This is a genomic window from Homoserinibacter sp. GY 40078, assembly GCF_008017545.1.
GTDB lineage: Bacteria > Actinomycetota > Actinomycetes > Actinomycetales > Microbacteriaceae > Homoserinibacter.
Genome location: NZ_VRTZ01000001.1, coordinates 1 through 56,125, shown reverse-complemented (window position 1 = coordinate 56,125; position 56,125 = coordinate 1). Strand labels below are relative to the sequence as shown.

Sequence of the window (56,125 nt, the reverse complement as noted above, 5' to 3'; positions counted from 1 at the left end):
AACGACCGGGGCGAGCTGAAGGCCGACGTCGCGCCGCTCGACGAGCGTGCCGCCGACATCCTCGCCGACGCGCTCCGGTCGCCCGAGGCCACGTTCGCCGTCCGCTCGCTCGAGACGAAGCCGTACTCGCGGCGACCCGCCGCTCCGTTCACCACGTCGACCCTCCAGCAGGAGGCGTCGCGCAAACTGCGCTTCTCGGCGCGCACGACGATGAGCCTCGCCCAGTCGCTGTACGAGAACGGGTACATCACCTATATGCGTACCGACTCGACGACGCTCTCGCAGCAGGCGATCGAGGCGGCCCGGCGCCAGGCGACCACGCTCTACGGCGCCGACTCGATCCCCGAGAAGCCGCGCGTCTACGCCTCCAAGTCGAAGAACGCGCAGGAGGCCCACGAGGCGATCCGCCCCTCCGGCGACGTCTTCCGTACCCCCTCCGAGCTCAGCTCCTCGCTGCGCGGCGACGAGTTCAAGCTCTACGACCTCATCTGGAAGCGCACCGTCGCCTCTCAGATGGCGGACGCCAAGGGGCAGACCGCGACCGTGACGATCGCTGCGGATGGCGGCGAGGGCGCCCACGCCGAGTTCACCGCGTCGGGCACCGTCATCACCTTCCGCGGGTACCAGGCGGCCTATGAAGAAGGTCGCGACGAGGTGCGCAACTCCGCCGACGAGGCGTCCGCGAAACTGCCTCCCCTCGAGGAGGGGCAGGCGCTCGCTCTCGCCGAGCTCGAGGCAAAGGGCCACGAGACGACGCCCCCGCCGCGCTACACCGAGGCGAGCCTCGTGAAGGCGCTCGAAGAGCTCGGCATCGGTCGGCCCTCCACCTACGCCTCGATCATCTCCACGATCATCGACCGCGGCTACGTCACACCGCGCGGCCAAGCTCTCGTGCCGAACTGGATCGCGTTCAGCGTCGTCCGTCTGCTCGAAGACCACTTCAGCGACCTCGTCGAATACGACTTCACCGCCGAGATGGAGGACGACCTCGACCGCATCGCCAACGGCGACGCCGACCGCGTGGACTGGCTCAACCAGTTCTACTTCGGTGGCGGCGACCACCCCGGGCTCCGCGAGGTCGTCGACACTCTCGGCGACATCGACGCTCGCGCGATCAACTCGATCCCGATCTCGGAGGGCATCACCCTTCGCGTCGGAAAGTACGGCCCCTACCTCGACGTCGTGCAGGAAGGCTCGGAGACGACTCGCAAGGTCAACATCCCCAACGGCCTCGCGCCCGACGAACTCACCCCCGAGAAGGCCCGCGAACTCGTCGACGCTCCCGTCGCCACCGACCGCGTGCTCGGCGAGAACCCCGCGACCGGCAAGCAGATCGTCGTGAAGGACGGCCGTTTCGGCCCGTACGTCACCGAGCTGGAACCCGAGCCGCCCGCCGCCGAACCGACGGTCGACCCCGCGACCGGCGAGGTCATCGAGCCGCCCAAGCCGAAGAAGGGCACCAAGAAGGCTGCAGCGGCGAAGCCCCGCACCGCGTCGCTCTTCGCCTCGATGGACCCCGCGACGGTCGACCTCGAGACCGCGCTCAAGCTCCTCGACCTGCCCCGCACGGTCGGCGCCGACCCCGAATCCGGCGACCCCATCACGGCACAGAACGGCCGCTACGGTCCCTACCTCAAGAAGGGCACCGACTCCCGATCGCTCGAGAACGAGGAGCAGATCTTCACGATCGAGCTTCCCGCCGCGCTCGAGATCTTCGCCCAGCCGAAGTACGGCGCGCGCCGCGCGTCGAGCGCGCTCAAAGAGTTCGACGCCGACCCCGTGAGCGGTAAGCCGATCCGCGTGCGCGACGGCCGCTTCGGTCCGTACGTCACCGACGGCGTCACGAACGCGACGATCCCGCGCGGCGAGGAGGTCGAGTCCGTCGACTTCGACCGCGCCGTCCAGCTGCTCGCCGACAAGCGCGCGAAGGGACCGGCGAAGCCGAAGTCGCGCACCGCCGCGAAGCGTCCGGCGGCCAAGAAGCGGGCCTGAGGTGCCCGACGCTCGGGGGCTCTTCCTCACCTTCGAAGGGGGAGACGGCTCCGGCAAGTCCACGCAGTCGGCGTTGCTGACCGAATGGCTCGCCAGCCTCGGACGCCAGGTCGTGCACTCCCGCGAACCCGGCGGCACCGAACTCGGGCTGGAACTGCGCGAGATCATCCTCCACCGTCGTGGGTACATGGCCCCGCGCGCCGAGGCGCTGCTCTACGCTGCCGATCGCGCCCACAACATCGCCACTGTCGTGCGCCCGGCGCTCGCCCGCGGCGACATCGTCATCCAGGACCGCTACCTCGACTCGTCCGTCGCCTACCAGGGCGCAGGCCGTGTGCTCGATCCCGCGGAGGTGCGCGACGTCTCCCTCTGGGCGACCGAGGGGCTGCTGCCCGACCTCACGATCCTGCTCGACCTCGACGTCGCCACCGGCCGCGATCGTCTCGACGACTCCCGCACGCGGTACGACCGACTCGAAGCCGAGGCGGCCGAGTTCCACCACCGCGTCCGCGACGCCTACCTTGCGCTCGCGGCGGCCGAACCGCAGCGATTCCTCGTGCTCGACGCGACCCTGCCCATCGACGAGCTCTCGACCCGCATCCGGGAGCGGGTGTCGGACCTGCTCGCGTAGCCTTCGCATGATGGAAGCGATCTGGGACGAACTCACCGGCCAGGCTGAGGCGATCGGCACCGTGCGCGCCGCCGCGGCCGGCGACGGTCTCGCCCACTCCTGGCTCATCACCGGCCCACCCGGATCCGGGCGATCCACACTCGCCTACGCGTTCGCCACAGAACTGCTCGCCCGCCCCGACGACCTCGCCGCCACAACCGCCCAGGTCGCCGCGCGCACCCACCCCGATCTCGCGGTCCTCACCACCGAAGCGGTCATCATCAAGATCGAGGACGTTCGCCGGCTCGTCGCCGCAAGCCAGTACTCGCCCGCGGTCGGCCGCTACCGCGTCATGATCATCGAAGACGCCGACCGCATGACCGAGCGCACCTCCAACGTGCTGCTCAAGGCGCTCGAAGAACCCCCGGAGCGCACCATCTGGATCCTCTGCGCGCCGAGCGAAGCCGACCTCCTCCCCACCATCCGCTCTCGGGTTCGCACCGTGCGGCTGCGCGTCCCGAGCGTCGATGACGTCGCCGAGCTGATCTCCCGGCGCGACGGGATCAGCCTCCCCGAAGCCACCCGGGCCGCCCGCGAAGCCCAGGCCCACATCGGCATGGCTCACCGCCTCGCCACCGACGAGCTCGCCCGCACCAGGCGCCGCCGCACGATGGAGCTCGCCCTCGGCATCCGCAGCGTCTCCGGCGCCGTGCTGGGAGCTGCCGAGCTGCTGGAGATCGCGGGCCAGGACGCCAAGCACATCACGGAAGAGCGCGACGCCCAGGAGCGCGAGCAGGCGCTCCGATCCCTCGGCGTCGAACCGGGGGGTACCGTTCCGCCCGCATTGCGCGCCCAGATCAAGGCCCTCGAGGAGGAGCAGAAGCGCCGCGCGACCCGGAGCCTCCGCGACGGGATCGACCGCATCCTCGTCGACCTGCTCTCGCTCTACCGCGACATCTTGCTGCAACAGCTGGGGGTCGGTCTCGAGCCCGTGAACCTCGCCATCTACGGCGAGCTGGCCGCCGCCGCCGAACGGGCCACCCCCGCACAGACCCTCGCGACCCTCGACGCGATCTCCGAAGCCCGCACACGCATCGAAGGGAACGTCGCGCCCGCCCTCGCGCTCGAAGCGATGCTCGTCACCGCGATCCGACGCGAGGCATCCGGGGCGCGATGAGGCACACGCACCGAACCCGGCGCACGGGAGCACGCGCCGTCGCGCTCGCCACGATGCTCGCCCTCGCCCTCACCGGCTGCGTCTCGTGGTTCCAGCCGAACCGGGCCCCCACCACCTCGGTGCCGACAGGGGAGGACGTGCCCGCTGCGCTCGCGCCGTACTACCACCAGGTGCTCAGCTGGCGCGGATGCGGCGACGGCATGCAATGCACGAGCGTCACCGCACCGCTCGACTGGAGCAACCCCGAGGGCGACACCCTCGAGCTCGCCCTCATCCGCCAGTACGCGACCGGCGGCTCGCCGCGCGGCTCGCTGCTCGTGAACCCCGGCGGGCCGGGTGGCTCGGGCGTCGACTTCATCCGCGACTCCGTCGACTTCGCGACGAGCGAGCGACTGCAACGCGAGTACACGATCGTGGGCTTCGACCCGCGCGGAGTCGGCGCGTCGACGGCGGTGACGTGCGGTGACGACGCCGTTCTCGACGACTACATCTACGGCGTCGTCCCCGAAGAACGGGGTTCTGACGCCTGGTTCGACGAGACCGAACGCCGCAACGCCGAGTTCGGCGCCGAATGCCTCGCCGACACGGGCGAGCTCCTCGGGCTCGTCGACACCCGATCCGCGGCACGCGACCTCGACCTCATCCGCGCCGCGCTCGGCGACGAGACTCTCACCTACCTCGGCTACTCCTACGGCACCTACCTCGGGGCCGTCTACGCAGAGCTCTTCCCGGACCGCGCCGGTCGGCTCGTGCTCGATGGCGCGATCGACCCATCCGCAGACGAGAGCGAGTTCACGCTCGCGCAGGCCCAGGGCTTCGAGGGTGCGCTCCGCGCCTACCTCGCGGACTGCGTCGACCGCAGCGACTGCCCCTTCACCGGCACCGTCGACGAGGCCGAGACCCGGGTCGCCGCGATCATGCGCGCGCTCGACGCCAACCCGCTCCCCGCTCCTGACGGCCGCGTGCTCGGTTCGAGCACCATGTTCACCGCGATCATCCTGCCGCTCTACAACCGCGACAACTGGGACTACCTCGATCAGCTCTTCACCGACGTCGAAGCGAACGGGACCGAGGTCGCCTTCTTCCTCGCCGACGCCTACAACGACCGCGAAAGCGACGGCAGCTACACCACCAACACGACCCAGGCGTTCCTCGCGATCAACTGCCTCGACATGCCCTCCGACCCGGATCGCGACCACATGCGCGCCGAGGCGGAAGAGCTCGCCGCTGCCGCCCCCGTGTTCGGGCCGTGGATGAGCTACGGCGGCGCCTTCTGCCCGCAGTGGCCCTTCTCGGCGGAGCGACCCCGTGAGGCGATCACGGCACCCGGCTCGCCCGACATCCTCGTCGTGGGAACCACGGGCGATCCCGCGACTCCGTACCGGTGGGCCGAGGCCCTCGCCTCCCAGCTCGAGAACGGTCACCTCGTGACGTATGACGGCGAAGGGCACACCGCCTACGGATCGAGCACCTGCGTGACCGACACGGTGGACGACTTCTTCGTGGACGGCGACGTGCCCGCAAGCGATCCGCTCTGCTGAGCCGCGTCCGCCGGTCCCGCCGTCTGGTCGGAGTCGCCGATGTTATCGACTATGCTCGGAGGCTGTGCATCGGCTCGTCCGGTCACGCCGCCTTAGCTCAGTCGGCAGAGCGATTCACTCGTAATGAATAGGTCGAGGGTTCGATTCCCTCAGGCGGCTCCACTCCATTCACATCCTGCCTTCAACCGGTTGTCGACGTGCCTGAGCTCGACTTGTCATCGCTCGTCCCGCGCGGTGTGCGGCCCTTTCGCCCGGCGAAACGTCCATGAGCTTCCCGGGACCGTAGCAAGAGACGGTGGTGCGCTGACAGGTATACCTGTCATAATCTGCCACATGTGGCATGAATACCTGTCGAGACGCTAGGAAAGGTAGGCGCGCGTGGTTCAGCGACGCAGCCCTCGGCGCGAACGTCAGCAGCGCGAACTGGGGGAGAACATCCGACGTTGGCGGATCGTGAACGGAATGTCGGCGGCCGAACTCGCGGACAGGGCGGCAGTGACGCGGGATACGCTGCGCGCCATCGAATCGGCCACGGGCGCTCCCCGCCTCGACTCCTTTCTGGCGATCCTGACGGCTCTTGGCATCGCCGATACGGTGATCGCCGCAACCGACCCGTACAGGAGCGACGCAGCACGCGCGCGAATCGACGAGATCCTTCGTCGGGGCGGAACACTGTGAATGCCACGACCCAGGTCGCCGTCTGGCTTGACGGACTCGAACCGGACCCGGTTCGTGTTGGCATGCTCCGTCCCTCGTTCCAAGGTGGCCGAACACTCGCGTCTACCGCGTTCCAGTACGACACCGACTTTCTGGCGCGAGCCGACCGGTACGAGCTCTCGCCCGATCTGCCGCTGGTGTCATCCATCCAATACGCACCGGAGGGGCAGGCGCTCTTCGGAGCTTTCGCGGATGCCGCTCCGGACGACTGGGGCGAGAGGATCATCGAAGCCCACCACGCCAGTCGCGCGAGACGTGACTCGTCGCTTCCCCGGGCGATCGGCAAGTTCGACTTCCTCATCGGGGTGGCCGATCAGACCCGCATGGGTGCTCTGCGGTTGCAGGCCGCGGAAGGTGGCGACTGGCTATCGAGCGATGCCGGGGTCGCGAACCTCCACGACCTCGCACGAATCCTCGAGGCGGCCGGTCGCTACGAAACCGGCGAAGCGACCGACGAGGATGTCGCGTATCTCAATGACGTCGCCACCTCGCCCGGTGGCGCTCGGCCGAAGGCGAACGTCGTGGCGCCCAACGGCCGACTCGCCATCGCCAAGCTTCCCCACTCCAAGGACGGCAACTCCGACGTCGAAGGCTGGGAAGCGCTGGCGCTCACCCTCGCCGGGAACGCTGGACTACGCACCCCCGCGTGGTCGCTGGAGCGAGTGGGACGCGAAAAAAGCGTTCTCATCTCCGAGCGGTTCGACCGAGCTGAGAAGAACGTTCGTGTCGGGTACATCTCCGCACGCACCGCACTCGGGCTCGGGATCTATGACGGCGATCGAACGACCTACGAAGAGTTCACCGACACGCTCGCAGAGCTCAGCGTGAACCCTCGAGTCGATCTGCATGAGATGTTCGGCCGAGTCGCACTCAACGTGCTCATCCGCAACGTCGACGACCATTGGCGCAATCACGGGTTCCTACGCGCCGGAAACGGGTGGCGCCTGGCGCCCGTGTTCGACCTCAACCCGGTTCCTCGCAGACGTGGTGGTGCCATCTTTGCGCGTCCGATCAGCCGCGAGGACGACCCCCGCGATCGGGACCTGCGCGTGCTCCTGAAGATCGCGGACAGCTTCCAGCTCTCACAAGACGCTGCCTACGCGGTCCTGCATCGAGTAGCCGATGCCGTTGCAGGGTGGCCGCGTGTCGCCGACGATCTCGGAATTGCTCAGGCGCAACGCGACGCCATGGCCGACGCCTTCGACGTCGCCCAGCTCGACTACGTCCGGGCGCTGCCGGGCGGCAGCATGCCCGGGGCCTGAACGTCACGGGCGTCGGCGACCGCCGCTCGCATGCCGGGCGTCGCGCGCAGCTCGCCGCTGCATCCGACGGTCAGCACGTCCACGTCGAACCACTCGGTCACGGAGTCGAGGGTCGCCTCGCCGCCCGCGATGATCGCCGTCGCGAGCACATCCGCCGTGACGATGTCGTCGGCCGCCACCGTCGCCTGCGTGAACACGGGAGCGGGCACATCGTGGCGTCGCCAGATGTGATCGCCGCGCTCGGCGCTGCCGCTCGTCGCGAGAGCGCGTCGCCCGGCGGAGGGGCGGATGGTGGCGAGCAGCCGATCGCGGTCGGTCGGGTCGACGACGCCCAGGCGCGGCCTCATGCCCGCGGCCCACAGCAGATCTCCACCCACGCCGAGCAGCCACTCGCCGGTGGCGTCGTCGAGCACGTCGGCGGCGTCTTCCATGGCGGTCGCCTTCACGATGCCCGAGAGGTCGAGCACGCCATCCGGGCGGTGCGGCGTGAACGCGTGCCCGGTGAGGGAGCGCCACGTGATCGCTCGCTCGTACGCTTCGCGCATCGGCACCGACGCATCGACCAGGTCGAGCTCGCCGTGCGCGATGCGCGACAGCTCCGAGTCGTCCCGGTAGAGCGAGAAGCGCGCATCCGCACGGGCGAGCACGGCCGCGACGCGCGCCGCGAGCTCGTCATCCGCGGCATCCATCGACAGCGATGCCTCGGTGCCCATCGTGCTCCAGTGGAGGTTCACGCTCAGCTCGCCTGATCGAGCGCCGACTGCAGCGAGCTGAGGTACGCCTGGCTCGTGTACGTGGCGCCGCCCACCATCTGCACGGATGCGGACTGGGCCGACAGCACCTCCTCGCGCAGGATGGGCGCGGCGCGGTTGCTGATCTGCACCGAGCGGCCGTCGTGGTCGGTCAGCTGCAACGCGGCGACGTCGGTGATCTGCCCGCCCGAGATCGTCACCTGCACCTGCACGTTGCCGAAGCGGGTCGAGACGGACGAGCCCGTGTACGTGCCGTCGGCGTATCCGGACGAGGAGCTGGTCGTGCCCGTCGAGCTGGATGAGCCGGTCGAGCCGGATGAGCCGGACGAGCCGGATGAGCCGGACGAGGACGACGAGGTCTGGTCGGAGTTCGTCGTCGAACCGCTGGACGAGCCGCTCGAACCCGTCGCACTCGTCGCGTCCGTCGCACCGGTCGCACTCGTCGCGTCCACGGCGGTCGCCGCCTGGCCCACCTCGTATCCGACCCCGAGCACGGTGAACGCGGCCAGGGCGCTCCCGAGGATCGCGCGCGTCCTCACCAGTCGAACCTCTCCGTGTGGATGCGGTCCTCATGCACGCCGGCCGCTCGGGCCGCCGCCACAACCTCGTCGGTCCACGCCTGCGGACCGCACACGTAGAGGTCGGAGCGGTCGAGCTCGGGGAAGACGCTCTCGAGCGTCACGCCGCGTGCCGCATCCTCCGCCGACATCCAGCCGCCGCCGGCGGGGCGGGGCCCCGTCGAGCGATACAGCTGCACCCCACGGCGGGCCGCGAGTTCGCGCAGCTCCGGCACGAGGAAGCCCTCCTCGCCCTGCGAGTTGCGCACGAGCACCGTCGCCTCACCCGGGGCGAGATCGCCGGATTCGAGCAGCGCCCGCACCGGCGTGACGCCGATCCCGGCCGCGACGATCGCGAGACGGGGCGAGGTGCGCGCGGCATCCGTGAACAGCCCGAACGGTCCCGAGAAGATCACCCGCGTGCCGGGACGCACGGAGGTGATCCGCTGGGTGCCGGAGCCGAGCACGCGCACCGTGATTCGGGCGTGCGTGCCGGTCGGCTCGGCCGAGAGCGAGATCGGGTGCGCGTGCCACCAGGTGCGGCGCGACCACAGGCGCCAGTAGAAGTACTGCCCGCCGCTCGCCCCGAGCAGGTCGAGCCGCCGGCCGCGCAGGTAGAGCGAGGCCACATCCGGCGCGATCCACTCGACGCGCTCCACCCGTAGGTCGTGCCGGAGTGACCGAATCAGCGGCTGTGCGATGCGGAACACCACGATTGCGCCGATCGCGACCACGTAGAGCGCGATCCAGTAGGCGCGCTGTGGCGTTCCGTCAGCCAGGACGCCGCCGACGCTCAGCTGATGCGGGATCGCCGTGAGAACGGCCGCGTAGCTCAGCAGGTGGATGCCGTACCAGAACTCGTACGGCAGCTTGCGGCGCACCGCGACCAGGGAGGTCACGACCACGGCGACGAACAGGCCGATCGAGAGGAACGCGAGAGGCATGTCCGGCAGCTCCCAGAGCTGCACCAGCTGGGCGCCGAGATCGATGCCTGCGGTCATTGCGTACCCGACGAGCAGCAGCGCTCCGTGCGCGAGGAGCAGGTAGAGCGCGGGCTTCCCGAGCCGCCGGTGCACCGCCATCGCCCGGTCGTGCCCGATCGTGCGGTCGAGTGCGGGGATACGCGCCGCCAGTACGAGCATCGCGAGCACGAAGTCCGAGCCGACGAGACCCGCAAGGATGCCGAGACCCGTGACGGCGCCCCCGGCGGTCGCCCAGTCGGCGAGTCCGCCGGTGGCGAGGTAGAGAGCCGCCGCGACTGCGCCCGATGCCCAGAAGGCGATGACGAGGAGGTCGGCGAGGAACCGGCGCCTGCGGAGGCGTCGGAGCCGGTCCTCGCCGACGGTCGGTACCGACCGCCGAGTACCCGCGGCCTCTGCGGGGGCCGTGCGGGGGAGTGTCGCGGTCATGTCTGCTCCTGGGTCCGAGTCGGTTCGACCGTTCCAGGATTCGCGCGATCCCTATGCCCCGGATGTGAGCGGGCCACCCGCCGGATGAGAGTTCTCACAGACCGGCATCCGCAGCTCGACCCGCAGTCCGGGGCCGGTGTTGCGGGCGGTCGCCGAGCCGCCCGCCGCTTCGGCCACCGCCCGCACGAGGGCGAGACCGAGTCCCGCGCCTCCCGCGAGCCTGCTGCGGGCGTCGTCCGGGCGGCTGAAGCGCTCGAAGGCCCGGGCCAGGAAGTCCTCGGGCATCCCGGGGCCGTCGTCCTGCACGGAGATGACGATCACCTCGCCCTCGCGGCGCGCATCGACGACGACGCTTCCTCGGCGATCCGTGGCGGTCAGCGCATTGGCGAGGAGGTTGTCGAGCGCGCGTCCGAGCGAGGCGCGATCCGAGCGCACCGCGTCCTCCGCTCGGAGATCGACCGTGAACCAGATGTCGGCGTCCGGGGCGAGAGTACGAGCCCGGTCCGCCGCCTCGGCGATCTCCGCGGCGATCTCATCCGACGATGCGGTGCGCTCCTCGTCGTGCTGCTCCAGGCGGGTGAGTGCCAGCAGGTTCGTGGCCAGGTCGCCGAGTCGCACTGCGGCCCGTTGTGCCTCGGCGATCTCGGCACGCAGGGTCTCCGCGTCGCCACCGCCGTCGTGTGCGAGTTCGAGGCGAGTGCGGATCGCGGCGACGGGCGTGCGGAGCTCGTGCGCCGCATCCGAGACCATCCGCCGCTCCCGAGCCGTCGCCTCCCGGGTGCGGGCGATGAACCCGTTGAGCGTGACGGCGAGTTCGGCGAGTTCATCGCGCGCGGGACCCACCGGCAGCTCGCCGTCCCCTTCGACCGAGAGCTGCGCCGCGGCGCGACGCATCCGCTCGACCGGGACCAGCGCGGCGCGCGTCAGGAGCCACGAGACCAGCCCGAGCACGCCCAGCAGCACCGCCCCGCCGATGTACAGCGCGTGTTCGAGCCCCTCGAGGGCGAGCCGCGTCGCTTCTTCGCTGCGCGCCGCCCATAGCGTCCACGTCCCGCCGGAGGTCTCGACGGCCTGACCGACGACCGTGTACGGCACGCCGTCGTCGTCCTCGTGCCGCACCTCGTCGTCGGCCTCGCGGTGCTCCACCGCCTCGTGGACCTCGTGCGGCAGGGTATCGACCACAGCGCGCCCGGACGGATCGACCACCCGCACGAGCACGCCCTCGCTCGGCTCGTCGACTTCGCCCCCGTCGTTGGCTTCGAGTTCGCTCACGATCGGCGCGAGATCCGCCCGCGCGAGCGACGCGTCGACGTCGGTGAGCATCGCGGCCACCTGCGCCCGCACCAGGAACACACCGCCGGCGATGAGCACGAGCGCCGCCAGCACGGTGCCGAGGACGAGCCGCACCCGGATCGGCAGGCGCCTCACGGCGTGCGCTCCTCGAGGCGGTACCCGGCCCCGCGGACGGTCACGATCTCGACGCCCGCGCGCTCGGCGTCGATCTTGCGTCGGAGGTAGCGCACGTACTGATCGACGACGTTCGGATCGATGTGGCGGCTCGTGCCCCACACCTCCTCGAGGATCTCCTCACGCCCCACGACCTCGCCGAGGCGACTCGCGAAGAACCGTGCCAGGGCGAACTCGCGGGCGCTGAGCGGCACGGGCTCGTCGGCGACCCGCGCGCGGAGCGTCGCGCCGTCGAGCGCCAGCCGTGCGACCTCGAGCACGACCTTGGGCCCCGTCGCCTCCCGGCGCACGAGGGCGCGGATGCGAGCGCTCAGCTCGGCGAACGCGAACGGCTTCACGAGGTAGTCGTCGGCGCCCGAGTCGAGCCCCTCCACGCGATCCTCCACCGCGTCCCGCGCCGTCAGCAGCAGCACCGGGAGCCGCGACCCACGCACTCGCAGCTGGCGGCAGAACTCGAATCCGTCGAGGCCCGGCAGCATCACATCGACTGCGGCCGCGGAGAATCCGCCGGTCACCGCCTCCATGAGACCCGTCGTGCCATCGCGCGCGACGACCACGTCGTATCCTTCCGCGCGCAGCCCCTCCTCGAGGAGGCCCGACATCTCGGGGTCGTCCTCGACGACGAGCACACGCGGCATCACACCACTCCGGCCGAGCCCAGCAGCCAGCCGACCGCGAAGGTCGCGGTCAGCGCCAACGTGCCGCCCACCACGTTGCGGATCACCGGGCGCACGGGGTTCGCGCCTCCCAGCCGACCGCTCACGGCACCCGTCGCCGCGAGCGCCACGAGCACGGCGGCGAACGTGAGCGGGATCCGTACCGACTCGGGCAGAAGCATGATCGTGAGGAACGGCAGGAGCGCCCCGACGGTGAACGAGGCGGCCGAGGCCCACGCGGCGGTCCACGGGTTGGCGACGTCGTCGGGGTCGAGGTGCAGCTCCGCGTCGAGGTGCGCCGCGAGCGCGTCGTGCGCCGTCAGCTCCCGGGCGACCGCGGCCGCGGTTTCGTCGCTCAGTCCCTTCGCGGCATACAGCGCGGCCAGCTCGGCGAGCTCCGCGTCGGGGTCGTCGCGCAACTCTGCCGACTCCTTCGCGATGAGCGCCTCGGTGGTGTCGGTCGAGCTGCGCACCGACACGTACTCCCCCAGGGCCATCGAGATCGCCCCGCCGAGGAGGCCCGCGGCACCGGCCGAGAGGATCGCGGCGGGGGAGGGGGTCGCGGATGCCACCCCGACGACGATCGCGGCGACCGAGACGATCCCGTCGTTCGCGCCGAGCACCCCCGCGCGCAGCCAGTTGAGCCGGCTGGCGAGGCCGCCGGCGTGCGGCTCATCGGGGTGCATCTCGACCGTCATGTCGACATCGAATCACCCGCGGCCCGCGCGCACCAGAGAGGTTCGGCTGGCCTGACCCCGCTAGCTGGGTGTCCCCTGTGCGGGGGGTTCAGCCGTGCGGCCCTGACGCGTAGCCTTATCGACACGGTGTCGCCTGTAGGGGGGAGGCGCCGCCCGGAGCCGCAGGGGGTCTCCGGTGTTGATCTTGAATCGGGGGGTTCAAGAGTGTTGAAGCGTTCTCTCGCCGTCGGCGCGGTCTTCGGGTCCGTGCTGGCGCTCACCTTGCCGTTCGTCGGCGGTGCGGGCCCCTCGCTCGCGCAGTCGGCGGTCGCTCAGGGGACGGATGCCTTGCCTGTGGCGGCGTCGTCGACGTATGCCTCGAGCGGCAGGGTCGGCGATACGTCTGCCGCGGCGGCGATCGTGACGATCGGAGCGTCGACGACCTCCGCTGCGTCGACGGTGCCGGCGTCGAGTTCGAGTTCGTCCGCGAAGGATGTCGAGCACCTGGCTCAGAAGCCCGTTCCGAAGCCCCAGCCGAAGTCGGTGAGCGTCCCCGGCACGTCGACGAGTTCGTCGACCTCGGCGCGGCAGGCAGCTCACACGGCGGCGGGGACCTCGTGCCCCGCGAACGTCGGGGGCTCCACAGCCGGTGCACCCGGCCGGACCTCCTCGGGTGGCGTCGGTGGCACGACGTCCGCCGACCTCGCGGCGTTCGCGAAGACTTTCAACGCCATCCGCGTCGCCAACTGCCTGGACCCCATCCCGCTGCGCAACATCCGCTACGACTCGTGCCTCGAGGCCCGGCTGTTCTGGATCGCGGAGGACCCGAGCCCGGACGTGACCTCAGCATGGGGTCACAACGGCACCAAGCGCTCGGACGGCGTCCCCGCGGTCGGATGCGACGGCAACCTCGCGGGTGGCAGCGGCAACACCGGATCGACGGTGGCGACCAAGTGGTGGAACTCGGCCGCGCACCAGAAGTCGCTCTACCGCCCGAGCTACAGCGGCAGCACCTCGGGCGTCGTGATCTGCTTCGCCATGGTCCACGGGGGCCTGCCGAACGACGGCTACAGTTTCACGCGCGCGGCGGCGCGATGGGGCGGCTGCTGAGCGCATCCGAGGCCTCCCGCGGGGCGGCTCTCGCTACGCTGTCGGGATGACCGAACGACTGCGCTGGGGCATCCTCGGCACCGGCGGGATCGCCCGCATGTTCACGTCCGACCTGCTCCTCACCGGCCACGACGTCGTCGCCGTGGGGTCGCGCACCCGCGAGTCCGCCGAGGAGTTCGCGGCGGCTCACGGCATCGCCCGTGCCCACGGCAGCTATGAGGAGCTCGTGGCCGATCCGGAGGTCGACGCGATCTACGTCGCGACCCCGCATCCGTATCACGCGGCGAATGCGACGCTCGCGCTGCAGCACGGGAAGCACGTCCTCGTCGAGAAGCCCTTCACGATCAACGAGGCCGAGGCGCGCTCGGTCGTCGAGCTCGCCGCGGCGTCCGGTCTCGTGGTGCTCGAGGCGATGTGGACCAGGTGGCTGCCGCACATGCTCCGCGTGCGCGAGATCCTCGCGAGCGGTGCGCTCGGCGAGGTGCGGGCGCTCATCGCCGACCACGACCAGAAGATCTCGACCGATCCCGAGGGCCGGCTCCAGAACCCGGCACTCGGTGGGGGAGCGCTTCTCGACCTCGGGATCTACCCCGTCTCCTTCGCGTGGGACGTCTTCGGCGCGCCCGCGGTCGTGCACGCAATCGCGTCCTCGACGCCCACTGGGGTTGACCGTCAGACCGCGATCCTCTTCGGGTACCCCGGAGGTGAGCAGGCGGTCATCCACACCCAGCTCGATGCGCGAGGACCGTCCACAGCGGTGATCGTGGGCACCGAGGCGCGGATCGAGATCGACGAGGTCTGGTACGCCCCCACTTCGTTCTCGCTCGTCTCATCCGACGGCACGGTGCTCGAACGCTACGAGTCGTCGGTCGAGGGGCGCGGTATGCAGTTCCAGGCGGACGAGCTGGAGCGCCTCGTCGCCGCCGGTGCCTCCGGGGGCGAGATCCTGCCCCCTGAGGAGACCGTCGCGATCATGGCGACGCTCGACGAGATCCGTCGGCAGATCGGCCTCGTGTACCCCTCCGAGCGCGGCTGAGCGGCGTCCTCGTTCCGGGGTGCGCCGATATCATGATCCGATGAGCGACGAGCAACCGACATCGCGTCGCGCTGCCCGCGAGCGGGCCGGAGCGGCGGCGGCCCCCGCGGAGCCCGGCGGTTCGGGCGGGTTCCTCGCGATGGTGCGACGTCACCCGCTCGCCTGGATTGTGTCGGCCGGCGCTGTCGTGTTCGTGCTGCTCGGAACCGGATCGGTTTTCGCCGGCGTCGCGTGGGCGTCGCGTCCCGCCACGGCGGCCACGCCCACCCCGAGCGACACTCCCACCGAGGAGGCGCCGCGGCCGGTCGCCGACTCGGTCGCCGACCCGGCGCGGGTTCGTACTTGCTCTGTCGCGAGCGTCGCCAGCGCCAGCAGCATCGCCACGCTCTACGGATCGGTGATTCGCCAGGACACGGGCAAGGCCCTGTTCGCGCGCCACGCGGCCGACCCCGCGCCCCCGGCATCGGTGCTCAAGCTCTTCACCGCGTCGGCGGCGATCGCCGCGCTCGGCGGCGACTACCGCATCACCACGAGCGTCTACGAGGGATCCGCTCCCGGCACCATCGTGCTCGTCGGGCGCGGCGACGCCACGCTCTCGCAGCTGCCCGAGGGAAGCGAGAGCGTCTACGCGGGCGCGCCGAAGCTGCAGACGCTCGCCGAGGAGACCGTCGCGGCGTACCAGGCGAGGTATCCGGGCGTACCGATCACGCAAGTGGTTCTCGACGCGACCTATTGGGACGAGTCGGACTCGTGGCTGCCGAGCTGGCGTGAGGACCAGCGCACGCAGGGCTATCAGTCGGCCGCGACCGCGCTGCAGGTCGACGGCGACCGGGCCGACCCCCGAGCGGCGGTGAGTCCCCGGTCGACGGATCCGATCGGGCGCGCCGGGCAGAAGTTCCTCGACGCGCTCCGCGCCGCTGATCCGGGCGGAGTGGTCGACGCCGCTGTCGCGACCTCGCGCGGCAAGGCCGTCGGCAGCACCGTGCTGTCGGAGGTGCAGTCGCAGCCGGTCAGCACCCTCGTGCGGCAGATGCTGATCCCGAGTGATAACGCGCTCGGCGAGATGCTCGCCCGGATCGTCTCCGTGAAGACCGGTCAGGGCGGAAGCGCCGCGTCGCTGCAGACGGCCGTCCTCAGCCAGCTCTCGCAGTGGGGTGTCCCGCTCGCGGACACCACGATCGTCGACGGCTCCGGACTCTCGCCCCAGAACGCCGTTCCCGCGAAGTCGTTCTCAACGCTGATGCGCGCGATCGCCGACGGCACCGACGGGCTCTCCGCGGTGCGCGACGGCCTCTCGAAGGCAGGGGAGTCGGGCACGCTCGCCGGACGGTTCACGGGAGACAACGCGGCGTCACGCGGGCACGTGGTCGCCAAGTCGGGCATGATCCGGGGCTCGTACACGCTCTCGGGGATCATCGATGCGGCCGACGGCACCACCCTCGTCTTCACCTTCTACGCGGCACGCGACGGAGTCGACAGCAGTGCCCGGGAGGGACTCGACGCACTCACGACCGCCGTGTACCGATGCGGCGACAACCTGTCGAACAAGTGACCACGTGACGGAGGAACCATGGCTCGCGCGCTTCTCGTGATCGACGTCCAGAACGACTTCACCGAAGGTGGCGCCCTCGGGGTCGACGGCGGAGCTGCCGTCGCCGAGGGGATCACCCGATTCCTGCAGGAGAACCCCGGTCGCTACGACCTCGTGGTGGCGTCCCGCGACTGGCATCACGGCGACGACGACAACGGCGGGCACTTCGCCACCGGGGAGGATCCCGACTACGTCACCACCTGGCCGCGGCACTGCGTCGGCGGCACCCCCGGAGCCGAATACCATCCGGCGCTCGACACCTCGCTCATCGACATGCACGTGCGAAAGGGCCAGGGGGTCCCCGCCTACTCGATCTTCGAGGGCACGACCGACGACGGGCTCGCCTTCACGGAGGCGCTCGACAGGCTCGGGGTGACGGAGGTCGACGTGGTGGGCATCGCGACCGACTACTGCGTCCGCGCATCCGCGCTCGACGCTCTCGGCGCGGGCCGTGAGGTGACAGTGCTCGACGACCTCGTGGCTGCCGTCAACCCGGTGAGCGGCGCCGCAGCGCTTGTGGAAGTCGAGGACGCGGGCGGCCGCGTCCGATCGTCCCGATGAATGCGACCGAGCGGTCGGCCCAGGTGGAGCCCGATCGGCGCCCAGGCGGCGCGGCCCGTGTGCTCCGCGTTCTGCTGCCTGCCGCGCTCATCCTGATCTGGGTGGCCGCGGGAGGTGTCGGCGGACCCTACTTCGGCAAGATCGGGGAGGTCTCCTCGAACGACCAGGCGAGCTACCTTCCGGCGTCGGCGGACGCCACGAAGGTCTCGGCGCTCATCCCCGAGTTCGCCGGCGCCGACGCGGTGCCCGCGGTCGTCGTCCTGGCGCGCGACGGTGGGCTGACCGACGACGACCTCGCCTACGCGAACGAGCTGCAGGCCGAGCTGTCCGAGCTCGACGGAGTGACCGATCCGAGTCCCGCGATCCCGTCCGACGACGGCGCTGCGGTGCAGATCTTCGCCCCGGTCGACTCCGACGCCGAGCTCGACGAGGTCGTCACCGCGATGCGTGGGCTGCTCGGGGATGCGCCGTCGGGCCTCCAGACCGCCGTCACCGGACCGGCCGGGTTCAGCGCCGACCTCGTCGACGCGTTCAGCGGCATCGACGGGCTGCTGCTGATCGTCGCGCTCGCGGCGGTGTTCGTGATCCTGCTCGTGGTCTACCGCTCGCCACTGCTGCCCATCCTCGTCCTGGGCACCGCGGTGTTCTCGCTCTCGGCGGCGATCCTCGCGGTGTGGTGGCTGGCGTACGCGGGAGTCGTACAGATCAACGGGCAGGTGCAGGGAATCCTGTTCATCCTCGTAATCGGCGCCGCGACCGACTACTCCTTGCTCTACGTCGCCCGGTACCGCGAGGCGCTGCGTCGACACACCCGTCGGTGGGATGCGACCTGGGACGCGCTGCGCGGGTCGGCGGAGCCGATTCTCGCGTCCGGCGGAACGGTCATCGTCGGGCTCCTCTGCCTGCTCTTCAGCGACCTGAACTCGAACAAGGCGCTGGGGCCGGTCGGCGCCCTCGGCATCGTCTTCGCGCTTCTCGGGGCGCTCACCCTGCTTCCCGCGCTGCTGCTCGCCACCGGTCGCGCGGCGTTCTGGCCGTTCCGCCCGAAGACGGGCGACGTGGAGCGTGAGCCTCGTCTGTGGGCGGGCGTCGCCGGGCTCGTCCGGCGCCGTGCCCGCGTGGTGTGGATCGTCTCGACGCTCGCGCTCGCGGTGGCGGCCCTCGGGCTCACCCAACTGCAGGCCGACGGCGTCGCGCAGTCGGAACTGATCCTCGGCCCCTCGGAGGCGCGCGACGGGCAGGAGCTGCTCGGTGAGCACTTCACTGGCGGGTCGGGCAGCCCGGCGGTCATCGTCGGGCCGGAATCCGCGCTCGACGAGCTCGCGGATGCCGCGCTCGCGGTCGACGGGGTCGACTCGGTGGTCGCGGTCGCTCAGGACTCGCCGACCGGCACGATCCCGATCGGGGTGGATGCGCCTGCGTTCCCTGGCGCGGATGCCGAACCCACGGTCATCGACGGCCAAGTGATGCTGCAGGCGACACTCGCGGACGCTGCCGACTCGACGGAGGCGGAGGACACCGTGCTCGCGCTGCGGGAGGCGGTCGCCGAGGTCGACGCCGACGCGATCGTCGGCGGCGTCACGGCCACGGCGATCGACACCGACCGCACGTCGATCCACGATCGCAGCATCATCATCCCGATCGTTCTGGGCGTCATCCTCCTGATCCTCATGCTGCTGCTCCGTGCGGTCATCGCGCCGCTGCTGCTGATCGGCAGTGTCATCGTGTCGTTCGCGGCAGCGCTCGGGGTCTCGGCGCTCGTCTTCGACCACCTGTTCGGTTTCCCGGGCGCCGACCCCGCTGTGCCGCTCTATGCGTTCGTCTTCCTCGTGGCGCTGGGGGTCGACTACAACATCTTCCTGATGACGCGTGTCCGCGAAGAGAGTGCGCGGCTCGGCACCCGCGAGGGGATTCTTCGCGGCCTCGTGGTGACGGGGTCCGTGATCACGAGTGCAGGTGTGGTGCTCGCCGCCACGTTTGCGGCGCTCGGAGTGATCCCCATTCTGTTCCTCGCGCAGATCGCCTTCATCGTGGCGTTCGGCGTGCTTCTCGACACCCTGCTCGTGCGCTCGCTGCTCGTGCCGGCTGTCGCCTACGACATCGGCCGCCGGATCTGGTGGCCGTCCCGACTGTCACGATCTGATGAGCGCGGCACTGCCGCAAAAGAGATGAGGAGCGCATGATCTCGGAGGCCGAACTGCTGGCGAAGGTGCCGGCGAAGCTGTACATCGGCGGCGAGTGGGTCGACGGCACGTCGGGCCGGTCGATCGAGGTGCACGATCCGGCCACGGGAGAGGTGCTGACCACGATCGCGGACGCCTCGCCCGCGGACGGCACGGCCGCGCTCGACGCCGCCGTGGCCGCATCCGCGTCGTGGGCGGCGACCCCCTCGCGCGTTCGGGGCGAGCTGCTGCGGAAGGCGTGGGAGCTGCTCATGGAGCGGGCGGACGAGTTCGCGCTGCTGATGACCCTCGAGATGGGCAAGCCGCTGGCCGAGGCGCGTGGCGAGGTGACGTACGGCGGAGAGTTCCTGCGCTGGTTCGGCGAGGAGGCCCCGCGGATCGCGGGCCGCTACGGCCCGAACCCGGAGGGCACCGGCCGGATGATCGTGACCCAGCGTCCTGTGGGCCCCTGCTTCTTCATCACCCCGTGGAACTTCCCGCTCGCGATGGCGACCCGCAAGATCGCCCCGGCGCTCGCTGCCGGATGCACCGTCGTGATCAAGCCCGCGGAGCTCACCCCTCTCACCACGCTGTACTTTGTGAAGCTTCTGGAAGAGGTCGGGGTTCCCGCGGGTGTCGTGAACGTGATCACCACCTCGACGTCGGGTGAGGTGTCCGAGCCCATCATCCGCGACCCGCGGCTGCGGAAGCTGTCGTTCACCGGATCGACCCCGGTGGGGCGGCGACTGCTCGAGCAGGCGGCGCAGGGCGTGCTCCGGACGTCGATGGAGCTCGGCGGCAACGCGCCGTTCATCGTCTTCGAGGATGCCGACCTCGATGCGGCGGTGGATGCGGCGATGCTGGCGAAGTTCCGCAACATCGGCGAGGCATGTACGGCGGCCAACCGCTTCCTCGTGCACGCCGATGTCGCCGAGGAGTTCACGCGCCGGATCACCGAGCGGGTCGCTGCGATGCGGGTGGGTCGTGGCACCGAGGATGGCGTGGCGATCGGGCCGCTCATCGACGGGAAGGCCGTCGGCAAGGCGGATGCGCTCGTCTCCGACGCGGTCGCGCGCGGGGCTCGGGTGACCACGGGTGGTGCGCCCGTCGAGCGGGCGGGCACCTTCTACGCGCCGACTGTGCTCGCGGATGTCGCGGCGGGATCCGACATCCTGCGCGAGGAGATCTTCGGTCCGGTGCTCGCGATCGCGACGTTCACCGATGAGGCGGATGCGGTGCGGCGCGCGAACGACACGGAGTACGGGCTCGTCTCGTATGTGTTCACGCGCGATCTGGCGCGCGGACAGCGGATGATCGACCAGCTCGAGACCGGGATGATGGGCCTCAACGTCGGCGTCGTCTCGAACGCGGCCGCCCCATTCGGCGGCGTCAAGCAGTCGGGCCTCGGTCGCGAGGGCGGTCTGGAGGGCATCCACGAGTACCTGGACACCAAGTACACCCTGACCCCCCTCTAATCGCTATCTCTCTCTCGGCCATAGACATGTCTATGACGTGAGAGACACCCGCGCGGCGGTGTCCGGCGCGCGCGAGACATGTCTAGCGCGAGCTAGACAAGCAGTTGGTGCTTCGCGAGGTCGCGGTAGAGCGGCGTGGATGCCACGAGCTCGGAGTGCGTGCCGACGCCGGCGACTCGGCCGTGGTCGAGCACCACGATCGCGTCGGAGTCGACCACCGTCGACAGGCGGTGTGCGATCACGAGCAGCGTGCGATGCTCCGCCACCGCGTCGATCGCCTCCCGCAGCAGCTGCTCGTTGACCCCGTCGAGCGACGCGGTCGCCTCGTCGAGCAGCAGGATCGGCGGGGCCGCCAGGAGCGCACGCGCGATCGCGAGCCGCTGCCGCTCACCACCGGAGAGCATCACGCCGTCCTCGCCGACCGCGGAATCGAGCCCCGCAGGATTCCGCTCCAGCACCTCCCCGAGATTCACCGCCCGGAGCACCGCGATGCACTCGGCATCCGTCGCGTCGGGGCGTCCGAGCGTGAGGTTGTCGCGGATGCTGCCCGCGAGGACGGGCGCGTCCTGCTCGACATACCCGATCCGGCCGCGCAGTTCCTCCCGGCCGAGGGAGCGCACATCGGCACCGTCGACTCGCACGACGCCCGCGGTCGCGTCGTAGAACCGTTCGATGAGCGCCAGGATCGTCGACTTGCCCGCGCCCGACGGGCCGACGAGCGCAACACGCGATCCCCGCGGCACCCCGAACGACACCCCGTGCAGCACCTCGCGATCGGCGGGCGCCACCGCCTCCTCGCCGAGCTCCGAGGCGACGACCTTCTCGCTCTCGGACTTGTGCGCCGCCTCGGGGTACGAGAACCGCACGTCCTCGAAGCGGATGGCGTCGTCCGTCTCGACCGACGGTGCCGACTCGATGTCGGCGTCGTGCTCGTCTTCCGACGGGATCCGCATGATCTCCTGAATGCGTCCGAGCGCGCCGAGCGCCTGGTTCACCGAGGTGACCGCACCGAACGCCTGCCCGAGCGGCATGATCATCAGGAAGAGGAAGAGGATGAACGCGACGAGGCTCGCGATCGTGATCGCCCCGGACGCGACGCGGTATCCGCCGAGCCCCAGCACGACGAGGAACGAGACGTTCATCGCGATGGATGCGACCGGCACGACGAGCGCGGACACCTTCGCGACGCGGATGCCGGCCCCCCACGCGGCCTTGGCCTCGCGTTCGATGGCCTCCGACTCGCGATCCGTGGCGTTCGCCGCACGCACCGTGCGGATCGCGGCGATCGCCCGCTGCACGCCGGCCGCGACATCGCCGACCTTCTCCTGCTGCTCGCGGCTCGCGACGCGGATGCGACCGGAGAGTCCCGTGACCACGCCGATCGCGACGGCGATCACGAGCACGGTGGTGCCGAGCAGGATCGGGTCGATGATGGCCATGCCGATGATCGCTCCGATGAAGACGACGGCTCCTCCGAGCGCGTCGACGAGTCCTTGCGTGAGCACCGCGTAGAGCAGCGTCGTGTCGGAGCCGACGCGCGACACGAGGTCCCCCGTGCGGCGCATGTCGAACTCGCGGATGGGGAGGCGCAGCATGCGACGGATGAGCGCGCGCCGCGACGAGTAGACGACGCTCGTGCCGGCGCGCTGGAGCAGGTAGTGCTGAACCGCCGTGACGATGCCGTTGCCGATGACGAGCGCGACGAGTAGCCACGCGAGCGACCCGAGCGGATCGCCCGCCTCGACGATGCCGATCACCTGGCTGACGAGCGCCGGTTGCGCGAGGGAGAGCGCGGCGCTCACGAGGCTGAGCGCGATCGCCAAGGCGAGGAGTCCGCGATGCTCGGTGAGGTAGGGGAGCAGCTCTCGGAACGACGCGCGGGGGCCCGTGTCGGAAGCGCGGCGGAAGGGATTGCGGCGCGCGGGCGCGTCAGTGCTCGTCATGTGTGGTGTTCCTCAGGGGTGGGGGCGTCAGGCGCGCCCGTACTTCTTGTGGACGGCCTGCTTGGTGACGCCCAGGCACAGCGCGATGAGCTGCCAGGAGGCGTTCGCGTTGCGGGCACGGCGGACGACGGTCGCTTCGTGGCGATCGAGCTCGCGGCGCATCTGGGCGACGGCGCGCAACGCGACGAGGGGATCGGGCGATCCGGCGTCGCCGGCGAGCGTTCGCAGGGCTCCGTCATCCACGTCGTCAACCCTAATTGACGCCCGACGCTCCGTCAACCGTGGTTGACCCGGCATAGACATGTCTCCGGACACGAAGACACCGCCGCGCGGGTGTCCAGGGCGGCGTAGACATGTCTAGCGCGACGGATTACGAGCGGACTCGGGCCAGGATCCGGGCGGTCGCCAGTACGGCCTCCGCCGCCTCGGCGCCCTTGTCCTCCTTCGACCCCGGGAGACCCGCGCGATCGAGCCCCTGGTGCACGTCGTCGAGCGTGAGCACCCCGAAGCCCACGGGCTTCCCGGTGTCGAGCGCGACCCGCGTCAGGCCATCCGTCGCGGCGTTCGCGACGAAGTCGAAGTGCGGCGTGCCTCCGCGGATGATCACACCCAGCGCAACAACGCCATCGGCACCCGCCTCGAGCACAGCCTTCGCCACCACGGGCAGCTCGAAGCTCCCCGGCACCCGCACCACCTCGACCGTCGCCCCGGCCGCCGCGAGCACGCGCAGCGCGCCGGCGATCAGACCCTCGGTGATCTCCTCATGCCAGGTCCCGGCGACCACGGCGATCCGCAGCCCCGCCCCATCGGTGTCCAGCTCCGGTCGGCCGTCGCCGCTCATTCGTCTCCTCCAGTTGTTGCACTTGCAGTGAGGCGCTGCACGAGCGCCTCGTGGTCGGGCAGCGCGTGCCCCATGCGGTCGCGCTTCGCGTCGAGGTAGCCCTCGTTCTCGCGCCGGACGCCGACGACGAGCGGCTCGAGGGTCTCCACCGAGACCCCTCGCTCCTCGAGCTGACGCGCCTTCTCCGGATTGTTGCTGAGCAGGCGCACGGTGTCGAGGCCGAGATCCTTGAGGATGGCGACCGCGGCTCCATAGTCGCGGGCATCCGCGGGCAGACCGAGCGCGAGGTTCGCATCGAGGGTGTCGAAACCCTCTTCCTGCAGCCGGTAGGCCCGCAGCTTGTTGATGAGTCCGATCCCGCGGCCTTCATGCCCGCGCAGGTATACGACCACGCCGCCTTCATCCTGGATGCGGTCAAGCGCCGCGTCGAGCTGCGGTCCGCACTCGCACTTCAACGAGCCGAATGCTTCCCCGGTGAGGCACTCCGAGTGAACCCGGACGAGTGCGCCGTCGCGCGGCTCGCCCGCGATCCATGCGACATGATCGGCTCCCGTCGAACGGTCGCGGTAGGCCCGCACACGGAACGGTCCATGCGTGGTGGGTACGTTCGTCTCGACCTCGAAGCTCACCCGCTGGAACTCGGGGATCTCGATCTGCGCGGTGGGGTCCGCCTCGCAGCGGCGCTCCTCCATGAAGCGGATGAGCCCCTCGATCGTGATGACCGGCACGTTCTCGCGCTCGCCGAGGCGGATGAGGTTCGGCAAGCGCATCATCTCGCCGTCCTCGTCGACGATCTCCGCGATCGCGGCGACCGGCGTGAGCCCCGCGAGCTTCATGAGATCGACGGCGGCCTCGGTATGGCCGTCGCGCTCGCGCACTCCGCCCTCCACGGCGCGAAGGGGCAGGACGTGGCCCGGCCGGTGCAGGCTCGCGGGCGTCGACGAAGGGTCGGCGAGTACGCGAAGGGTGTGGGCGCGATCGGATGCTGAGATGCCGGTGGAGTACCGGTCGGCGGCGTCGACGGACACCGTGTAGGCGGTTCCGCGCGGGTCCTGGTTGTCGCTGACCATCGGCGGGAGGTCGAGACGGTCGGCGATCTCGTTCGTCATCGGGGCGCAGATGAAGCCGGACGAGTTCCGGACCGCCCAGGCGATCCACTCCTGACTCGCGGTCTCTGCGGCGAGGATGACGTCGCCCTCGTTCTCGCGGCCCTCGTCGTCGGCGACGATCACGGGTCGTCCGGCGCGCAGGGCGTGCAGGGCTGTGGGGATGTCGGCGAGGCTCATCGTGTCGCCCCTTCCTTCTGAGGGGTCGCAAACTGCTGCGAACCCGGCGTGTCTTGCGCACTTTGCGACCCCTCACGGAAGGCGAGAAGCCGTTCCGCGTGGCGGGCGAGTATGTCGGTCTCGACGTTCACCCGATCCCCGGGCACGAGCGCGCCGAGCGTCGTCGCCGTGAGCGTCTCGGGAATGAGCGACACCTCGAACCACTGCCCGGCCTCTACGGCATCCGACACCGCGCTCACCGTGAGCGACGTGCCGTCGAGGGCGATTGATCCCTTGCGCGCCACGAGCGGAGCGAGTTCAGGGTGCAGTGCGAAGCGCAGCACGCGCCACGCGCTGCCCTCCTCCACGGAGAGAAGCTCCGCAGTGCCATCCACATGCCCTTGGACGATGTGCCCCCCGAGCCGATCCCCGAGGGCCGCCGCGCGCTCGATATCCACCTGATCCCCGATGCGCCGCTCTCCGAGGGTCGTGACTGCGAGCGACTCGGCCATCACATCCGCGGTGAACCAGTCGGCGCCCTGATCCACCACCGTCAGGCACACACCCGAAACGGAGATCGACGCGCCGTGCGTCGCATCCGAGACGGCGATCGGCGCGCGCACGGTCAGCCGCGCGGCGCCCTCCGTGCGCTCGATCGCGAGCACCTCACCGAGTTCTTCGATGATTCCTGTGAACATGTCAGCTCCCTTCCGGGGCATGGTGTGTGGGACGTGCCATGACGAGCAGATCTTCGCCGAGCTGCTCGATGCTCGTGATCGCGAGGCGTCGCGCCTCGGCGATGGTCGTGATGCCGAGGTCGCCGACCGCGAGCCGCGTGCCTCCCAGCAGCGCGGGCGCGAGATACACGGCGAATTCATCCGCGAGCCCGGAGGCGATCACGGCGGAGGCCAGCGTCGGCCCGCCCTCGACGTACACCCGCCGGATGCCGCGGGCGTCGAGCGCCGTCAACACCGCGGCGATGTCGCGCGTACCGGTCTCGAGAAGCCCCGCCGGATGCCGATGCAGCGCGGCCGTCGCCGGCACCGCCGTCTCGCCGACGACCACGGGCAGCGGCTGGTGCGGGAGCAGCTCGCCGCCATCCCCGCGCGCAGTGAGCGATGGGTCATCGGCGAGCACCGTGCCCGTGCCGACCAGGATCGCGTCGGATGCCGCCCGCTGCTCGTGCACCCGCTGGCGCGCGGCAGTCCCGGTGATCCACTGACTCGTGCCGTCGTCTGCCGCGGCGCGCCCGTCCAGGGTCGACGCCCACTTCACGGTCACCCACGGCCGATGACGCCCGACAGCGGTCAGCCAGATGTGCAGGAACGCGCTCACCTCGGCCGCCAGGACCCCAGCGATCACGTCGACACCGGCGTCTCGCAGACGCGCGGCGCCTCCACCAGACGCATGTCCGGGGTCCGTCGCCGCGTACACGACGCGCGTCACGCCCGCCGCAATCAGGGCCTCACTGCATGGACCGGTTCGCCCCGTGTGATTGCACGGCTCGAGTGTGACGACGGCCGTCAGACCACGCGCGTCGGAGACCTTCGAGAGCGCGTCGACCTCCGCATGCGGGGTGCCCGCTCCGCGGTGCCACCCTTCGGCGACGATCGCACCCGTTGCATCGACGAGCACGCACCCGACCTGCGGGTTCCCGCCCGTGACGGGACCGCGCGCAGCCAACTCGAGGGCGCGCCGCATGGGGGCCTCGTAGGCCACCGTGTCGTCCATCGCGTCCTCCGGATCTTGGTTCCGGGGGCGCTGGGTAGTGCGCTCGCCAGCGGAGAGCCAAGCTCCCGCTGACGCGTGCTTCCTTCCATCCGGACTATCACCGTCGGTTCCGGAATTCCACCGGATCGGCTCCGCCTCGAAGGAGACGGAGTTCGCGGACTATCACCGCCGGTGCGGATTTTCACCGCCCCCGGAGCACGTGCTTCGTTCAGATGCTACAACGCGAACCTCGGCCCGCTATTCCCGCCCCATCCCGCGAGATGTCCTTTTTGGCACATCTCGCACCCCGAGATGTGCCAAAAAGGACATCTCGGCGGATTGGGGGAGGGTGTAGGGGAGGGGGCGCCCTGGGTCAGGAGAGGAGCGCGGGGAGCGAGCCGAGGGAGCGGATGACCGAGACGCCCTCGGCGGCTGCCTCCTCGAGCTCCGCCGAGGACGCCTGGCCGAGACGGTCGATCCATATCCCCGTGAGACCGGCCCGGGCCGCGCCGGTCGCATCCGTGTGCAGCCGGTCGCCGACGTAGCAGGCCTCCGAGGGCTGCCCCCCGAAGTGCGCGGCGGCGAGTTCGAAGATCCGCCGATCGGGCTTCGCCACCCCGACCTCGCCGCTCGCGATCACATCGCCGAGCGGAATGAGCGCGTCGAGCCCTGTGCCTCGGATCTTCGCGGATTGAAAGCCCAGCTCACCGTTCGTGATGATCCCGAAGCGTCGCGGCGCGAGGGCGGTCAGACACGGTGCGACATCGTCATGCAGCGCCCACGTGCGCCGGTACTGCGCGAGGTAGCTCTCGAACCACGCCTCTGCCGCGTGGTCGTCGAGCTCGATGCCGTACGGCGCCACGAAGCCTCGGGCACGCGCACGTCGCTGCTCCACGAAGTCCACCTCGCCCGCGAGATAGCGGTGGTAGTGCTCCTCCTCGAGGGCGTTCCACCGCGCGAACTCCGCCGCCCGCTCACCCCGAGCGAGCTCGCCGCCGAGCGCCGCCCGGTGCGCATGGATGCCGGCCTCCACCGACTCGCGGTGGGCGAACAGGGTGTCATCGAGGTCGAAGAGCACCACACGCACTCCGCTCACAGCGGCCACCCCGGATGCGGCGATCCGTCGTCGGCTCGCAGCCGGACCCCGTGCCATCCCATCGGGCGGGTGCCGTCGCGGAACTCGACCTCCACCGGTCGGACTCCGGTGTAGCGGAAGCCGGCGGCCCGAGCCACTCGCGCGGAGGCGACGTTGCCTGCCACCGCCTCCCAACCGATCCGATCGACCTCAGGAGAGGTGGTGAACACCCAGCTCACGACCGCGCGCAACGCCTCGCTCATGTAGCCGCGGCCCCGGGAGGGCGCACCCATCCAGAAGCCGACATCTCCGCGGCTCGGCCGCCAGGCGATGTTGCCGAGTTGCGGGCCGTCGTCGCGCTCCCGGATCGCCCAGGACAACCCTTCACCCGACTCCCAGCCGGCAGGCGCCACCTCGCCCAGATACGTCTGCGCGTCCGCCAAGGTGTACGGCCACGGCAACGTCGCGAGCATCGTCCCCATCACAGGTTCCTGCAGGAGGCGGGTCGAGCTCTCCGCATCGGCGAGCGTCGGCATCGTCAGCACGAGACGTTCGGTGCGGATGACGACCGGCTCCATCAGCGTCGTGGCAGGAAGCCGACCCGCTCGTACACGCGCGCAAGCGTGGACTCGGCGATCGCGTCGGCGCGCTCCGCGTTCCCGGTCAGGACGCGGTCGAGCTCCGCAGGGTCGGCGAGCAACTCGAGCGCCCGCGCCCGCACCGGCTCGAACTCGGCAACCACCGCATCCGCCACCGCGCCCTTCAGGTCGCCGTAGCCGCGCCCCGCGAACTCGTGCTCGAGCGACTCGATCGACGTGCCCCCGAGCACCGACAGCAGCGTCAGCAGGTTCGACACCCCCGGCTTCGCCTCAGGGTCGTAGTGCACCGAGCCGTCGTTGTCGGTGACCGCCGACTTGATCTTCTTCACGAGTCGCTTCGGCTCGTCGAGCAGCCACAGGATGCCGTTCTCCGACTCACCAGACTTCGACATCTTGCCGGTGGGGTTCTGCAGGTCGTAGATCTTCGCGGTCTCCTTGAGGATCGACACCTCGGGCACCACGAAGGTGTCGCCGAATCGGGTGTTGAACCGTTGCGCGAGGTCGCGTGTGAGCTCGATGTGCTGACGCTGGTCCTCGCCGACCGGCACGATCTCGGCGTCGAAGAGCAGCACGTCGGCTGCCTGCAGGATCGGATAGGTGAAGAGGCCCACGGATGCCGCGTCCGTGCCCTGCTTCGCCGCCTTGTCTTTGAACTGCGTCATGCGGCTCGCCTCGCCGAACCCGGTGATGGTGTTCAGCACCCACGCCAGTTGGGCGTGCGCGGGAACCTGCGACTGCACGTAGAGCGTCGACGCCGAGGGGTCGATGCCTGCTGCGATGTACTGCGCGGCGGTCCGCCGGGTCTTCTCGCGAAGGGTCGCCGGATCCTGGGGCACGGTGATCGCGTGCAGGTCGACGACGCAGAACACTGCGTCGTAGTCGGTCTGCAGCTGCTTCCACTGCAGGAGCGCCCCGATGTAGTTGCCCGCGTGGAGCGAGTCGGCGGAGGGCTGCATGCCGGAGAACAGGCGGGGCTTGGTCATGTAGGTGCTTTCGTGATGCGGGCTTGGTGTGCGGGGATACGCCTGCGTGGCAGGCTATCCAACTTCGCGCGCGGTCAGAGCTGGTAGTCGACGACGACGGGAGCGTGGTCCGACCATCGCGCGTCGTAGGCGTCCGCGCGATCCACCGTGTACGACACCGCCTTCTCGGCGAGCGGTGCCGTGGCGAGGTGGTAGTCGATGCGCCAGCCCGTGTCGGTGTCGAACGCCTTGCCACGCTGCGACCACCACGTGTACGGGCCCGGCACCTCACCGGCGGAGCGCCGACCGACGTCGACCCACCCCAACCCGGCACCCGCGTTGTAGCCTTCCTCGCCTTCGGCGCCCAGGAAGCGGTCGAAGTACGCGCGTTCCTCGGGGAGGAAGCCCGCCCGCTTCACGTTGCCCTTCCAGTTCTTGATGTCGAGCGTTCGATGCCCGACGTTGAGGTCGCCCACGACGAGCGCGAGCGGATTGTGCTCCGCGAGCTTCGGCAGGCGTTCGGCCATGGCGTCGAGGAAGCGGTACTTCTCCACTTGCTTGGGGGTGTCGGCCTCGCCCGAGTTCACGTAGCACGAGACGACGGTCACGATGGTGCCGTCGATGTCGTAGTCGGCTTCGAGCCAGCGGCCGGCGGAGTCGAAGTCGTCCGGTCCGAAGGTCACGCGGTGGATCTCGGCCTTGCGCCGGCTGGCGATCGCCACGCCTGCGCGCCCCTTCGCGGTGGCCGCGTCGTGCAGGACGTCCCACTCATCCCCGAGCAGCGCGACGAGGTCGTCGGTCTCCGCCCGGACCTCCTGCAGAGCGAGGATGTCGATGCCGCGGGGCGCGAGCCACTCGCCCATCCCCTTGCGGAAAGCGGCACGGACGCCGTTGACGTTGACGGAGGCGATGCGTACGGGGCGAGGCACCTTCGAAAGTGTAGTCAGCGCCTCCGACGCCCGAAGATCCGGCCGAGAAGGCCGCGGGGGCGCTCCGCCTCGAGCTCGGCCCGCACCTCTTCGCGGATCTCCTTGCGCCGCTCCTCCTCGGCTTCGCGGCGTTCAGCCGCCAGCTGCGCGTCGAGCGGCACCCCCGCATCCCGCATCGAGACAAAGATCCAGCACGCGGCGATGAGGATCACCTGGCACACGAGCGTGAACCAGATGAGGAGGCCGATGATCACCGCGAAGGATGCCAGCAGCGGGTTGGACGTGGCGCCGCCCAGCAGCGAGTTGCCGAGGAACTTGAGGACGGCGAGACCGAACGCCCCGATCAGGGCTCCCTGCGCGAGGTAGCGCATCGGAATCTTGACTCCCGCGAGCACCCGGTACAGCGCGCCGAGCACGACGGTGTCGAGCGCGAACATCAGCACGATCGACAGCGCCCGGGTCGAGACGCTCGACCACACGCTCTCCTGGATGCCGAACCACCCCAGGACGCCGTCGAGCGCCTGCGACGAGAGCACGTTCAGGGCGGCCGAGAGGAGCAGCAGGGCACCGAATCCGATCGCGAGACCGAGGTCCTTGAGCTTCAAGAGCACCGGATTCATGCGGGGCGCCGGGAGCTCGCCCAACTCCCGTACCGCGTCGCGAGCGGATGCCAACCAGCCGAGGGCGGTGAAGAAGAGACCGACGAGTGCCACGGCTCCGGTCCAGGTCAGCACGCTCGTGTCGATGAGCAGTGCCGGGTCGATAGCGCCGCCCTCGCCCGTGTCGATGAGGCCGGGGACGGCATCCGCGATGATCCCGAGGATGGCATCCTGGAGCGCCGGCCGGCCCGCCACGACGATTCCGAACACCGAGAACGCCACCCAGATCGCCGCGAAGACGGCGAAGATCGCCTGGTTCGATAGGCCGGCGGCGAGCAGCGGGCCACGCTGCTGCCCGTAGGTCGTGAACACCCGCACGGGCTTCCACTGGATGACCCAGGCGATGATCGCCTTGACGCGATCGACGAGCCCCGGCTTGTCGTCGGACTCGTCCTCGGTATCCGTGGTGGCCGACGACGTCATGCTCTCCACGCTATCCGCACGAGGCGAATGCGCGAGAGGCTTGACACTACTTCTTCGGGACGTCGGGCTTGCCGCGGAGAACCGCCTGCTTGACCTCGGCGATGGCCTTGGTCACCTCGATTCCGCGGGGGCACGCCTCGGTGCAGTTGAAGGTCGTGCGGCACCGCCACACGCCCTCCTTGTCGTTGAGGATGTCGAGCCGGACCTTCGCGGCCTCGTCGCGCGAGTCGAAGATGAAGCGGTGTGCGTTGACGATGGCAGCGGGCCCGAAGTACTGGCCGTCGGTCCAGAACACGGGGCAGCTCGACGTGCACGCCGCGCACAGGATGCACTTCGTGGTGTCGTCGAAGCGCTCCCGCTGGGCGACCGACTGGATGCGCTCCTTCTCGGGCTTGCCGCTCGCGACGAGGAACGGCTGGATCTCGCGGTAAGAGGCGAAGAACGGCTCCATGTCGACGATGAGGTCCTTCTCGAGCGGAAGGCCCTTGATCGCCTCGACGTAGATCGGCTTCGTGATGTCGAGGTCCTTGATGAGGGTCTTGCACGCGAGCCGGTTGCGGCCGTTGATGCGCATCGCATCGGATCCGCAGATGCCGTGGGCGCACGAGCGTCGGAAGGTGAGCGAGCCGTCCTGCTCCCACTTGATCTTGTGCAGCGCATCGAGCACGCGGTCGGTCGCGAAGAGCTCGACGTCGAAGTCCTGCCAGTACGGCTCGGAGTCCTTCTCGGGGTCGAACCGACGGACGATGAGCGTCACCGTGAACGCCTGGACGGGCGCGGCGGCCCCATCCGCGGGTGCGTTGTCGACAGCCTCGAGGACGGCGGCCATCAGTACTTCCTCTCCATCGGCTGGTAGTTGGTCACCACGACCGGCTTCCAGTCGAGCGTGATGTGGTCGGATGCATCGGCGGAATGCGGGTCGCCGGTGAGGTAGGCCATGGTGTGCTTCATGTACTTCTCGTCGTCGCGCTTGGGGTAGTCGTCGCGCATGTGACCGCCGCGGCTCTCCTGGCGGTTCTTCGCCGAGTAGACGACGACCTCGGCGAGGTCGAGCAGGAACCCGAGCTCGATCGCCTCGAGCAGGTCGGTGTTGAACCGGTGGCCCTTGTCCTGGATCGAGACGTTCTGGTACCGCTGCCGCAGAGTGTGGATGGTCTCGGTGACCTTCTCGAGCGACTCGTCCGTGCGGAAGACCTGCGCGTTGCGGTCCATCTCCTCCTGAAGCTCCTTGCGAAGGGCCGCGATCCGCTCGGTGCCGGCGGAGCCGCGGAGGCTCTCGACCATCTCGCGGACGCCCTGGGCGGGGTCGAGGGGGAGAGGAGTGAAGTCGACGGTCGCCGCGTAGTCGACGGCGTTGGTGCCGGCGCGCTTGCCGAACACGTTGATGTCGAGGAGCGAGTTCGTGCCGAGACGGTTCGACCCGTGCACCGAGACGCACGCGCACTCGCCCGCGGCATAGAGACCGGGCACGACGGTGTCGTTGTCGCGCAGGACCTCGGCCTTCACGTTCGTGGGGATCCCGCCCATCGCGTAGTGCGCGGTCGGCATCACCGGCACCGGCTCGTGCACGGGATCGACGCCGAGGTAGGTGCGCGCGAACTCCGTGATGTCGGGGAGCTTCGTCTCGAGCACCTCGGCACCGAGGTGGGTGCAGTCCAGCAGCACGTAGTCCTTGTGGGGGCCGGCGCCGCGGCCCTCCGCCACCTCCTGCACCATGCAGCGCGAGACGATGTCGCGCGGCGCGAGGTCCTTGATGGTGGGTGCGTAGCGCTCCATGAAGCGTTCGCCGGATGCGTTCCGCAGGATCGCGCCTTCGCCGCGGGCGCCTTCCGTGAGGAGGATCCCGAGGCCAGCCAGGCCGGTCGGGTGGAACTGGAAGAACTCCATGTCCTCGAGCGGGAGGCGCTTGCGCCAGATGATGCCCACGCCGTCGCCGGTGAGGGTGTGCGCGTTCGAGGTGGTCTTGTAGATCTTGCCGAAGCCGCCCGTTGCGAAGACGATCGACTTCGCCTGGAAGACGTGCAGCTCGCCGGTCGCCAACTCGTAGGCCACGACCGCGGAGGGCTGCTCGACCCCGTCGACCTCGGTCATCACGATGTCGAGCGCGTAGTACTCGTTGAAGAAGTTGACCCCGAGCTTGACGCAGTTCTGGAACAGCGTCTGCAGGATCATGTGACCCGTGCGGTCGGCCGCGTAACAGGCGCGACGGACCGGCGCCTTGCCGTGGTCGCGCGTGTGGCCGCCGAAGCGGCGCTGGTCGATGCGGCCCTCAGGGGTGCGGTTGAAGGGCAGCCCCATGTTCTCGAGGTCGAGGACGGCGTCGATCGCCTCCTTCGCGAGGATCTCGGCCGCGTCCTGGTCGACGAGGTAGTCGCCGCCCTTGACGGTGTCGAAGGTGTGCCACTCCCACGAGTCCTCTTCGACGTTGGCAAGCGCCGCCGCCATGCCGCCTTGGGCCGCACCCGTGTGGGAGCGGGTTGGGTAGAGCTTCGTGATGACGGCGGTGTTGGCGCGCGGAGCGGCCTCGATGGCCGCACGCATGCCAGCGCCCCCGGCTCCGACGATGACGACGTCGTGGCGGTGGTAGTGGACTCCGTCGATGACGTCGCCGTCGGCGAACTCGAGGTGCTCGGTCACGTTCTCCCTCACTCCTGCGCCGTGCACGCGGCGATCAGGTCAGCGTTCTCGGTCGGCGCGAGGCACGGGTCGAACGTCGTGAGCACGAGCGTGCCGAGCACGAGGAGCACGACGGTCGAGATGCCGAGCGACCAGAGAAGGACGGTACGGAATCGGCCGTGCGCATAGTCGTTCACGAGCGTGCGCATGCCGTTCGCACCATGGATCAGTGCCAGCCACAGCAGGAGGACGTCCCAGACGATCCACACCGGGTTGGCGAGCTTGCCGGCCACGAACGCCCAGTCGAGAGCGCTGACGTTGCCCGGGAAGATCAGGTTGTAGAAGAGGTGGCCGAAGATCAGCACCACGAGCAGGACGCCCGAGAGGCGCATGTAGATCCAGCCCCACTTCTCGAGGTTGATGCGCTTGCGGCGGTGGCTCACATGCGGTGTGCGCGGGGCCTCGATCCCGGTGGCGGTCATCAGTGGCCTCCGAACACGGTCATGAGATGGCGGGGGACGAATCCGATCAACAGCACGACCCACAATCCGATGGCCACCCAGAACATGACGCGCTGCGCACGGGGGCCCCAGGAGAAGAGGTCGATGCAGATGATCCGGAGGCCGTTGAGGGCGTGGAGGCCGATCGCTGCGACGAGCGCCGTCTCGCCGATGCCCATGATGGGCGTCTTGTAGGTGCCGATGACCGCGTCATACGCTTCCGGGCTGATCCGGATGAGCGACGTGTCGAGGATGTGCACGAGCAGGAAGAAGAAGATCGCGGTGCCGGTGATGCGGTGCAGCACCCACGACCACATTCCCTCGCGTCCGCGGTAGAGCGTGCCCGCGGGCAGCTTCCGCTTCGTGGGGGCGGGAAGGGATGCCGCCGATGACTCAGGTGCAGTGGCCTGGCTCGTCACGGCGTTACTCCTTGAGATTTTCGCTCGTCGTCGGAACGACTTCCAGTGTATGCCCGGGTGGAAGGGCACGCAGGTCAGGCTGTCCTCACCTGACGCCCGGGCCACCCATCCGTCCACAACCGCGACCCGTCCGGTAGGTCGGTTCGCCCGGCATCCCTAGGCTGTCGGCATGTCTTCTGCGACGGACCGGTTCTACGGCATCATCCCCGCGGGCGGAGTCGGATCGCGGCTCTGGCCGCTGTCTCGGGCAGACGCCCCGAAGTTCCTCCACGACCTGACCGGGTCCGGTCGCACGCTGCTGCGGGGCACCTGGGAGCGCCTCGTGCCTCTCGCCGGTCCTGAACGGATCATGGTGGTCACCGGGCGCGCTCATCGCGCCGCTGTCGAAGCTCAGATTCCCGAGCTCCACGACCGCGACATCGTGCTCGAGGCGGCGCCGCGCGACTCCACCGTCGCGATCGGTCTGGCCGCGGCGATCCTGCACCGTCGGGAACCGGATGTGATCGTCGGATCCTTCGCGGCCGATCACGTCATCTCGGACGAGAGCGCGTTCCGGGCCGCGGTCGTGGAGGCGATCGAGGCCGCCGACGCGGGCTACATCGCCACCATCGGCATCCAACCGGACGAGCCGGCCATCGGCTTCGGCTATATCCGCTGCGGCGCGAAGCTCGACATCCAGGGGGCGCCGTCGGCGCTGACCGTGCAGAGCTTCGTCGAAAAGCCTGACCTGCCGACCGCGCAGGCGTATCTGGCGGATGGCGGCTACCTCTGGAACGGCGGCATGTTCATCGCGCGCGCCGACCGACTGCTCGAGGCGATCGGCGAGTTCGACCCGGAGCTGCGCGCTCAGCTCGAGGAACTCGCCGCCGCGTGGGATGACCCCGCGAGCCGCGGGCCCGCGGTCGACCGGCTCTGGCCCGTGCTGCGGAAGATCGCGATCGACTACGCGGTCGCGGAACCCGCCGCCGCGGCAGGTCGCCTCGCGGTCGTCCCGGGGCGCTTCGGATGGGACGACGTGGGCGACTTCGCGTCAGTCGCGAAGCTGAAGTCGGGCGGGCGCCCGAGCGACCTCTCCATCATCGGCGAGCATGCGCGCGTGCTCGCCGATGCATCGAGCGGCATCGTCGTGAGCCAGAGCGAGCGGATCATCTCGCTCATCGGCGTCCACGACATCGTCGTGGTCGACACCCCCGACGCCCTGCTCGTGACGACCACCGCCAACGCCCAGCGGGTCAAGAGCGTCGTCGACGCGCTGAAGCTCTCCGGCAGGGACGACGTGCTGTGACCGCAGTACCCCTCGTCATCGACACCGATACGGCACAGGACGACTGCGTCGCATTGCTCGCGGGCCTCCTCGACCCTGCAGCCGATCTGCGCGCGATCACGATGGTCGCCGGGAACGTCGGATTCGACCAGCAGGTGCGCAACGCTCACCTGACTCTCGCCGCCGCCGGACGGCTCGGGGAGGTGCCGATCCACCTCGGCTGCCGCCGACCGCTCGTGCGCGAATGGGTGTCGGCCGAGAACGTGCACGGTGATGGCTCGGGTGGCCTCGCCCTCGCGGGCGACGAACCAGGGGTATCGGAGGAGCACGCTGTCGATGCCCTCATCCGCCTGGCAGCGGATGCGCCCGGTGAGCTCCAGATCGTGTGCATCGGCCCGTTGACCAACATCGCCACCGCGCTCGTGAAGGATCCGGACTTCGTCCGCAACGTCGGCTCCCTCTGGATCATGGGCGGATCCAACAACGGCCGCGGCAACATCACCGCGGCCGCCGAGTACAACTTCTACGTCGACCCGGAGGCCGCGAAGGCGGTCTTCTCGGCAGGTTTCACGATCACGGTCGTGCCGTGGGATCCGCTGACGCTTCGTGACGCCGTCTTCGGCCGCGAGCGGCTCGCGCAGATCGCCGAGGTCGATACCCCGCTCGCGCGATTCTTCACCCGGATCGTTTCAGCCACCCTCGCGTTCGACGAGTCGGTGGGCATCCCGGGGTCGACGCACCCCGACTCGCTGACCGCGGCCGTGCTGCTGCATCCCGAGCTCGTGTTGGCGGCGGGCGACTACGCGGTGGACATCGAGACCGGATCCGAGCTGACGCGCGGCTACTCCGCGATGTCGTGGGGTGTGCACGGCCTGACGCCGAATGCGCGGGTGATCGAGCGGATCGATTCCGATGCGTTCTTCGCCTACATTTCGGGCATGCTCGCCTGCTCAATCACCCCGAGTCGCGAGATCGCGGGCCTGGAGCGGGCCTGATCATTTCGTGAACGTTTCGCGTCCGTCGCGAGTTCGTAACTGTTCGGGCGCAAACGTCGGCAGTGTTTCCGGAGTGGCCGTCACAGGACGTAACGTGATCACACCCGGCACCCCGGGTCACTTGTCATGGGAGGACATCTGTGAACACCATCACCCGCAAGCGGGTCCTGGGCGGAGCCGCGCTCGTCGGCGTCGCCGGCCTGCTGCTCTCCGCCTGCGCTGCCGCTCCGGAGGACGACACCGACGCGCCTGAGAGCGTCGACTACCTTGCCTGCGCCGTTTCGGACGAGGGCAGCTGGAACGACAAGTCCTTCAACCAGGCCGCCTACGAGGGCCTGACGAAGGCCAAGGACGAGCTGGGCGTCGAGATCGCCGACGCCGAGTCCAACAGCGAAGAGGACTTCGAGCCCAACTTGACCGCCATGGTCGACGCGGGCTGCGACGTGACCTTCGCCGTCGGCTTCAACTTCTCGATCAACGACGTCATCTTCAACTTCGCGGACGCCAACGCGGACTCGAAGTTCGTGTGGATCGACGGCTGGAACCAGGGTCAGACGAACCTCAAGCCGATCGCCTACTCGATGAACCAGTCGAGCTTCCTCGCCGGCTACCTCGCTGCGGCGTACTCGGAGAGCAAGGTCATCGGAACCTACGGCGGCATGCAGATCGACGCCGTCACCGACTTCATGACTGGGTACTACAACGGTGCCAAGTACTACGAGGTGCAGACGGGCACGCCCGTCGAGGTGCTCGGCTGGGACCCGGCCGCCGCCACCGGTGACTTCGTGGGCGACTTCGCCAACACCGGTCTCGCCAAGTCGATCTCGCAGGGCCAGCTCGCCGCTGGGGCCGACGTGATCTTCCCGGTCGCGGGCAGCCTCTTCACGGCGACCGCCGAGGCCATCCGCGAGGGCGGCACCTCGGCCGTGTTCCTCGGTGTCGACAAGGACATCGCGGTGACCCAGCCCGAGCTCGCCGACCTGGTGCTCACCTCGGTCGAGAAGCGCATGACGCAGGCTGTGTTCGACGTCATCGAGGACCTCTCCTCGGGTGGCGAGTTCACGACCGACGCCTACGTCGGGACGCTCGAGAACGATGGCACCGCGCTGTCCGACTTCGGCGACTTCGACTCGAAGGTGTCGGATGACATCAAGGCGGCGCTCGACGAGATCAAGGCGGGCATCATCGACGGGTCCATCGACCCGCTGACGACGCCCAGCGCCTAAGTCCTACGCCGTTCCAACGGCGCGCCGGGGTGGCTTCGAGCCACCCCGGCGCTGCCGTTTCCGTCGCCCTTCCGGCAGGATGGAATTCACCATGAAACTCGAGCTCCGCGGGATCACGAAGCGCTTCGGATCTCTGGTCGCCAATGACGGCATCGACCTGGTGGTCGAACCGGGACAGATCCACGCCCTCCTCGGTGAGAACGGCGCCGGCAAGTCGACCCTCATGAATGTCCTCTTCGGGCTCTATCAGCCCGACGCCGGTGAGATCCTCCTGGATGACGCCCCTCGCCACTTCACCGGACCCGGGCAGGCGATGTCGGCGGGCATCGGCATGGTGCATCAGCACTTCATGCTCATCCCGGTGTTCACCGTCGCCGAGAACGTCATGCTCGGCCACGAGCCATCGAAGGCGGGCGTGATCGATCTCGGCGAGGCACGCCGTCGCGTTCGCGAGATCTCCGACCGCTTCGGATTCGACCTCGATCCGGATGCGCTTGTCGAGGACCTCCCCGTCGGCGTGCAGCAACGCGTCGAGATCGTGAAGGCGCTCTCGCGGGAGGCGCAGGTGCTCGTGCTCGACGAGCCCACCGCCGTGCTCACCCCGCAAGAGACCGACGAACTGATGTCGACCATGCGGGCCCTCGCCGATGCGGGCACCTCGATCGTGTTCATTACCCACAAGCTGCGCGAGGTGAAGGCCGTCGCCGACACCATCACCGTCATCCGGCTCGGGAAGGTGGTCGGGCAGGCGCTGCCCACCGCATCCACCGACGAGCTCGCCTCGCTCATGGTCGGCCGCGATGTCGAGCTGACCGTCGCGAAGAACCCGCCGAAGCTCGGCGAGGAGGCCTTCGTCGTCGAAGGGCTCACCCTATTCGGCCCCGGCGGCACGCGCCTGCTCGACGACGTCTCGTTCAGCATCCGCGAAGGCGAAGTGCTCGCGATCGCGGGTGTACAGGGCAACGGTCAGACCGAGCTCACCGAGGCCATCGTCGGTCTGCGCGAGCACGCTCTGGGATCTGTGCGCCTCTACGGCCGCGAGCTGATCGACGCGAGCGTGCGCGACGTGCTCGGATCCGGTGTCGGATTCGTTCCCGAGGACCGCAAGGTCGACGGTCTCGTCGCCGAGTTCTCGGTCGCAGAGAACCTCATGCTCGACCGCAGCGACACTCGCCCGTTCGCCAAGGGTGGCGTGATCGACCTCGCCCACCGCGACCGGTTCGCCGACGACGCGATCGCCGAGTTCGACATCCGCACGCCCGGGCGCACGACCCTCGTGGGCCGGCTCTCGGGCGGAAACCAGCAGAAGGTGGTGCTCGCGCGCGAGCTCGGTCGCGAGCTCAAGCTGCTCGTCGCGTCCCAGCCCACCCGCGGAGTGGACGTCGGATCGATCGAGTTCATCCACGAGCGGATCGTCGAGGTGCGTGACTCCGGTGTGCCCGTGCTCGTGGTCTCGACCGAGCTCGACGAGGTGATCGCTCTCGCCGATCGGATCGCGGTCATGTACCGCGGCGCGATCATCGACATCGTCCCCGCCGACACTCCCCGCGAGCAGCTCGGCCGCCTGATGGCAGGAGTGCACTGACATGACGACGACTGTTCCCGAGACGTCGCCCGCTCCCGATCGGCCCGGGTGGCGCGAGGTCCTACACGACATCGCAGCGGGGAGCGCCATTCGCACCGTGCTCGCGGTCGTGCTCTCGCTCGCCATCGCATCCGTGTTCATCGTGTTCACGAACGAGGGCGTGCAATCCACCCTCGGCTACTTCTTCTCGCGTCCGGGCGACTTCTTCCAGGCGGCGGGCAGCGCTCTCGGCGACGCGTACGCCGCACTGTTCCGGGGCGCGATCTACAACACCCGGGCGGATTCGTTCGCGTCCGGGATCAAGCCGCTCACGGAGTCGCTCCGCTTCGCCGGTCCGCTTATCGCGGCGGGCCTCGGCATCGCCCTCACCTTCCGCTCGGGCCTGTTCAACATCGGTGGCCAGGGTCAGCTGCTCATGGGCGCCATCTGGTCGGCCTGGGCCGCGTTCCAGTTGCACCTGCCGTATGGCATCCACCTGATCGTCGCGATGATCTTCGGATTCGTGGGCGCGGGCCTCTGGGCAGGGATCGCCGGCTTCTTGAAGGCGAAGACCGGTGCGCACGAGGTGATCGTGACGATCATGTTGAACTACATCGCGGTCTCGCTCGCGACGTACCTCATGCGCACGCCCGTGCTGCACGACATGGACTCGGGAAGCAACCCCACCACCCGGCCCCCGGATCCGACGGCGGTGTTCCCGCGGCTCCTCGGAGACGGATACGAGCTGCGCTGGTCGTTCGTGTTGTGCGTCATCGCCGTGGGCGTGTTCTGGTGGCTCATGGAGCGATCCCCGCTCGGCTTCCGTCTGCGGATGGTGGGCCTCAACCCCGACGCCGCTCGCGCCGCGGGCGTGAACGTCTCACGGATGACGATCGTCGCGATGGTGCTCTCGGGCCTCTTCGTCGGCCTGGCGGGCATCAACCAGTCGCTGGGACGCGACGGCAACTTCGCCCCGCAGATCGATGCGGGCATCGGATTCGACGCGATCACGGTCGCGCTGCTCGGGGGGTCCCGCGCGCTCGGCGTGCTCTTCGCGGGGCTCCTGTTCGGCGCCCTCAAGGCCGCCGGGCCGACCATGCAGCTCGCCGACGTGCCGCCCGAGATCCTCGGCGTGATCCAGGGCCTCATCGTGCTCTTCATCGCCGCGCCACCGCTCGTGCGCGCGATCTTCCGCTTCCTGCCGACACCCCGCGAGGTCACGGTCGTCGGAACGGGCCGAAAGCCCGCCCTCGAGCAGAAGGGAGGCGAGTGATGTCCGTCGCCGCCGAGCCCGTGGCCGTCGCCCACGCATCCGCACTCCCGCCGCGCAGCTGGCGCCTGCCGATCATCCTCGCCGTCCTCGCGGTCGTCACCTTCGTGGTGTTCGGCCTCTTCGGCACCGACGAGGAGGTGCGCTTCGCCTGGTCGCGGGCCGCGGATGCGGTGTCGCTCGACCCGTCTCCGGCGTCGCCGCGGGTGATCGGGTTGATCTTCGGCGCCCTCGCGCTGCTCGCATCCGGTTTCGCGCTGTGGTCTGCCTGGAACCGCCGCAAGGTCGGCGTCTGGGTGATGCTGATCGTGGGCATCGCGTTCCTCGTGTCGCTCGTGGCCTGGGTGGGCGCGGGCGGCAGCGTGCCCGTCGTATTCCTCCTCACCGGGGCGATCGGCCTTTCCACGGCGATCGTGTTCGGCGCGCTCGCGGGCGTGATCGGCGAGCGGGCGGGCATCGTCAACATCGCGATCGAGGGGCAGCTGCTCGGCGGCGCCTTCACCTCCGCGATCGTCGCCTCGACGACCGGCAGCTACATCCTCGCGCTTCTCGCGGCGATGGTGACGGGTGCGCTGATCTCGATGGTGCTGGCGGTCTTCTCGATCCGGTACCTCGTCGATCAGGTGATCGTCGGTGTCGTGCTCATCGGGCTCGTCACAGCCATCACGAACTTCTTCTACTCCGCGGCCCTCGCGCCGAACTCGGGTGCGCTCAACAACCCGGGCACGCTCGACCGCATCCGTATTCCGCTGCTCGCGGACATCCCGGTGCTCGGTCCCGTGCTGTTCGACCAGCGGCTCACGACGTACCTGATGTTCGTGCTCGTGCCGCTCACCTGGTTCGTGCTGTTCAAGACCAAGTGGGGTCTGCGCGTGCGGGCGTTGGGTGAGCATCCGCTCGCCGCCGACACGGTCGGCATCAAGGTGAACCGGTGGCGCTTCTGGGCGGTCACGATCGCCGGTCTCGTGGCCGGTCTCGGCGGCGCGTCGCTCACGATCGGATCGGTCGGCGCCTTCGTGCGCGAGATGAGCGCCGGGCAGGGGTTCATCGCGCTCGCGGCGGTGATCCTCGGGCGATGGAATCCGTTCTATGCGGCGCTCGCGGCGCTGCTCTTCGGGTTCGCCAGCAACTTCCGCATCTGGGCGGGGCAGGCGGGCTCCGCGCTGCCGCCGGATCTCATCGCGATGACGCCGTACGTCGTCACGATCCTCGCCGTCGCCCTCGTCGCGGGCCGCGTGGTCGGTCCGAAGGCGGCGGGCAAGCCGTACCTCAAGGAGTGAGCATGAGCGACACCGTGGCCCCCATCGACTGGGAGGCGCTGCACGAGGCCGCCGTCGAGGCGATGGGGCGCGCGTACGCCCCGTATTCGAACTTCCCCGTGGGGGCGGCGGCGCTCGTGGACGACGGCCGGGTGATCTCCGGATGCAACGTCGAGAACGCCTCCTACGGCGTCGGCCTGTGTGCCGAGTGCTCGCTGGTGTCGGGGCTCATGATGTCCGGCGGGGGCAAGCTCGTCGCATTCGCCTGCGTCGACGGGAAGGGTGCGGCCCTCATGCCGTGCGGTCGCTGCCGGCAGCTGCTGTTCGAGCACTCGGCGGACGGGATGCTGCTCGCCACCGTCTCGGGTATCAAGACCATCGACGAGGTTCTCCCGGACGCCTTCGGTCCCCGCCAGCTGCAGGAGTACGGTGCCTGAGGTGGAGCGGTTCGACGCCGTCGATCTCATCCGCGCGAAGCGCGATCGCGGCCGCCTCGACAGCGACCAGATCGCCTGGCTCGTGGAGGCGTACACGCGCGGCTACGTCGCCGACGAGCAGATGTCGGCGCTCGCGATGGCGATCCTGCTGAACGGCATGGACGCCGCGGAGATCCGTGACCTGACTCTCGCGATGGTCGCGAGCGGGGAGCGGCTGGACTTCGCTGGCCTCGGGAAGACGACGAGCGACAAGCACTCCACGGGGGGTGTGGGCGACAAGATCACGCTCCCGCTCGCGCCGCTCGTCGCATCCTTCGGCGTGGCGGTTCCGCAGCTCTCGGGCCGCGGACTCGGGCACACCGGGGGCACTCTCGACAAGCTCGAGTCGATTCCGGGTTGGCGTGCCCAGCTCAGCTCCGGGGAGTTCCATCGCCAGCTCGCGGAGGTCGGCGCGGTCGTGTGCGCGGCGAGTGCGGATCTCGCACCCGCCGACCGCAAGCTCTATGCGCTCCGCGACGCGACGGGGACGGTCGAGTCGATCCCGCTCATCGCGTCCTCGATCATGTCGAAGAAGATCGCGGAGGGCACCGCCTCTCTCGTGCTCGACGTGAAGTTCGGGTCCGGCGCCTTCATGCGCGATGCCGAGCGCGCCCGCGAGCTCGCCGAGACGATGGTGCGCCTCGGTCATGACGCGGGGGTCGCCACGCGGGCGCTGCTCACCGACATGAATGTGCCCCTCGGCCTCGCGATCGGCAATGCGAACGAAGTGCGCGAGTCGGTGGAGGTGCTCGCTGGTGGGGGCCCCGCCGATGTGGTCGAGCTGACTGTCGCGCTCGCTCGCGAGATGCTCGATCTCGCCGGACTCCCGGACGCCGACCCGGCTGCCGCGCTCGCGGATGGTCGGGCGATGGATGCGTGGCGCGCGATGATCCAGGCGCAGGGGGGCGACCCGGACGCCGCGCTGCCTGTGGCGCGCGAATCGCACACCGTGCTGGCCGAAGCGGACGGCGTGCTCGCCGAGCAGGATGCTCTCGCATTCGGGATCGCCGCGTGGCGTCTCGGCGCGGGACGTGCGCGCAAGGAGGACCCGGTGGTCCACGCGGCGGGCATCGACCTGCACGCGAAGCCGGGCGACGAGGTCTCGGCGGGGAGTCCGCTCTTCACGCTTCGGGCGGACGACGCGGCGCGCTTCGAGCGGGCGCTCGAGGCACTCGACGGCGCGGTGCGGATCGCCCCCGCCGGTACCGAGCTGCCGCCCCGCCCCCTGGTCGCCGCCCGCATCGCCTGAGCCCGCCGCTCTCCCCGCTGCGGAATCCGCGCAGGCGCAGCTCTCGTCCCCGTGAGAGTACGCACTTCTGCGTACTCTCACGCCTCGAAGCCCGCAGAAGTGCGTACTCTCACGGGGTGAGGGCGCGCCGAAGTGCGGCGAGCAGTCGTGACGGGTCGCGAAGATCGTCGCCCGTCGCCTGGATGACGACCCAGCCCGCGGCGCGCGCATTCGCATACCGGCGGATGTCGTAACGCCACTGTCGCCGATCCGTGCGGTGATGATCCCCCTCGTATTCGAGCATCACCCGCGACTGCGCCCACACGAGATCGGGATGGATCACCTCCGAGCCCACGCGCACCGCCGTGTTGACCGCCGGGCGCGGCAACCGCGCGTGGTGGATCGCGAGCCGGATGCGGCTCTCCGCCGGAGAGTCGGCCCGACTATCGAGGAGCGGCAGCGCCTCATGCAGTCGTCGGGCACCCCGTCGGCCCTCGTATCGGGAGAGCGTCTCGGCCAGCAGCTCGGTCGTCGTGAGCGGGTCACGCACCCACAGGGCGCGATCGCCCGACACCACAAGGTCTCCCTCGGTGGCCCCCATCGCGCCGAGGTCGCACCAGGTGCGCGCCACCGAGGCGAGCGAGCACCACCCACGTGAGGTGATGTCGAGCGGCGAGATGCGCACGTGGTGTGCCCGCACGCCCTGTGCGTCGACGCGCCGGGAGCCGGCGGGCACTGCGACGTGGATCGCGTCGTCAAGCATCCGCTCCGGCAGCGGAAGCTCGTGCAGCCGCGCGGCGGTCGTGCCGTAGAAGAATGCGCGATCCGGCATCCGCGGCGCAAAGGCCCGGACGAGGTGTTCGAATCCGGTGTCACGCCAGCTGCTGCGGACGCCCCAGAAGGGCGCGTCGAGGCGCCGGAGTTGGGATGCGGTCAGGCCCCGCCCGCGACCCTCCGAGACCCGGAAGTAGCTGGTGCTCTCGCTCATCCCCGCGAAGGTACGCACTTCTGCGTACCCCGAGGGTTGGGAGTACGCAGAAGTGCGTACTCTCACGGGGATGAGGGGTCGGGGGAGGAGGGGCGCAGGCGCGGCCGAGAGCGGGCGGGCCACTCAGCTTCAGCGGGGTTTCGCCGGGACGTCCCCGACTACGCTGGGAGTCATGAGCGATGCCGCATCCGCCGTCCACCACGTCGAGGGAATCGACCTGCGGACGCTGCCGAAGGTCTCGCTGCACGACCACCTCGACGGGGGCCTGCGTCCGCAGACGATCATCGATCTCGCGGCGCCGCTCGGCATCGAGCTCCCCGCCTCGGATGCCGACGCACTCGGCGCCTGGTTCTGGGATCAGTGCCAGGCGGGATCGCTCGTCGAGTACCTGAAGACCTTCGACGTCACCCTCTCGGTCATGCAGACCCGCGAGGGGCTCACCCGTGTCGCCCGCGAGTTCGTGGAGGACCTCGCGGCGGACGGCGTGGTGTGGGGCGAGATCCGCTGGGCACCTGAGCAGCACCTCAGCCGCGGTCTCTCGCTCGACGAGGCCGTGGAGGCGGTGCAGGCCGGCCTCGATGAGGGCGTCCGGATCGCGGCCGACGCCGGATCGCCCATCCGTGTGGGCCAGCTCGTGAGCGCCATGCGTCACCTCGACCGCGGCGTCGAGATCGCCGAGCTCGCGCTCCGTCACCGGGATCGCGGTGCCGTCGGATTCGACATCGCCGGCCCGGAGGAGGGCTTCCCGCCCGCGAGGTTCGCCGAGGCGTTCGACCTGCTCGCCCGCGAGTTCTTCCCCGCGACCATTCACGCCGGAGAGGCGGACGGCCTCGAGTCGATCCGCGGCGCGCTCGTGGACGGCCACGCGTTGCGGCTCGGTCACGGGGTGCGGATCGCCGAGGACATCACGATCGAGTCCCAGGACGACGAGGCGAGCTACGTGAGCCTCGGGCGGATCGCGCAGTGGGTGAAGGATCGCGGCATCGCGCTCGAGACGAGCCCGAGCTCGAACCTGCAGACGGGCGCGTCCGCGCAGTGGGGCGAGGGGCTCACCGCTCACCCGTTCGACCTGCTCTACCAGCTGGGCTTCCGCGTCACCGTCAACACCGACAACCGCCTCATGAGCGCCACGAGCCTCACGCGCGAGCTCGGCCTTCTGGTCGACACCTTCGGCTACGACCTCGACGACGTGCTCGCGTTCCAGCTGAACGCCGCCGAGGCGTCGTTCCTCCCGCTCGAGGAGCGCGCCGAGCTGGTCGCGCTGATCGAGGAGGGTTTCGGCGCAGCGTGATGGAGAACACCGCCCTTCCTCCTCTCCCGGATGAGGCCGTTCTGCTTTCGGAGGACGCACGCGACTGGCGAGAGGCCGTCGCGGCCGCCGGCCGGGCCCTCACCGCATCCGGTGCGACCGACGCCGGATATGCGGTCGACATGGTCCGCATGATCGAGGAGCACGGCCCCTACGTCGTGATCGCGCCGGGTCTCGCCCTCGCCCACGCGCGGCCGGGCCCCGCGGTGCACCGCGACGGCATCGCGATCGTGAGCCTGCGCGATCCGGTCGACTTCGGTCATCCCTACAACGATCCCGTGCGGGTCGTGCTCGCGCTCGCCGGCGGGTCGAGCGCCCGTCACCTGCAGCTCGTGGCCGAGATCGCCAACATCTTCAACGACTCGGATGCCGTGGAGCGCCTCGCGGCGGCGACGAGCGCCGACGAGGTGCGCGGCATCCTCGGAGCCTCCGCATGAAGATCCTGACCCTGTGCGGCGCAGGCATCGGCACGAGCGGGATCCTGAAGGTCAACGCGGAGCGCGTGCTCCAGCGCCTCGGGATCACTGCGACCGTCGTGGCGATCGACGCGAGCATGCTCGAGTCCGAGCTCGAGGACGCGCAGGTGGTGCTCACCGGTCCGGAGTTCGTCGAGCGCATCGGGCGGACCTTCGCCGACGTGATCGTGGTGGAGAACTACTTCGACACGGCCGAGCTGCAGCGCAAGCTCGAGGACGCGCTCGGCTGACGCCGTGGCACGTCAGCGCGCGCGGCGCGCCCGCATCCGGACGTAGAGCCCCATCAGTCGGGGCACGACGAGGTACACCGCGAGGGGCACCACGACGACGGTGAGCACCAGGGCGCGCAGCACGGGGTGCCAGTCGAGCGTCACGGGTCCGGTGATCATCATCCCGGCGGCGACGAGCGGGAAGATCGCGATCCAGGTGATCACGGCGCGCACATGGACGGACGGCAGGGCGGGCGGCGTCGCTGCGAGCGGGGTCGGAGCGGCGGGGACGCCGGCGGTCTGGGGGTCGGGAGTGTTCGTGGGGATGGTCATCATGTCTCCAACTGTCTGGTTGGAAATGACCATAACGCACCGCGTTTCCAAATGCAACTGAACAGTTGGAGATAGACTTCCCGCATGGCGTGGGACACCGAGGGCACCAAAGCACGGCTGCTTGACGCCGCCGCCGCAGAGTTCTCGGAACGGGGCCTCGCGGGTGGCCGGGTCGACCGGATCGCGGAGGCCGCCGGAGTCAACAAGGAACGCATCTACTCCTACTTCGGCAACAAGGAGAAGCTCTTCGGCGCGGTTCTGCGCGACCAGCTCGCCCGTGTCATGGACGCGGTACCGATCACGGGCGAGGGACCGGAGGCGATCGTCGACTACGCCGGGAGGGTGCTCGACTACCAGTGCGAGCACCCGGAGCTCGCCCGCCTCATGATGTGGGAGGGGCTCGAACTCGGCGTCGCGATCGACCACGAGGCGCGCGCGGAACGCACCGCCTCGAAGATCGCCGCCATCCGACACGCGGTGCCCGCCCTCACCCAAGAGCAGGCGGCGGAGCTACTGCTCACCATCACGACGCTCGCCGATGGATTCCAGGCGCTGCCGCAGCTCGACCGTCTCTACACCGGCAGCACACGGCGGGATGCCGCCCGGATCGCACGTCGGCGGGAAGCCCTCACCTCGACCGTGCGCGCCGCGCTCCAGGCATTCGACTGAGGCGTCAGCCCAGAAGCTCGCGCATCCCGGTGTCGAGCGTCGCGAGCGCGGCATCCGCCGCAGCCTGACGCTCGGCGGCCGTCCCCTCGCTGCTGTGCGCATCGAGGTAGCACTTCAGCTTCGGCTCGGTGCCCGAGGGCCGCACGATCACGCGACTGCCGTCCGCGAGGTGGATTCGCAGGATGTCGCTCGGGGGAAACGGACCGAAGCCGTCCGAGAAGTCGTCGATGCGCTCCACGCGGATCCCGCCGATCTCGCGCGGGTGCTCCGCCCGCAGGCGCGACATGATCTCGGGGATGCGCGCCAGGTCGCTCACCCGGATCGAGATCTGCCCGGAGGCGAACGCCCCGAAACGCTCGGCGAAGGCAGCCTCGTGGTCGGCGAACGAGCGGCCCTCCGCGGCGAGCTCGGAGAACATCGAGAGCACCTCGACCGCCGCCGAGATGCCGTCCTTGTCGCGCACCTTGACGGGGTCGACGAGGTAGCCGAGGGCCTCCTCGTATCCGTAGGCCAGATCACCCACGCGTGAGATCCACTTGAAGCCCGTGAGGGTCTCGACGAAGTCGAGTCGGAACGCCGTGGCGACGACGCCGAGCGCGGGTGAGCTGACGAGCGAGCACGCGAGTGTGCCGTGCTCGGCACCGCTCTCCTGCAGGCGGCGGGCGGCTCGCCAGCCGAGCAGCCAGCCGATCTCGTTGCCGGAGAGACGCCGCCATCCGCCCGCGCCGTCGGGAACGCCCACGGCGACGCGGTCGGCGTCGGGGTCGTTGGCGATCACGAGATCGGCCCCCGTCTCCGCCGCGGTCTGGAAGGCGAGGTCCATCGCGCCCGGCTCCTCCGGGTTGGGGAAGTCGACCGTGGGGAAGTCGGGGTCGGGATCACGCTGGGCGGCGACGGCGATCGGCTCGCCGAATCCGGCCGCCTCGAACACGCGGCGGGCGGTCTCCCACCCGACGCCATGCATCGCCGAATAGACGAACTTCAGCGGATGCCGGGGCGCGGCTATCTCGGCCGTGCGCCGCACGTAGGCGTCGATGACCGCGTCGTCCGCCACCTCGTAGCCCTCGGAGCGGGGCAACTCGGCGACCGAACCCTCGGCGACCCGCGCGATCTCGGTCTGGATCTCCGCGTCGGCGGGCGGGACGATCTGGGACCCGTGATCGAGTCCGCCCAGATAGACCTTGTAGCCGTTGTCGGCGGCGGGGTTGTGGCTCGCGGTCACCATGACCCCGGCGCTCGTGTCGAGCTCGCGCACGGCGAATGCGAGCACGGGTGTGGGAAGCATCCGCGGGAGCAGGATCGCGCGCACGCCGGCGCCTGCCATGAGCTCGGCCGTGTCCCGTGCGAAGACCTCCGAGTTGCGACGCCCGTCGTAGCCGATCACGACCGAGGGTGTCTCCTCGCGGCCCAGCAGGTACGAGGCGAGCCCTGCAGCAGCCTGACCGACGAGCACGCGGTTCATCCGCAGAGGGCCGGCTCCGAGCTCGCCACGGAGTCCCGCGGTTCCGAACTGCAGGCGTCCGGAGAACCGCGAGGCGAGCTCCGCCCGAGCGTCCGGGTCGCCGGCGTCCACACGGGCGAGCATCGCCTCCAGCTGCGCGCGGGTGACCTCGTCCGGATCCTGCGCGGCCCACGCGCGGGCCGCGGCGATGGGATCGGCGGGCGTCACGGCAGAGCCGCCACGACGCGTGCGAGGAGGTCGCTGATGACGGGCTCCGCCTCCCGCCCCGCCTCGAGCACCTCGGCGTGGCTCAGCGGTTCGGGCGAGATGCCGGCCGCGAGGTTCGTGATCAGCGAGAAGCCGAGCACCTCCATGCCGGCCTGCCGCGCCGCGATCGCCTCGAGCGCGGTCGACATCCCCACGATGTGCCCGCCGATGGCCTTCGCCATCTGCACCTCGGCCGGGGTCTCGTAGTGGGGGCCGCGGAACTGCACGTAGACGCCCTCGTCGAGCTCCGGGCTCACGGAGCGCGCGACGTCCCGCAGACGGGAGGAGTACAAGTCGGTCAGGTCGATGAACGTGGCGCCCTCGAGGGGCGAAGCGGCGGTGAGGTTGATGTGGTCGCTGATGAGTACGGGCGTACCGGGCGTCCAGTGCTCCTTGATGCCGCCCGCGCCGTTGGTGAGCACCATGGTGCGCGCTCCTGCGGCGGCGGCGGTACGCACCGAGTGCACCACGCGGCGGACGCCGTGTCCCTCGTAGAAGTGTGTGCGGGCGCCGATGACGAGCGCGTGGCGGCCGTCCGGGAGGCGGATGCTGCGGAGCGTGCCGACGTGACCGGTGAGCGCGGGCGCCGAGAAGCCGTGGATCTCGGCCGCAGGCACCGTCGCGACCGTCTCTCCGATGAGGTCGGCAGCCTTCGCCCAACCTGAGCCGAGAGTCAGCGCGATGTCGTGGCGGTCGACCCCTGTCGCATCGGCGAGCTGCTCTGCGGCGATGGCCGCGATCGCGAACGGATCGGCGCCCTCTGCGTCGAGGGGGTGAGGCGTCTGCATGCCCTCACTCTATGCGCGACAATTGAGCCATGCCCTACGAGTTCGAGCGGACCCAACGCATCGCCGTCCTCGGTGGCGGACCCGGCGGATACGAGGCGGCCCTGACCGGCGCCCAGCTCGGTGCGGAGGTGACGCTCGTGGAGCGCGCCGGCGTCGGCGGCTCCGCGGTCCTCACCGATGTGGTCCCCTCCAAGTCACTCATCGCGACCGCCGGCGCTGCCACCGACGTGGGCCAGGCGGCCGACCTGGGCGTGCAGTTCTTCGCACGCAACGATCAGGGCCGCGCGGTCCGACCCGAGGTGACCGTCAACCTCGCGGCCGTCAACCAGCGACTGCTGCTGCTCGCACGGCAGCAGTCGGAAGACATGAAGTCGCAGCTCATCAAGGCGGGGGTGCGGATCGTGGCGGGCGATGGCCGGCTCGACGGCCCCAACCGTCTCATCGTCTCGACGGGGTCGGGTAAGAAGCGCGTCGACTTCGACGAGATCGCTGCCGAGACTCTCGTCGTCGCGGTGGGAGCGAGCCCCCGAGTGCTGCCGTCCGCCAAGCCGGACGGCGAGCGCATCCTCACTTGGACGCAGCTCTACGGTCTCGACGAGGTGCCGGAGCACCTCATCGTCGTCGGATCCGGCGTCACCGGTGCCGAGTTCGCCTCCGCCTACCGCGCCCTCGGTGCCGAGGTGACGCTCATCTCGAGCCGCGACCAGGTGCTCCCGGGCGAGGACGCCGACGCCGCGCGCGTCATCGAGAACGTGTTCGTGCGCGGCGGTATGACCGTGCTGTCGAAGTCGCGGATGCAGTCGGTCGAGCGGTCGGGCGATCGCGTCGTGGTGACCCTCGCGGACGGCCGGACGGTCGAGGGCAGTCATTGCCTGCTGGCGGTCGGATCGATCCCCAACACTGCCGGCCTCGGGCTCGAGGAGGCGGGCGTGCAGCTCACCGAGTCGGGGCACATCCGGGTCAACCGGGTGGCGCGCACCTCGATGCCGATGATCTACGCGGCGGGAGACTGCAGCGACTTCCTGCCTCTCGCATCCGTCGCGGCGATGCAGGGGCGCACCGGCGTCTACCACGCGATGGGCGACGCGGTCGTGCCGACCGAGCTGCGCAACGTGACCTCGAACATCTTCACGCACCCCGAGGTCGCCACGGTCGGATGGTCGCAGAAGCAGATCGAGGACGGCATCGCCCAGGGTGAGATCTACAAGCTGCCGCTCGCGTCGAACCCGCGCGCCAAGATGGAGGGCATCAAGGACGGCTTCGTGAAGCTGTTCGCCCGCACGGGCTCGGGCACGGTGATCGGCGGCGTCGTCGTGGCCCCGAAGGCATCGGATCTCGTGCTCCCGATCGCGCTCGCGGTGGAGCACCGACTCACGGTCGATCAGCTCGCGCGCGCCTTCTCGGTGTACCCGTCGCTCTCCGGCGCGGTCACGGATGCGGCGCGCGCCATGCACATCGTCAGCTGATCCACACCTTCCACGGCCGCACGCTCAACAAGAACAGGCGTTCCGCGACCGACGGGTCGGCCTCCACGCGCGCGAGGTAGGCCGCGGCGTGCTCAAGCGGCACCCGGATGACCATCTGCCCCGCGTCGGGCTCGTCGATGAGCGCCCCCGCGGCCACGAGCACACCCTCGTCGGCGAACTCGCGGACGAGCTCCGCGTGCTGGGCGAGCAGCGGATGGGACGTCACCCCCGCTCCGTCCGCGTTGGGTCCGTGAGCGTACGACAGCACGAGCCAGAGATCCTCGGTGGCGAGCTGGGCGTCCGGATCGTTCGCGTGAGCGGCGTAGCGGTCGAGCACGCCGGGCCATCCGATGAGGTAGTCCACGCCCGCCGAATCCGGGTCTTCGTAGCTCTCCCACCCGACATGGATCAGACAGACGAGGGTGAGGTTGTCGGCGACCTCGGTGAAGTTCACCTCGAAGATGCTGTGCTCGGCGTCCTGCCCCGGGTGCCAGGTGAAGCTCACAGTCTGCGGCGGGGCCGCGAACAGCAGGCGCCCCCAGACGTCGCGTGAGCCCGTCGGCGAGCGCTCGACGATCTCATCGCCCTCGAACTCTACGACGCCGTCTCGCCCGAAAATCGAGTGGTTCTCCCGTGGCCACCACGTGCCCGGGCCCGCCGTGAAGACGCGGTACGCGCGTTCGCGGTCCGCTCGAACCAGGATGTGCCGACGGATCGGGGGCAGCATTGTCACCTCCGGTCGACAGCGTTGACATTTCGGTGAGGGTACGCCGAATCGCGGGGGCTGGGCGGCGGCGCGCGGACAGGCGCACCGAAACTTTTCAGTCGGTGAGTGTGAGGAGGAGGTGTCCGGCCGAGACGGTCGATCCGACGGATGCGTCGATCGAACCCACGATGCCGTCCTTGTGCGCGGTGAGCGGCTGCTCCATCTTCATCGCCTCGAGTACCACGACGAGATCACCCTTGACGACCTTGTCGCCCTCGGCGACGGCGACCTTCACGACGGTCGCCTGCATCGGCGCCTTGACGGCATCACCCGTGGCGGACGCGACCGAGCGGCCACCGCCGCGACGGCGCGGAGGAGGGGGAGCCGACACCGATGCGGAGGGCAGGAGCGTGGTGGGCATCGACACCGCGACCCGCTTGCCCTCGACCTCGACGACGACCGAATGACGCTTCTCGGCGGGGCTCGGCTCGGCGAGCACGCCGCCCCACGGCTCGAGCTCTCCGGCGAACTCCGTCTCGATCCAGCGCGTGTAGACGCCGAACGAGCCGCCCTCCGCGGTGAACGCGGGGTCGCGCACGACTTGACGGTGGAACGGGATGACCGTGGGCAGCCCCGCCACTTCGAACTCGTCGAGCGCACGCCGTGCGCGCTCGAGGGCGTCCTCGCGGGTCGCGCCGGTGACGATGAGCTTCGCGAGGAGGGAGTCGAATGCCCCCGAGACGACATCGCCGGTCGTGACGCCCGAGTCGATCCGCACTCCGGGGCCACCGGGGAACCGGATCGCCTGAATCGGACCCGGCGTCGGGAGGAAGCCGCGTCCCGGGTCCTCGCCGTTGATGCGGAACTCGAACGAGTGCCCGTGGGTCTCCGGGTCGGGGTAGTCGATGGTGCCACCCTCGGCGATCCGGAACTGCTCGCGCACCAAGTCGATGCCGGTGACCTCCTCGGACACGGGATGCTCGACCTGCAGTCGCGTGTTCACCTCGAGGAACGACACCGTTCCGTCGAGACCGATGAGGAACTCGCAGGTACCGGCGCCGACGTAGCCCACTTCACGCAGGATCGCCTTGGACGAGGTGTAGAGAAGCTCGCGCTGCTCGTCGGTGATGAAGGGCGCCGGCGCCTCCTCGACGAGCTTCTGGTGGCGTCGTTGCAGGGAGCAGTCGCGAGTCGAGACGACGACCACATTGCCCTCGGCGTCGGCGATGCACTGGGTCTCCACGTGACGCGGCTTGTCGAGGTACTTCTCGACGAAGCACTCGCCGCGCCCGAAAGCAGCGACCGCCTCGCGGGTCGCCGAGTCGAACAGCTCGGGGACCTCTTCGCGCGTGCGCGCCACTTTGAGGCCGCGCCCGCCGCCACCGAAGGCCGCCTTGATCGCGACCGGCAGGCCGTACTCGTCGGCGAAGGCGAGGACCTCGTCCGCCCCGGAAACCGGGTTCAGAGTGCCCGGAGCGAGCGGCGCGCCCACCTTCTCGGCCACGTGGCGCGCCGACACCTTGTCGCCCAGTCGCTCGATCGCGTCGGGGGAGGGGCCGATCCAGATCAGGCCCGCCTCGATGACGGCACGGGCGAAGTCGGCGTTCTCGGCGAGGAAGCCGTATCCCGGGTGCACCGCATCGGCGCCCGAGCGGCGAGCCACCGAGAGGATCTTCTCGACGACCAGATAGGTCTCCTGGCTCGTCGTGCCGTCGAGGGCGTAGGCCTCGTCGGCGAGCACGACGTGGCGTGCACCGCGATCCTGGTCGGCGTAGACGGCGACGGAGGCGATCCCGGAGTCGCGGGCGGCGCGGATGACACGCACCGCGATCTCCCCCCGATTGGCGATCAGGACCTTCGTGATGCGAGCCATAACACCCCAGCCTAGGGCGACGCATGCGGGACACCGTTATGCGGCATCCACAAACACGCGCTCGATCCTTGCATCGAGGTCACAAAGCCCCGGTGCTCAGTGCTCGACGTTCCACAGTGAGGTCCACTCGACGCCGAGCTGTCGCACAAGCGTGCGCAGATACGGCACCCCGAGACCGACGACCGTGTGCGGGTCGCCTTCGATGCGATCGATGAAGCCTGCTCCGCGGCTGTCGATCGTGAACGCGCCCGCCACCTCCAGGGGTTCCCCGGTGGCGATGTAGGCGTCGATCTCGTCGTCGGTGATGTCGGCGGCGAAGTGGACGACGGCGGAGGTCGCGCCTCCGATGGCGCGCCCGATCTGACCGCCCCGCGCATCGATGAGCCAGTGGCCCGAGTGCAGCACTCCGGATCGCCCGCGCTGCGCCCGCCAGCGCTCTCGCGCCGTCTCCGGAAGGTGCGGCTTGCCGTGGATGCGGCCGTCGATCACGAACGCCGAGTCGCCGCCCAGCACGAGTCCGTCGATATCGCCCGCCTCCACCAGGCGCGTGGCCACCGCCTCGGCCTTCGCGCGGGCGAGGAGCGTCACGTAGTCGTCCGGCGCGAGCGGACCCGCCGCCGCTGCGACGGCGTCCTCGTCCACGTGCGACGGCACGGGCGCCGGATCGATCCCGACGGCCCGGAGCGTCGCGAGGCGAGCAGGCGAGGTGGAGGCGAGGTACAGGCGCACGCGCATTCCTTCCCGAGCCCGCGGCCGGGTCGTCCCGCCTATGCTCGGGAGGATGGGTGACATGCGGGGCCGCGAGGTCGAGGTCGAGGCTACCAACATCGCCCACGGAGGCTACGGCGTCGCCCGGCTCGACGGACGGGTCGTGTTCGTCGCCGAGGCCATCCCCGGCGAGCGTGTGCGGGCGCGGATCAGCGACGACCGCAAGGACCGCTTCTGGTGGGCCGACACCGTCGAGGTCCTCGAGCCGAGCCCGTACCGCCGCGCGCACATCTGGGCGGAGGCGGATGTCTCGCGCGCCCCGGAGGACCGACCCGGCGGAGCCGACTTCGGGCACATCGTGCCGGAGCATCAGCGAGCCCTCAAGGCCCACGTGCTCTCCGACTCCCTGCAGCGCATGGCCCGGATCGAGCGCGACGTGGTCGTCGAAGCGCTCGACGGACCGGCCGATGGTGGCGGATGGCGCACGCGCGAGCGGCTCCACGTCGCCTCCGACGGTTCGATCGGCCCCTTCGCGGCGCGCTCCCACCGTGTCATCGAGGTCGAGAGCCTGCCCCTGGGCGTGCCCGAGTTGCGCGAGGTCGCGCCCCTCGGCGAGCGGATGCCGGAGCACGCGAGCGGAACGGTGGAGGTCGTCTCCCCGAGCGTCGGGAGCCCCCGCCTCATCATCGGTACGCAGGCCCCCTCGGTGATCCGCGAGCGGGTGGGCGAGCGGGAGTTCCAGCTGGACGACTCCGGCTTCTGGCAGGTCCACCGGGCCGCGCCGGAGACGCTGACCCGCGCCGTTCAGGAAGCCGTGGATCCGGAGCGCATCGATCCGAAGGCCGCGAACCTCGACCTCTACGGCGGCGTCGGGCTCCTCGCCGCCGCTCTCGGCGAGCTGATGGGTCCGGGGATGC

At 69.8% G+C, this 56,125-nt stretch carries 54 protein-coding genes, 1 tRNA gene and 1 riboswitch (1 of these 56 cut by a window edge); of the genes, 27 read left to right on the top strand and 28 right to left on the bottom strand.

Annotation, left to right across the window (positions count from 1 at the left end; translation table 11 throughout):
* The 7 genes from topA to FVQ89_RS00245 form a co-directional block, all read left to right on the top strand.
* Positions 1-1,992 carry the 3' portion of a type I DNA topoisomerase gene (topA, locus tag FVQ89_RS00275; protein ID WP_147899950.1) on the top strand. The gene continues 711 nt to the left of window position 1, outside the view, so the window shows 1,992 of its 2,703 coding nt (coding positions 712-2,703); its start codon lies off the left edge, out of view; its stop codon occupies positions 1,990-1,992.
* A gap of 1 nt (position 1,993) precedes the next feature.
* A complete protein-coding gene (tmk, locus tag FVQ89_RS00270; protein ID WP_147899949.1) occupies positions 1,994-2,623 on the top strand; it encodes a dTMP kinase in 630 nt (209 codons plus the stop codon).
* Positions 2,624-2,633: 10 nt separating this feature from the next.
* A complete protein-coding gene (locus FVQ89_RS00265; protein ID WP_147899948.1) occupies positions 2,634-3,779 on the top strand; it encodes a DNA polymerase III subunit delta' in 1,146 nt (381 codons plus the stop codon).
* Positions 3,776-5,320, top strand: coding sequence for an alpha/beta hydrolase (locus tag FVQ89_RS00260; protein ID WP_147899947.1), 1,545 nt, complete (start codon positions 3,776-3,778; stop codon positions 5,318-5,320). Before FVQ89_RS00265 ends, FVQ89_RS00260 begins: the two co-directional genes overlap by 4 nt.
* Before the next feature lie 86 nt (positions 5,321-5,406).
* Positions 5,407-5,482: transfer RNA gene (locus tag FVQ89_RS00255), tRNA-Thr, on the top strand.
* Between the two features lie 216 nt (positions 5,483-5,698).
* Positions 5,699-5,998: a helix-turn-helix transcriptional regulator gene (locus FVQ89_RS00250; protein WP_255513313.1), complete on the top strand. Its 300-nt coding sequence runs from the start codon at positions 5,699-5,701 to the stop codon at positions 5,996-5,998.
* 62 nt (positions 5,999-6,060) lie between these two features.
* A complete protein-coding gene (locus tag FVQ89_RS00245) occupies positions 6,061-7,299 on the top strand; it encodes a type II toxin-antitoxin system HipA family toxin (RefSeq protein ID WP_147899945.1) in 1,239 nt (412 codons plus the stop codon).
* Here the strand turns inward: FVQ89_RS00245 and FVQ89_RS00240 are convergent.
* Genes FVQ89_RS00240 through FVQ89_RS00215 form a run of 6 tightly spaced genes read right to left on the bottom strand, consistent with a single transcriptional unit; the run spans position 7,257 to position 12,838 of the window.
* Positions 7,257-8,033 carry an FAD:protein FMN transferase gene (locus FVQ89_RS00240; RefSeq protein WP_255513312.1) on the bottom strand — a complete coding sequence of 259 codons (777 nt, stop codon included), beginning with the start codon at positions 8,031-8,033 and terminating at the stop codon, positions 7,257-7,259. The two genes, FVQ89_RS00245 and FVQ89_RS00240, sit on opposite strands and share 43 nt — an antisense overlap.
* A 2-nt stretch (positions 8,034-8,035) precedes the next feature.
* A complete protein-coding gene (locus FVQ89_RS00235) occupies positions 8,036-8,590 on the bottom strand; it encodes an FMN-binding protein (RefSeq protein WP_147899944.1) in 555 nt (184 codons plus the stop codon).
* A complete protein-coding gene (locus FVQ89_RS00230) occupies positions 8,587-10,017 on the bottom strand; it encodes a ferric reductase-like transmembrane domain-containing protein (RefSeq protein WP_147899943.1) in 1,431 nt (476 codons plus the stop codon). The genes FVQ89_RS00235 and FVQ89_RS00230 overlap by 4 nt, the downstream gene beginning before the upstream one ends.
* A 51-nt stretch (positions 10,018-10,068) precedes the next feature.
* The gene (locus tag FVQ89_RS00225; RefSeq protein ID WP_147899942.1) at positions 10,069-11,445 is read right to left on the bottom strand and encodes a HAMP domain-containing sensor histidine kinase; all 1,377 of its coding nucleotides are present in this window, start codon (positions 11,443-11,445) and stop codon (positions 10,069-10,071) included.
* Positions 11,442-12,122, bottom strand: coding sequence for a response regulator transcription factor (locus FVQ89_RS00220; RefSeq protein ID WP_147899941.1), 681 nt, complete (start codon positions 12,120-12,122; stop codon positions 11,442-11,444). Before FVQ89_RS00220 ends, FVQ89_RS00225 begins: the two co-directional genes overlap by 4 nt.
* Complete coding sequence (locus FVQ89_RS00215) at positions 12,122-12,838, bottom strand: VIT family protein (RefSeq protein WP_147899940.1); 717 nt, start codon at positions 12,836-12,838, stop codon at positions 12,122-12,124. Before FVQ89_RS00215 ends, FVQ89_RS00220 begins: the two co-directional genes overlap by 1 nt.
* A gap of 204 nt (positions 12,839-13,042) precedes the next feature.
* On the opposite strand from FVQ89_RS00215, the gene FVQ89_RS00210 reads away from it, so the two are divergent.
* Genes FVQ89_RS00210 through FVQ89_RS00185 form a run of 6 tightly spaced genes read left to right on the top strand, consistent with a single transcriptional unit; the run spans position 13,043 to position 20,752 of the window.
* On the top strand, positions 13,043-13,927 hold the full coding sequence (locus tag FVQ89_RS00210; protein ID WP_147899939.1) for a hypothetical protein: 885 nt from the start codon (positions 13,043-13,045) through the stop codon (positions 13,925-13,927).
* Positions 13,928-13,973: 46 nt separating this feature from the next.
* Positions 13,974-14,963, top strand: a complete 990-nt coding sequence (locus FVQ89_RS00205) for a Gfo/Idh/MocA family protein (RefSeq protein WP_147899938.1) — start codon at positions 13,974-13,976, stop codon at positions 14,961-14,963.
* A 40-nt stretch (positions 14,964-15,003) separates the two neighbouring features.
* Positions 15,004-16,515, top strand: a complete 1,512-nt coding sequence (locus FVQ89_RS00200) for a D-alanyl-D-alanine carboxypeptidase/D-alanyl-D-alanine-endopeptidase (protein ID WP_147899937.1) — start codon at positions 15,004-15,006, stop codon at positions 16,513-16,515.
* Positions 16,516-16,533: 18 nt separating this feature from the next.
* Positions 16,534-17,115 (top strand): isochorismatase family protein, encoded by a 582-nt coding sequence (locus FVQ89_RS00195; RefSeq protein WP_147899936.1) that lies wholly within the window; start codon positions 16,534-16,536, stop codon positions 17,113-17,115.
* On the top strand, positions 17,112-19,298 hold the full coding sequence (locus FVQ89_RS00190) for an efflux RND transporter permease subunit (RefSeq protein WP_147899935.1): 2,187 nt from the start codon (positions 17,112-17,114) through the stop codon (positions 19,296-19,298). The genes FVQ89_RS00195 and FVQ89_RS00190 overlap by 4 nt, the downstream gene beginning before the upstream one ends.
* Positions 19,295-20,752: an NAD-dependent succinate-semialdehyde dehydrogenase gene (locus tag FVQ89_RS00185; protein WP_147899934.1), complete on the top strand. Its 1,458-nt coding sequence runs from the start codon at positions 19,295-19,297 to the stop codon at positions 20,750-20,752. Before FVQ89_RS00190 ends, FVQ89_RS00185 begins: the two co-directional genes overlap by 4 nt.
* 92 nt (positions 20,753-20,844) lie before the next feature.
* Here FVQ89_RS00185 and FVQ89_RS00180 read toward each other — a convergent pair whose 3' ends face one another.
* The 15 genes from FVQ89_RS00180 to sdhC all read right to left on the bottom strand — a co-directional run bounded on the left by FVQ89_RS00180 (position 20,845) and on the right by sdhC (position 34,693).
* Positions 20,845-22,695, bottom strand: coding sequence for an ABC transporter ATP-binding protein (locus FVQ89_RS00180; protein ID WP_147899933.1), 1,851 nt, complete (start codon positions 22,693-22,695; stop codon positions 20,845-20,847).
* A gap of 27 nt (positions 22,696-22,722) precedes the next feature.
* Complete coding sequence (locus tag FVQ89_RS00175) at positions 22,723-22,938, bottom strand: hypothetical protein (RefSeq protein WP_147899932.1); 216 nt, start codon at positions 22,936-22,938, stop codon at positions 22,723-22,725.
* Positions 22,939-23,065: 127 nt separating this feature from the next.
* Entirely contained in the window at positions 23,066-23,536 is a 471-nt protein-coding gene (gene ribH / locus FVQ89_RS00170) for a 6,7-dimethyl-8-ribityllumazine synthase (RefSeq protein ID WP_147899931.1), read from the bottom strand.
* A complete protein-coding gene (gene ribB, locus FVQ89_RS00165; protein WP_147899930.1) occupies positions 23,533-24,822 on the bottom strand; it encodes a 3,4-dihydroxy-2-butanone-4-phosphate synthase in 1,290 nt (429 codons plus the stop codon). The genes ribH and ribB overlap by 4 nt, the downstream gene beginning before the upstream one ends.
* Positions 24,819-25,499 carry a riboflavin synthase gene (locus FVQ89_RS00160; RefSeq protein ID WP_147899929.1) on the bottom strand — a complete coding sequence of 227 codons (681 nt, stop codon included), beginning with the start codon at positions 25,497-25,499 and terminating at the stop codon, positions 24,819-24,821. The genes ribB and FVQ89_RS00160 overlap by 4 nt, the downstream gene beginning before the upstream one ends.
* A 1-nt stretch (position 25,500) precedes the next feature.
* Positions 25,501-26,532 carry a bifunctional diaminohydroxyphosphoribosylaminopyrimidine deaminase/5-amino-6-(5-phosphoribosylamino)uracil reductase RibD gene (gene ribD / locus FVQ89_RS00155; RefSeq protein WP_255513311.1) on the bottom strand — a complete coding sequence of 344 codons (1,032 nt, stop codon included), beginning with the start codon at positions 26,530-26,532 and terminating at the stop codon, positions 25,501-25,503.
* Between the two features lie 73 nt (positions 26,533-26,605).
* A riboswitch (FMN riboswitch) is annotated at positions 26,606-26,733 on the bottom strand.
* A gap of 151 nt (positions 26,734-26,884) precedes the next feature.
* The gene (locus tag FVQ89_RS00150) at positions 26,885-27,607 is read right to left on the bottom strand and encodes an HAD family hydrolase (protein ID WP_147899928.1); all 723 of its coding nucleotides are present in this window, start codon (positions 27,605-27,607) and stop codon (positions 26,885-26,887) included.
* Positions 27,604-28,164 carry a GNAT family N-acetyltransferase gene (locus FVQ89_RS00145; RefSeq protein WP_147899927.1) on the bottom strand — a complete coding sequence of 187 codons (561 nt, stop codon included), beginning with the start codon at positions 28,162-28,164 and terminating at the stop codon, positions 27,604-27,606. Before FVQ89_RS00145 ends, FVQ89_RS00150 begins: the two co-directional genes overlap by 4 nt.
* On the bottom strand, positions 28,164-29,168 hold the full coding sequence (gene trpS, locus FVQ89_RS00140) for a tryptophan--tRNA ligase (protein ID WP_147899926.1): 1,005 nt from the start codon (positions 29,166-29,168) through the stop codon (positions 28,164-28,166). Before trpS ends, FVQ89_RS00145 begins: the two co-directional genes overlap by 1 nt.
* Positions 29,169-29,242: 74 nt before the next feature.
* The gene (locus FVQ89_RS00135) at positions 29,243-30,076 is read right to left on the bottom strand and encodes an exodeoxyribonuclease III (protein WP_147899925.1); all 834 of its coding nucleotides are present in this window, start codon (positions 30,074-30,076) and stop codon (positions 29,243-29,245) included.
* 14 nt (positions 30,077-30,090) lie between these two features.
* Positions 30,091-31,158 (bottom strand): YihY/virulence factor BrkB family protein, encoded by a 1,068-nt coding sequence (locus tag FVQ89_RS00130; protein ID WP_147899924.1) that lies wholly within the window; start codon positions 31,156-31,158, stop codon positions 30,091-30,093.
* A gap of 46 nt (positions 31,159-31,204) precedes the next feature.
* Positions 31,205-31,987, bottom strand: a complete 783-nt coding sequence (locus FVQ89_RS00125) for a succinate dehydrogenase iron-sulfur subunit (RefSeq protein WP_147899923.1) — start codon at positions 31,985-31,987, stop codon at positions 31,205-31,207.
* Complete coding sequence (sdhA, locus tag FVQ89_RS00120) at positions 31,987-33,795, bottom strand: succinate dehydrogenase flavoprotein subunit (protein WP_147899922.1); 1,809 nt, start codon at positions 33,793-33,795, stop codon at positions 31,987-31,989. Before sdhA ends, FVQ89_RS00125 begins: the two co-directional genes overlap by 1 nt.
* A gap of 8 nt (positions 33,796-33,803) precedes the next feature.
* On the bottom strand, positions 33,804-34,256 hold the full coding sequence (locus tag FVQ89_RS00115) for a succinate dehydrogenase (protein ID WP_147899921.1): 453 nt from the start codon (positions 34,254-34,256) through the stop codon (positions 33,804-33,806).
* Positions 34,256-34,693, bottom strand: a complete 438-nt coding sequence (sdhC, locus tag FVQ89_RS00110) for a succinate dehydrogenase, cytochrome b556 subunit (protein ID WP_187264830.1) — start codon at positions 34,691-34,693, stop codon at positions 34,256-34,258. The genes FVQ89_RS00115 and sdhC overlap by 1 nt, the downstream gene beginning before the upstream one ends.
* Before the next feature lie 169 nt (positions 34,694-34,862).
* Here sdhC and FVQ89_RS00105 point away from each other — a divergent pair, with 169 nt between their 5' ends.
* The 8 genes from FVQ89_RS00105 to FVQ89_RS00070 all read left to right on the top strand — a co-directional run bounded on the left by FVQ89_RS00105 (position 34,863) and on the right by FVQ89_RS00070 (position 43,996).
* Complete coding sequence (locus tag FVQ89_RS00105; protein WP_147899920.1) at positions 34,863-35,978, top strand: mannose-1-phosphate guanylyltransferase; 1,116 nt, start codon at positions 34,863-34,865, stop codon at positions 35,976-35,978.
* Positions 35,975-36,952 (top strand): nucleoside hydrolase, encoded by a 978-nt coding sequence (locus tag FVQ89_RS00100; RefSeq protein WP_147899919.1) that lies wholly within the window; start codon positions 35,975-35,977, stop codon positions 36,950-36,952. Before FVQ89_RS00105 ends, FVQ89_RS00100 begins: the two co-directional genes overlap by 4 nt.
* 140 nt (positions 36,953-37,092) lie before the next feature.
* Positions 37,093-38,178 carry a BMP family protein gene (locus FVQ89_RS00095; protein WP_147899918.1) on the top strand — a complete coding sequence of 362 codons (1,086 nt, stop codon included), beginning with the start codon at positions 37,093-37,095 and terminating at the stop codon, positions 38,176-38,178.
* A gap of 91 nt (positions 38,179-38,269) precedes the next feature.
* The gene (locus tag FVQ89_RS00090; protein ID WP_147899917.1) at positions 38,270-39,763 is read left to right on the top strand and encodes an ABC transporter ATP-binding protein; all 1,494 of its coding nucleotides are present in this window, start codon (positions 38,270-38,272) and stop codon (positions 39,761-39,763) included.
* A gap of 1 nt (position 39,764) precedes the next feature.
* Positions 39,765-41,015, top strand: coding sequence for an ABC transporter permease (locus FVQ89_RS00085; RefSeq protein WP_147899916.1), 1,251 nt, complete (start codon positions 39,765-39,767; stop codon positions 41,013-41,015).
* Positions 41,015-42,292, top strand: a complete 1,278-nt coding sequence (locus FVQ89_RS00080) for an ABC transporter permease (RefSeq protein ID WP_147899915.1) — start codon at positions 41,015-41,017, stop codon at positions 42,290-42,292. Before FVQ89_RS00085 ends, FVQ89_RS00080 begins: the two co-directional genes overlap by 1 nt.
* Positions 42,293-42,294: 2 nt before the next feature.
* Positions 42,295-42,708, top strand: a complete 414-nt coding sequence (locus FVQ89_RS00075; RefSeq protein WP_147899914.1) for a cytidine deaminase — start codon at positions 42,295-42,297, stop codon at positions 42,706-42,708.
* Entirely contained in the window at positions 42,701-43,996 is a 1,296-nt protein-coding gene (locus FVQ89_RS00070) for a thymidine phosphorylase (RefSeq protein WP_147899913.1), read from the top strand. The genes FVQ89_RS00075 and FVQ89_RS00070 overlap by 8 nt, the downstream gene beginning before the upstream one ends.
* Positions 43,997-44,105: 109 nt before the next feature.
* Here the strand turns inward: FVQ89_RS00070 and FVQ89_RS00065 are convergent, their stop codons facing one another.
* Complete coding sequence (locus FVQ89_RS00065) at positions 44,106-44,963, bottom strand: hypothetical protein (RefSeq protein ID WP_147899912.1); 858 nt, start codon at positions 44,961-44,963, stop codon at positions 44,106-44,108.
* A gap of 172 nt (positions 44,964-45,135) precedes the next feature.
* On the opposite strand from FVQ89_RS00065, the gene FVQ89_RS00060 reads away from it, so the two are divergent.
* The 3 genes from FVQ89_RS00060 to FVQ89_RS00050 are packed head-to-tail and all read left to right on the top strand — an operon-like array spanning position 45,136 to position 46,978.
* On the top strand, positions 45,136-46,254 hold the full coding sequence (locus FVQ89_RS00060; protein WP_147899911.1) for an adenosine deaminase: 1,119 nt from the start codon (positions 45,136-45,138) through the stop codon (positions 46,252-46,254).
* Positions 46,254-46,709: a PTS sugar transporter subunit IIA gene (locus tag FVQ89_RS00055; RefSeq protein ID WP_147899910.1), complete on the top strand. Its 456-nt coding sequence runs from the start codon at positions 46,254-46,256 to the stop codon at positions 46,707-46,709. Before FVQ89_RS00060 ends, FVQ89_RS00055 begins: the two co-directional genes overlap by 1 nt.
* Positions 46,706-46,978 (top strand): PTS sugar transporter subunit IIB, encoded by a 273-nt coding sequence (locus FVQ89_RS00050; RefSeq protein ID WP_147899909.1) that lies wholly within the window; start codon positions 46,706-46,708, stop codon positions 46,976-46,978. Before FVQ89_RS00055 ends, FVQ89_RS00050 begins: the two co-directional genes overlap by 4 nt.
* 12 nt (positions 46,979-46,990) lie before the next feature.
* On the opposite strand, the gene FVQ89_RS00045 is transcribed toward FVQ89_RS00050, so the two are convergent.
* Positions 46,991-47,293, bottom strand: a complete 303-nt coding sequence (locus FVQ89_RS00045; RefSeq protein ID WP_222706075.1) for a hypothetical protein — start codon at positions 47,291-47,293, stop codon at positions 46,991-46,993.
* Between the two features lie 81 nt (positions 47,294-47,374).
* Between FVQ89_RS00045 and FVQ89_RS00040 the strand changes: the two genes are divergently transcribed.
* Positions 47,375-47,959: a TetR/AcrR family transcriptional regulator gene (locus FVQ89_RS00040; protein WP_147899908.1), complete on the top strand. Its 585-nt coding sequence runs from the start codon at positions 47,375-47,377 to the stop codon at positions 47,957-47,959.
* A gap of 4 nt (positions 47,960-47,963) precedes the next feature.
* Here FVQ89_RS00040 and FVQ89_RS00035 read toward each other — a convergent pair whose 3' ends face one another.
* The gene (locus FVQ89_RS00035) at positions 47,964-49,628 is read right to left on the bottom strand and encodes a phospho-sugar mutase (protein WP_255513306.1); all 1,665 of its coding nucleotides are present in this window, start codon (positions 49,626-49,628) and stop codon (positions 47,964-47,966) included.
* Complete coding sequence (locus FVQ89_RS00030) at positions 49,625-50,455, bottom strand: purine-nucleoside phosphorylase (protein WP_147899907.1); 831 nt, start codon at positions 50,453-50,455, stop codon at positions 49,625-49,627. Before FVQ89_RS00030 ends, FVQ89_RS00035 begins: the two co-directional genes overlap by 4 nt.
* A gap of 29 nt (positions 50,456-50,484) precedes the next feature.
* On the opposite strand from FVQ89_RS00030, the gene FVQ89_RS00025 reads away from it, so the two are divergent.
* The gene (locus FVQ89_RS00025; RefSeq protein WP_147899906.1) at positions 50,485-51,921 is read left to right on the top strand and encodes an NAD(P)H-quinone dehydrogenase; all 1,437 of its coding nucleotides are present in this window, start codon (positions 50,485-50,487) and stop codon (positions 51,919-51,921) included.
* Here the strand turns inward: FVQ89_RS00025 and FVQ89_RS00020 are convergent.
* The 3 genes from FVQ89_RS00020 to FVQ89_RS00010 form a co-directional block, all read right to left on the bottom strand.
* The gene (locus FVQ89_RS00020) at positions 51,914-52,648 is read right to left on the bottom strand and encodes a hypothetical protein (RefSeq protein ID WP_147899905.1); all 735 of its coding nucleotides are present in this window, start codon (positions 52,646-52,648) and stop codon (positions 51,914-51,916) included. The two genes, FVQ89_RS00025 and FVQ89_RS00020, sit on opposite strands and share 8 nt — an antisense overlap.
* Before the next feature lie 94 nt (positions 52,649-52,742).
* Positions 52,743-54,500, bottom strand: coding sequence for a biotin carboxylase N-terminal domain-containing protein (locus FVQ89_RS00015; protein WP_147899904.1), 1,758 nt, complete (start codon positions 54,498-54,500; stop codon positions 52,743-52,745).
* Positions 54,501-54,596: 96 nt separating this feature from the next.
* Positions 54,597-55,235 carry a nucleoside triphosphate pyrophosphatase gene (locus FVQ89_RS00010; RefSeq protein ID WP_147899903.1) on the bottom strand — a complete coding sequence of 213 codons (639 nt, stop codon included), beginning with the start codon at positions 55,233-55,235 and terminating at the stop codon, positions 54,597-54,599.
* Between the two features lie 46 nt (positions 55,236-55,281).
* On the opposite strand from FVQ89_RS00010, the gene FVQ89_RS00005 reads away from it, so the two are divergent.
* A partial coding sequence (locus FVQ89_RS00005; RefSeq protein ID WP_370454435.1) for a class I SAM-dependent RNA methyltransferase occupies positions 55,282-56,125 on the top strand: 844 nt, incomplete at its 3' end.

Coding starts and splice junctions, on each gene's coding strand:
- FVQ89_RS00265 (WP_147899948.1), top strand. CDS start 2,634: ATGGAAGCGATCTGGGACGAACTCACCGGCCAGGCTGAGGCGATCGGC.
- FVQ89_RS00260 (WP_147899947.1), top strand. CDS start 3,776: ATGAGGCACACGCACCGAACCCGGCGCACGGGAGCACGCGCCGTCGCG.
- FVQ89_RS00245 (WP_147899945.1), top strand. CDS start 6,061: ATGCTCCGTCCCTCGTTCCAAGGTGGCCGAACACTCGCGTCTACCGCG.
- FVQ89_RS00230 (WP_147899943.1), bottom strand. CDS start 10,017: ATGACCGCGACACTCCCCCGCACGGCCCCCGCAGAGGCCGCGGGTACT.
- FVQ89_RS00220 (WP_147899941.1), bottom strand. CDS start 12,122: ATGCCGCGTGTGCTCGTCGTCGAGGACGACCCCGAGATGTCGGGCCTC.
- FVQ89_RS00215 (WP_147899940.1), bottom strand. CDS start 12,838: ATGACGGTCGAGATGCACCCCGATGAGCCGCACGCCGGCGGCCTCGCC.
- FVQ89_RS00205 (WP_147899938.1), top strand. CDS start 13,974: ATGACCGAACGACTGCGCTGGGGCATCCTCGGCACCGGCGGGATCGCC.
- FVQ89_RS00200 (WP_147899937.1), top strand. CDS start 15,004: ATGAGCGACGAGCAACCGACATCGCGTCGCGCTGCCCGCGAGCGGGCC.
- FVQ89_RS00195 (WP_147899936.1), top strand. CDS start 16,534: ATGGCTCGCGCGCTTCTCGTGATCGACGTCCAGAACGACTTCACCGAA.
- FVQ89_RS00190 (WP_147899935.1), top strand. CDS start 17,112: ATGAATGCGACCGAGCGGTCGGCCCAGGTGGAGCCCGATCGGCGCCCA.
- FVQ89_RS00185 (WP_147899934.1), top strand. CDS start 19,295: ATGATCTCGGAGGCCGAACTGCTGGCGAAGGTGCCGGCGAAGCTGTAC.
- FVQ89_RS00180 (WP_147899933.1), bottom strand. CDS start 22,695: ATGACGAGCACTGACGCGCCCGCGCGCCGCAATCCCTTCCGCCGCGCT.
- ribH (WP_147899931.1), bottom strand. CDS start 23,536: ATGAGCGGCGACGGCCGACCGGAGCTGGACACCGATGGGGCGGGGCTG.
- ribB (WP_147899930.1), bottom strand. CDS start 24,822: ATGAGCCTCGCCGACATCCCCACAGCCCTGCACGCCCTGCGCGCCGGA.
- FVQ89_RS00160 (WP_147899929.1), bottom strand. CDS start 25,499: ATGTTCACAGGAATCATCGAAGAACTCGGTGAGGTGCTCGCGATCGAG.
- ribD (WP_255513311.1), bottom strand. CDS start 26,532: ATGGACGACACGGTGGCCTACGAGGCCCCCATGCGGCGCGCCCTCGAG.
- FVQ89_RS00145 (WP_147899927.1), bottom strand. CDS start 28,164: ATGGAGCCGGTCGTCATCCGCACCGAACGTCTCGTGCTGACGATGCCG.
- trpS (WP_147899926.1), bottom strand. CDS start 29,168: ATGACCAAGCCCCGCCTGTTCTCCGGCATGCAGCCCTCCGCCGACTCG.
- FVQ89_RS00130 (WP_147899924.1), bottom strand. CDS start 31,158: ATGACGTCGTCGGCCACCACGGATACCGAGGACGAGTCCGACGACAAG.
- FVQ89_RS00125 (WP_147899923.1), bottom strand. CDS start 31,987: ATGGCCGCCGTCCTCGAGGCTGTCGACAACGCACCCGCGGATGGGGCC.
- FVQ89_RS00115 (WP_147899921.1), bottom strand. CDS start 34,256: ATGACCGCCACCGGGATCGAGGCCCCGCGCACACCGCATGTGAGCCAC.
- FVQ89_RS00105 (WP_147899920.1), top strand. CDS start 34,863: ATGTCTTCTGCGACGGACCGGTTCTACGGCATCATCCCCGCGGGCGGA.
- FVQ89_RS00090 (WP_147899917.1), top strand. CDS start 38,270: ATGAAACTCGAGCTCCGCGGGATCACGAAGCGCTTCGGATCTCTGGTC.
- FVQ89_RS00085 (WP_147899916.1), top strand. CDS start 39,765: ATGACGACGACTGTTCCCGAGACGTCGCCCGCTCCCGATCGGCCCGGG.
- FVQ89_RS00080 (WP_147899915.1), top strand. CDS start 41,015: ATGTCCGTCGCCGCCGAGCCCGTGGCCGTCGCCCACGCATCCGCACTC.
- FVQ89_RS00075 (WP_147899914.1), top strand. CDS start 42,295: ATGAGCGACACCGTGGCCCCCATCGACTGGGAGGCGCTGCACGAGGCC.
- FVQ89_RS00065 (WP_147899912.1), bottom strand. CDS start 44,963: ATGAGCGAGAGCACCAGCTACTTCCGGGTCTCGGAGGGTCGCGGGCGG.
- FVQ89_RS00060 (WP_147899911.1), top strand. CDS start 45,136: ATGAGCGATGCCGCATCCGCCGTCCACCACGTCGAGGGAATCGACCTG.
- FVQ89_RS00055 (WP_147899910.1), top strand. CDS start 46,254: ATGGAGAACACCGCCCTTCCTCCTCTCCCGGATGAGGCCGTTCTGCTT.
- FVQ89_RS00050 (WP_147899909.1), top strand. CDS start 46,706: ATGAAGATCCTGACCCTGTGCGGCGCAGGCATCGGCACGAGCGGGATC.
- FVQ89_RS00045 (WP_222706075.1), bottom strand. CDS start 47,293: ATGATGACCATCCCCACGAACACTCCCGACCCCCAGACCGCCGGCGTC.
- FVQ89_RS00040 (WP_147899908.1), top strand. CDS start 47,375: ATGGCGTGGGACACCGAGGGCACCAAAGCACGGCTGCTTGACGCCGCC.
- FVQ89_RS00030 (WP_147899907.1), bottom strand. CDS start 50,455: ATGCAGACGCCTCACCCCCTCGACGCAGAGGGCGCCGATCCGTTCGCG.
- FVQ89_RS00025 (WP_147899906.1), top strand. CDS start 50,485: ATGCCCTACGAGTTCGAGCGGACCCAACGCATCGCCGTCCTCGGTGGC.
- FVQ89_RS00020 (WP_147899905.1), bottom strand. CDS start 52,648: ATGCTGCCCCCGATCCGTCGGCACATCCTGGTTCGAGCGGACCGCGAA.
- FVQ89_RS00015 (WP_147899904.1), bottom strand. CDS start 54,500: ATGGCTCGCATCACGAAGGTCCTGATCGCCAATCGGGGGGAGATCGCG.
- FVQ89_RS00010 (WP_147899903.1), bottom strand. CDS start 55,235: ATGCGCGTGCGCCTGTACCTCGCCTCCACCTCGCCTGCTCGCCTCGCG.